Origin of the sequence: Streptomyces hawaiiensis, assembly GCF_004803895.1 — a bacterium.
GTDB lineage: Bacteria > Actinomycetota > Actinomycetes > Streptomycetales > Streptomycetaceae > Streptomyces > Streptomyces hawaiiensis.
The window spans coordinates 6,362,139-6,419,809 of sequence record NZ_CP021978.1 but is presented as its reverse complement, the minus strand read 5'-3'; the positions used below and the strand labels follow the sequence as shown (position 1 = coordinate 6,419,809).

The 57,671-nt window shown below is 69.6% G+C and carries 45 protein-coding genes, 2 rRNA genes and 2 pseudogenes (2 of these 49 cut by a window edge); 14 read left to right on the top strand and 35 right to left on the bottom strand.

The genetic code is table 11. The annotated features are described in order from the left end of the window. The 5 genes from CEB94_RS29685 to thyX form a co-directional block, all read right to left on the bottom strand. Positions 1-920 (bottom strand): 23S ribosomal RNA (locus CEB94_RS29685) (it extends 2,202 nt beyond the left edge of the window). 299 nt (positions 921-1,219) lie between these two features. Beyond that, positions 1,220-2,745 (bottom strand): 16S ribosomal RNA (locus CEB94_RS29680). The 16S and 23S rRNA genes sit together here, the layout of an rRNA operon. Positions 2,746-3,250: 505 nt before the next feature. Next, complete coding sequence (locus tag CEB94_RS29675) at positions 3,251-4,936, bottom strand: ribonuclease J (RefSeq protein WP_175435091.1); 1,686 nt, start codon at positions 4,934-4,936, stop codon at positions 3,251-3,253. 155 nt (positions 4,937-5,091) lie between these two features. Continuing rightward, positions 5,092-5,991, bottom strand: coding sequence for a 4-hydroxy-tetrahydrodipicolinate synthase (gene dapA, locus CEB94_RS29670; protein ID WP_175435090.1), 900 nt, complete (start codon positions 5,989-5,991; stop codon positions 5,092-5,094). Between the two features lie 209 nt (positions 5,992-6,200). Continuing rightward, the gene (thyX, locus tag CEB94_RS29665; protein ID WP_175435089.1) at positions 6,201-6,941 is read right to left on the bottom strand and encodes an FAD-dependent thymidylate synthase; all 741 of its coding nucleotides are present in this window, start codon (positions 6,939-6,941) and stop codon (positions 6,201-6,203) included. Between the two features lie 176 nt (positions 6,942-7,117). On the opposite strand from thyX, the gene CEB94_RS29660 reads away from it, so the two are divergent. Together CEB94_RS29660 and CEB94_RS29655 are read left to right on the top strand one after the other, a co-directional pair. Further along, positions 7,118-7,357 carry a hypothetical protein gene (locus CEB94_RS29660; RefSeq protein WP_175435088.1) on the top strand — a complete coding sequence of 80 codons (240 nt, stop codon included), beginning with the start codon at positions 7,118-7,120 and terminating at the stop codon, positions 7,355-7,357. 112 nt (positions 7,358-7,469) lie between these two features. Beyond that, complete coding sequence (locus tag CEB94_RS29655) at positions 7,470-8,024, top strand: hypothetical protein (RefSeq protein WP_175435087.1); 555 nt, start codon at positions 7,470-7,472, stop codon at positions 8,022-8,024. Positions 8,025-8,098: 74 nt separating this feature from the next. Here the strand turns inward: CEB94_RS29655 and CEB94_RS29650 are convergent, their stop codons facing one another. From CEB94_RS29650 to rpsO, 5 genes are all read right to left on the bottom strand, one after another. Next, complete coding sequence (locus tag CEB94_RS29650) at positions 8,099-8,554, bottom strand: tetratricopeptide repeat protein (protein ID WP_175435086.1); 456 nt, start codon at positions 8,552-8,554, stop codon at positions 8,099-8,101. A 13-nt stretch (positions 8,555-8,567) separates the two neighbouring features. Then, on the bottom strand, positions 8,568-9,320 hold the full coding sequence (dapB, locus tag CEB94_RS29645) for a 4-hydroxy-tetrahydrodipicolinate reductase (RefSeq protein ID WP_175435085.1): 753 nt from the start codon (positions 9,318-9,320) through the stop codon (positions 8,568-8,570). Positions 9,321-9,348: 28 nt separating this feature from the next. Further along, positions 9,349-10,728, bottom strand: coding sequence for a M16 family metallopeptidase (locus CEB94_RS29640; RefSeq protein WP_175435084.1), 1,380 nt, complete (start codon positions 10,726-10,728; stop codon positions 9,349-9,351). Beyond that, on the bottom strand, positions 10,725-12,941 hold the full coding sequence (locus tag CEB94_RS29635; protein WP_175435083.1) for a polyribonucleotide nucleotidyltransferase: 2,217 nt from the start codon (positions 12,939-12,941) through the stop codon (positions 10,725-10,727). The genes CEB94_RS29640 and CEB94_RS29635 overlap by 4 nt, the downstream gene beginning before the upstream one ends. 311 nt (positions 12,942-13,252) lie before the next feature. Beyond that, positions 13,253-13,540, bottom strand: coding sequence for a 30S ribosomal protein S15 (gene rpsO / locus CEB94_RS29630; protein WP_003993372.1), 288 nt, complete (start codon positions 13,538-13,540; stop codon positions 13,253-13,255). Between the two features lie 268 nt (positions 13,541-13,808). On the opposite strand from rpsO, the gene CEB94_RS29625 reads away from it, so the two are divergent. Next, positions 13,809-14,102 (top strand): DUF397 domain-containing protein, encoded by a 294-nt coding sequence (locus CEB94_RS29625; protein ID WP_175435082.1) that lies wholly within the window; start codon positions 13,809-13,811, stop codon positions 14,100-14,102. A gap of 139 nt (positions 14,103-14,241) precedes the next feature. On the opposite strand, the gene eccD is transcribed toward CEB94_RS29625, so the two are convergent. Beyond that, complete coding sequence (gene eccD / locus CEB94_RS29620) at positions 14,242-15,747, bottom strand: type VII secretion integral membrane protein EccD (RefSeq protein WP_175437212.1); 1,506 nt, start codon at positions 15,745-15,747, stop codon at positions 14,242-14,244. Between the two features lie 318 nt (positions 15,748-16,065). Here eccD and eccCa point away from each other — a divergent pair, with 318 nt between their 5' ends. Beyond that, positions 16,066-20,040 carry a type VII secretion protein EccCa gene (eccCa, locus tag CEB94_RS29615; RefSeq protein WP_175435081.1) on the top strand — a complete coding sequence of 1,325 codons (3,975 nt, stop codon included), beginning with the start codon at positions 16,066-16,068 and terminating at the stop codon, positions 20,038-20,040. A gap of 534 nt (positions 20,041-20,574) precedes the next feature. Here the strand turns inward: eccCa and CEB94_RS29610 are convergent. The 14 genes and pseudogenes from CEB94_RS29610 to eccB form a co-directional block, all read right to left on the bottom strand. Continuing rightward, positions 20,575-21,590 (bottom strand): annotated as a pseudogene (locus CEB94_RS29610) (IS630 family transposase); the annotation flags it as partial. Positions 21,591-21,720: 130 nt separating this feature from the next. Beyond that, positions 21,721-22,233 (bottom strand): hypothetical protein, encoded by a 513-nt coding sequence (locus CEB94_RS29605; protein ID WP_175435080.1) that lies wholly within the window; start codon positions 22,231-22,233, stop codon positions 21,721-21,723. Positions 22,234-22,291: 58 nt separating this feature from the next. Then, on the bottom strand, positions 22,292-22,789 hold the full coding sequence (locus CEB94_RS29600; protein WP_175435079.1) for a hypothetical protein: 498 nt from the start codon (positions 22,787-22,789) through the stop codon (positions 22,292-22,294). A 44-nt stretch (positions 22,790-22,833) separates the two neighbouring features. Beyond that, positions 22,834-24,162, bottom strand: coding sequence for a hypothetical protein (locus CEB94_RS29595; protein WP_175435078.1), 1,329 nt, complete (start codon positions 24,160-24,162; stop codon positions 22,834-22,836). An 11-nt stretch (positions 24,163-24,173) separates the two neighbouring features. Next, a complete protein-coding gene (locus CEB94_RS29590) occupies positions 24,174-24,578 on the bottom strand; it encodes a hypothetical protein (RefSeq protein ID WP_175435077.1) in 405 nt (134 codons plus the stop codon). A gap of 377 nt (positions 24,579-24,955) precedes the next feature. Further along, positions 24,956-25,312, bottom strand: a complete 357-nt coding sequence (locus CEB94_RS29585) for a DUF4333 domain-containing protein (protein ID WP_175435076.1) — start codon at positions 25,310-25,312, stop codon at positions 24,956-24,958. Between the two features lie 422 nt (positions 25,313-25,734). Beyond that, positions 25,735-26,037 carry a WXG100 family type VII secretion target gene (locus CEB94_RS29580; RefSeq protein WP_097221215.1) on the bottom strand — a complete coding sequence of 101 codons (303 nt, stop codon included), beginning with the start codon at positions 26,035-26,037 and terminating at the stop codon, positions 25,735-25,737. Positions 26,038-26,125: 88 nt separating this feature from the next. Further along, positions 26,126-26,464, bottom strand: a complete 339-nt coding sequence (locus tag CEB94_RS29575; protein WP_031138371.1) for a WXG100 family type VII secretion target — start codon at positions 26,462-26,464, stop codon at positions 26,126-26,128. A 93-nt stretch (positions 26,465-26,557) separates the two neighbouring features. After that, a complete protein-coding gene (locus CEB94_RS29570; protein ID WP_281292586.1) occupies positions 26,558-27,724 on the bottom strand; it encodes a S8 family serine peptidase in 1,167 nt (388 codons plus the stop codon). A gap of 125 nt (positions 27,725-27,849) precedes the next feature. Further along, complete coding sequence (locus CEB94_RS29565; protein ID WP_175435074.1) at positions 27,850-29,538, bottom strand: hypothetical protein; 1,689 nt, start codon at positions 29,536-29,538, stop codon at positions 27,850-27,852. Beyond that, positions 29,538-29,984, bottom strand: a complete 447-nt coding sequence (locus CEB94_RS29560; protein WP_175435073.1) for a hypothetical protein — start codon at positions 29,982-29,984, stop codon at positions 29,538-29,540. The genes CEB94_RS29565 and CEB94_RS29560 overlap by 1 nt, the downstream gene beginning before the upstream one ends. A 163-nt stretch (positions 29,985-30,147) precedes the next feature. Next, the gene (locus CEB94_RS29555; protein ID WP_175435072.1) at positions 30,148-30,759 is read right to left on the bottom strand and encodes a hypothetical protein; all 612 of its coding nucleotides are present in this window, start codon (positions 30,757-30,759) and stop codon (positions 30,148-30,150) included. An 8-nt stretch (positions 30,760-30,767) separates the two neighbouring features. After that, complete coding sequence (gene mycP / locus CEB94_RS29550) at positions 30,768-32,018, bottom strand: type VII secretion-associated serine protease mycosin (RefSeq protein WP_175435071.1); 1,251 nt, start codon at positions 32,016-32,018, stop codon at positions 30,768-30,770. A gap of 11 nt (positions 32,019-32,029) precedes the next feature. Beyond that, positions 32,030-33,556, bottom strand: coding sequence for a type VII secretion protein EccB (gene eccB, locus CEB94_RS29545; protein ID WP_175435070.1), 1,527 nt, complete (start codon positions 33,554-33,556; stop codon positions 32,030-32,032). Between the two features lie 199 nt (positions 33,557-33,755). Here eccB and eccE point away from each other — a divergent pair, with 199 nt between their 5' ends. From eccE to CEB94_RS42265, 3 genes and pseudogenes are all read left to right on the top strand, one after another. Continuing rightward, positions 33,756-35,072, top strand: a complete 1,317-nt coding sequence (gene eccE, locus CEB94_RS29540) for a type VII secretion protein EccE (protein ID WP_175435069.1) — start codon at positions 33,756-33,758, stop codon at positions 35,070-35,072. Then, positions 35,069-35,857 (top strand): hypothetical protein, encoded by a 789-nt coding sequence (locus CEB94_RS29535; protein ID WP_175435068.1) that lies wholly within the window; start codon positions 35,069-35,071, stop codon positions 35,855-35,857. Before eccE ends, CEB94_RS29535 begins: the two co-directional genes overlap by 4 nt. A gap of 303 nt (positions 35,858-36,160) precedes the next feature. Then, positions 36,161-36,274, top strand: a pseudogene (locus CEB94_RS42265) (hypothetical protein); the annotation flags it as partial. Between the two features lie 23 nt (positions 36,275-36,297). On the opposite strand, the gene CEB94_RS42260 reads toward CEB94_RS42265, so the two are convergent. Beyond that, positions 36,298-36,516, bottom strand: a complete 219-nt coding sequence (locus CEB94_RS42260; RefSeq protein WP_425472572.1) for a hypothetical protein — start codon at positions 36,514-36,516, stop codon at positions 36,298-36,300. A 511-nt stretch (positions 36,517-37,027) separates the two neighbouring features. Between CEB94_RS42260 and CEB94_RS29530 the strand changes: the two genes are divergently transcribed. From CEB94_RS29530 to CEB94_RS29505, 6 genes are all read left to right on the top strand, one after another. Beyond that, positions 37,028-39,931, top strand: a complete 2,904-nt coding sequence (locus CEB94_RS29530; protein WP_425472556.1) for a MinD/ParA family ATP-binding protein — start codon at positions 37,028-37,030, stop codon at positions 39,929-39,931. A gap of 296 nt (positions 39,932-40,227) precedes the next feature. After that, positions 40,228-42,081, top strand: coding sequence for an ABC transporter substrate-binding protein (locus CEB94_RS29525; RefSeq protein ID WP_175435066.1), 1,854 nt, complete (start codon positions 40,228-40,230; stop codon positions 42,079-42,081). An 18-nt stretch (positions 42,082-42,099) separates the two neighbouring features. Next, positions 42,100-43,149 (top strand): ABC transporter permease, encoded by a 1,050-nt coding sequence (locus CEB94_RS29520; RefSeq protein WP_175435065.1) that lies wholly within the window; start codon positions 42,100-42,102, stop codon positions 43,147-43,149. Then, complete coding sequence (locus tag CEB94_RS29515; protein WP_175435064.1) at positions 43,146-44,060, top strand: ABC transporter permease; 915 nt, start codon at positions 43,146-43,148, stop codon at positions 44,058-44,060. Before CEB94_RS29520 ends, CEB94_RS29515 begins: the two co-directional genes overlap by 4 nt. Further along, the gene (locus tag CEB94_RS29510) at positions 44,057-45,109 is read left to right on the top strand and encodes an ABC transporter ATP-binding protein (RefSeq protein WP_175435063.1); all 1,053 of its coding nucleotides are present in this window, start codon (positions 44,057-44,059) and stop codon (positions 45,107-45,109) included. Before CEB94_RS29515 ends, CEB94_RS29510 begins: the two co-directional genes overlap by 4 nt. Beyond that, positions 45,106-46,107, top strand: coding sequence for an oligopeptide/dipeptide ABC transporter ATP-binding protein (locus CEB94_RS29505; protein WP_175435062.1), 1,002 nt, complete (start codon positions 45,106-45,108; stop codon positions 46,105-46,107). The genes CEB94_RS29510 and CEB94_RS29505 overlap by 4 nt, the downstream gene beginning before the upstream one ends. A 26-nt stretch (positions 46,108-46,133) precedes the next feature. Here CEB94_RS29505 and CEB94_RS29500 read toward each other — a convergent pair whose 3' ends face one another. Next, on the bottom strand, positions 46,134-46,706 hold the full coding sequence (locus CEB94_RS29500; RefSeq protein WP_246111946.1) for an NAD(P)H-binding protein: 573 nt from the start codon (positions 46,704-46,706) through the stop codon (positions 46,134-46,136). Between CEB94_RS29500 and CEB94_RS29495 the strand changes: the two genes are divergently transcribed. After that, on the top strand, positions 46,587-47,219 hold the full coding sequence (locus tag CEB94_RS29495; protein WP_425472555.1) for a TetR/AcrR family transcriptional regulator C-terminal domain-containing protein: 633 nt from the start codon (positions 46,587-46,589) through the stop codon (positions 47,217-47,219). The two genes, CEB94_RS29500 and CEB94_RS29495, sit on opposite strands and share 120 nt — an antisense overlap. 25 nt (positions 47,220-47,244) lie before the next feature. On the opposite strand, the gene CEB94_RS29490 is transcribed toward CEB94_RS29495, so the two are convergent. From CEB94_RS29490 to nusA, 8 genes are all read right to left on the bottom strand, one after another. Next, positions 47,245-48,201 carry a bifunctional riboflavin kinase/FAD synthetase gene (locus CEB94_RS29490; protein WP_175435060.1) on the bottom strand — a complete coding sequence of 319 codons (957 nt, stop codon included), beginning with the start codon at positions 48,199-48,201 and terminating at the stop codon, positions 47,245-47,247. A 168-nt stretch (positions 48,202-48,369) separates the two neighbouring features. After that, complete coding sequence (locus tag CEB94_RS29485; RefSeq protein ID WP_175435059.1) at positions 48,370-51,774, bottom strand: trypsin-like peptidase domain-containing protein; 3,405 nt, start codon at positions 51,772-51,774, stop codon at positions 48,370-48,372. A gap of 260 nt (positions 51,775-52,034) precedes the next feature. After that, positions 52,035-52,940 (bottom strand): tRNA pseudouridine(55) synthase TruB, encoded by a 906-nt coding sequence (gene truB, locus CEB94_RS29480; protein WP_175435058.1) that lies wholly within the window; start codon positions 52,938-52,940, stop codon positions 52,035-52,037. Next, positions 52,937-53,389 carry a 30S ribosome-binding factor RbfA gene (gene rbfA / locus CEB94_RS29475; RefSeq protein WP_175435057.1) on the bottom strand — a complete coding sequence of 151 codons (453 nt, stop codon included), beginning with the start codon at positions 53,387-53,389 and terminating at the stop codon, positions 52,937-52,939. The genes truB and rbfA overlap by 4 nt, the downstream gene beginning before the upstream one ends. A gap of 32 nt (positions 53,390-53,421) precedes the next feature. Continuing rightward, positions 53,422-53,715, bottom strand: a complete 294-nt coding sequence (locus CEB94_RS29470; protein ID WP_175435056.1) for a DUF503 domain-containing protein — start codon at positions 53,713-53,715, stop codon at positions 53,422-53,424. A gap of 133 nt (positions 53,716-53,848) precedes the next feature. Continuing rightward, complete coding sequence (gene infB / locus CEB94_RS29465) at positions 53,849-56,980, bottom strand: translation initiation factor IF-2 (RefSeq protein WP_175435055.1); 3,132 nt, start codon at positions 56,978-56,980, stop codon at positions 53,849-53,851. 145 nt (positions 56,981-57,125) lie between these two features. Beyond that, positions 57,126-57,422 (bottom strand): YlxR family protein, encoded by a 297-nt coding sequence (locus tag CEB94_RS29460; protein WP_175435054.1) that lies wholly within the window; start codon positions 57,420-57,422, stop codon positions 57,126-57,128. Between the two features lie 102 nt (positions 57,423-57,524). Beyond that, positions 57,525-57,671, bottom strand: partial view of a transcription termination factor NusA gene (nusA, locus tag CEB94_RS29455; protein WP_175435053.1) — the 3' portion only. The gene runs 852 nt beyond the window's last position; only the last 147 of its 999 coding nucleotides appear in the window; its start codon lies beyond the right edge, outside the window; its stop codon occupies positions 57,525-57,527.

The following is a 57,671-nucleotide window of genomic DNA, read 5'->3' as shown; positions in this document are numbered from 1 at the left end:
GGAGAACCAGCTATCACGGAGTTTGATTGGCCTTTCACCCCTAACCACAGGTCATCCCCCAGGTTTTCAACCCTGGTGGGTTCGGTCCTCCACGAAGTCTTACCTCCGCTTCAACCTGCCCATGGCTAGATCACTCCGCTTCGGGTCTTGAGCGTGCTACTGAAACGCCCTATTCGGACTCGCTTTCGCTACGGCTTCCCCACACGGGTTAACCTCGCAACACACCGCAAACTCGCAGGCTCATTCTTCAAAAGGCACGCAGTCACGAGACGAAGAGCAAGCTCTCCGTCCGACGCTCCCACGGCTTGTAGGCACACGGTTTCAGGTACTATTTCACTCCGCTCCCGCGGTACTTTTCACCATTCCCTCACGGTACTATCCGCTATCGGTCACCAGGGAATATTTAGGCTTAGCGGGTGGTCCCGCCAGATTCACACGGGATTTCTCGGGCCCCGTGCTACTTGGGTGTCTCTCAAACGAGCCGTTGATGTTTCGACTACGGGGGTCTTACCCTCTACGCCGGACCTTTCGCATGTCCTTCGCCTACATCAACGGTTTCTGACTCGTCTCACGGCCGGCAGACCGTAAAAGAGAGATCCCACAACCCCGCATACGCAACCCCTGCCGGGTCTCACACGTATACGGTTTAGCCTCATCCGGTTTCGCTCGCCACTACTCCCGGAATCACGGTTGTTTTCTCTTCCTGCGGGTACTGAGATGTTTCACTTCCCCGCGTTCCCTCCACTTGCCCTATGTGTTCAGGCAAGGGTGACAGCCCATGACGACTGCCGGGTTTCCCCATTCGGAAACCCCCGGATCAAAGCCTGGTTGACGACTCCCCGGGGACTATCGTGGCCTCCCACGTCCTTCATCGGTTCCTGGTGCCAAGGCATCCACCGTGCGCCCTTAAAAACTTGGCCACAGATGCTCGCGTCCACTGTGCAGTTCTCAAACAACGACCAGCCACCCATCACCCCACCCTTACAGGCGAGTTCACTGGGGCCGGCGACTGAGGAAATCCATTCCCTCAGACACCCAACAGCGTGCCCGACATACTCCCCGCTCCCCTCAACGTTCCACACTCCGAAGAGCAGTACTAGAAGGAGAAGACGATCAAGTATGCCGAATAGTCAACGTTCCACCCATGAGCAACCAGCATCAGACATTCGCCGATGTACTGGCCTCTGACCGAGCGAACTCGGTAAGAAGTGCTCCTTAGAAAGGAGGTGATCCAGCCGCACCTTCCGGTACGGCTACCTTGTTACGACTTCGTCCCAATCGCCAGTCCCACCTTCGACAGCTCCCTCCCACAAGGGGTTGGGCCACCGGCTTCGGGTGTTACCGACTTTCGTGACGTGACGGGCGGTGTGTACAAGGCCCGGGAACGTATTCACCGCAGCAATGCTGATCTGCGATTACTAGCAACTCCGACTTCATGGGGTCGAGTTGCAGACCCCAATCCGAACTGAGACCGGCTTTTTGAGATTCGCTCCACCTCACGGTATCGCAGCTCATTGTACCGGCCATTGTAGCACGTGTGCAGCCCAAGACATAAGGGGCATGATGACTTGACGTCGTCCCCACCTTCCTCCGAGTTGACCCCGGCGGTCTCCTGTGAGTCCCCATCACCCCGAAGGGCATGCTGGCAACACAGAACAAGGGTTGCGCTCGTTGCGGGACTTAACCCAACATCTCACGACACGAGCTGACGACAGCCATGCACCACCTGTACACCGACCACAAGGGGGCGCCTGTCTCCAGACGTTTCCGGTGTATGTCAAGCCTTGGTAAGGTTCTTCGCGTTGCGTCGAATTAAGCCACATGCTCCGCTGCTTGTGCGGGCCCCCGTCAATTCCTTTGAGTTTTAGCCTTGCGGCCGTACTCCCCAGGCGGGGAACTTAATGCGTTAGCTGCGGCACCGACGACGTGGAATGTCGCCAACACCTAGTTCCCACCGTTTACGGCGTGGACTACCAGGGTATCTAATCCTGTTCGCTCCCCACGCTTTCGCTCCTCAGCGTCAGTAATGGCCCAGAGATCCGCCTTCGCCACCGGTGTTCCTCCTGATATCTGCGCATTTCACCGCTACACCAGGAATTCCGATCTCCCCTACCACACTCTAGCTAGCCCGTATCGAATGCAGACCCGGGGTTAAGCCCCGGGCTTTCACACCCGACGTGACAAGCCGCCTACGAGCTCTTTACGCCCAATAATTCCGGACAACGCTCGCGCCCTACGTATTACCGCGGCTGCTGGCACGTAGTTAGCCGGCGCTTCTTCTGCAGGTACCGTCACTTTCGCTTCTTCCCTGCTGAAAGAGGTTTACAACCCGAAGGCCGTCATCCCTCACGCGGCGTCGCTGCATCAGGCTTTCGCCCATTGTGCAATATTCCCCACTGCTGCCTCCCGTAGGAGTCTGGGCCGTGTCTCAGTCCCAGTGTGGCCGGTCGCCCTCTCAGGCCGGCTACCCGTCGTCGCCTTGGTGAGCCATTACCTCACCAACAAGCTGATAGGCCGCGGGCTCATCCTTCACCGCCGGAGCTTTTAACCTCCACCCAGGAGGATGGAAGTGTTATCCGGTATTAGACCCCGTTTCCAGGGCTTGTCCCAGAGTGAAGGGCAGATTGCCCACGTGTTACTCACCCGTTCGCCACTAATCCCCACCGAAGTGGTTCATCGTTCGACTTGCATGTGTTAAGCACGCCGCCAGCGTTCGTCCTGAGCCAGGATCAAACTCTCCGTGAATGTTTTCCCGTAATCGGGATGAACACCACGAGAGCGGAACAGTCAGGCGGAATAGGCCCGACCGTTCACAGCGTCCTCGCTGTGTTTTCTTCAAAGGAACCTCGTCCCAGCCGTAATGGCCGGAGACGGGGTATCAACATATCTGGCGTTGACTTTTGGCACGCTGTTGAGTTCTCAAGGAACGGTCGCTTCCTTTGTACTCACCCTCTCGGGCTTTCCTCCGGGCGCTTCCCTTCGGTCTTGCGTTTCCGACTCTATCAGATCTTTCCGATCCGATTTCCTCGGTGCTTTCCAGGTTCCCGCTTCCGCGTTTCCCTTTCCGGCGGCTCCGACTTTATCAGAAGATTCTGAGTCGGATTTCCCTTCCCGGCCGGGCATGGTCCTGGTGCCTGAGTTGGCCCGGGTGCCCCGTCGGGAGGAGTTGTAAACCTACTGGAGCGGGGCGCCTCGATGCAAATCGAGGCGCCCCGCTCCCAGTTGGCGTGAGCTCAGGTCCGACGGACCGTCAGACCTCCACCACCACGGGCAGGATCATCGGCCGGCGCCGGTAGGTGTCCGAGACCCACTTGCCCAGCGTGCGGCGCACCAGCTGCTGGAGCTGGTGGGGCTCGACCACGCCGTCCTGCGCGGAGCGTTCGAGCACCTCCGTGATCCGCGGGGTCACGTCAGCGAAGGCGGAGTCCTCGATGCCGGAGCCCCGGGCCTGAATGTGCGGGCCGCCGGTGATCTTCCCTGTGGACGAGTCGATGACCAGGAAGACCGAGATGATGCCCTCGTCACCGAGGATCCTGCGGTCCTTCAGTGCCGACTCGCCCACGTCACCGACCGAGAGGCCGTCGACGTACACGTAGCCGGCCTGGACCTTGCCGGAGATCTTCGCCTTGCCTTCGATGAGGTCGACGGCGACGCCGTCCTCGGCGATGACGATGCGATCGTGCGGGACACCGGTGAGGGCGCCGAGTTCGGCGTTGGCGCGCAGGTGGCGCCATTCGCCGTGCACCGGCATCAGGTTCTTGGGGCGGCAGATGTTGTAGAAGTACAGCAGCTCGCCCGCGGAGGCGTGGCCGGAGACGTGGACCTTGGCGTTGCCCTTGTGGACCACGTTGGCGCCCCAGCGGGTGAGGCCGTTGATCACGCGGTAGACCGCGTTCTCGTTGCCGGGGATCAGGGACGACGCCAGGATCACCGTGTCGCCCTGGACGATGCGGATCTGGTGGTCGCGGTTGGCCATGCGGGACAGGGCCGCCATCGGTTCGCCCTGGGAGCCCGTGCAGACCAGGACCACCTCGCTGTCCGGGAGGTCGTCGAGCGTCTTGACGTCCACGACCAGGCCCGGCGGGACCTTCAGATAGCCCAGGTCCCGGGCGATGCCCATGTTGCGGACCATCGAGCGGCCGACGAAGGCCACGCGGCGGCCGTACTCGTGCGCCGCGTCCAGGATCTGCTGGATGCGGTGGACGTGGCTGGCGAAGCTCGCGACGATGATGCGCTTGCGGGCGCCGGCGAAGACCTGGCGCAGGACGTTGGAGATCTCCCGCTCGGGCGGGACGAACCCCGGGACCTCGGCGTTCGTCGAGTCCGAGAGGAGGAGGTCGATGCCCTCCTCGCTCAGGCGTGCGAAGGCGTGGAGGTCCGTGAGGCGGCTGTCCAGCGGGAGCTGGTCCATCTTGAAGTCGCCGGTGTGGACCGCCATGCCCGCGGGGGTGCGGATGGCCACGGCCAGCGCGTCCGGGATGGAGTGGTTGACCGCGATGAACTCGCAGTCGAAGGGGCCGATGCGCTCACGGTGCCCCTCCACCACCTCCAGGGTGTAGGGGCGGATGCGGTGCTCCTGGAGCTTGGCCTCGATGAGGGCGAGGGTCAGCTTGGAGCCGATCAGCGGGATGTCCGGCTTCTCGCGCAGGAGGAAGGGGACGCCGCCGATGTGGTCCTCGTGGCCGTGCGTGAGCACGATGCCCTCGATGTCGTCGAGGCGGTCCCTGATGGACGAGAAGTCCGGCAGGATCAGGTCGATTCCGGGCTGCTCCTCCTCGGGGAAGAGCACTCCGCAGTCGACGATCAGCAGGCGGCCGCCGAATTCGAAGACCGTCATGTTCCGGCCGATTTCGCCGAGGCCGCCGAGCGGCGTGACCCGCAGGCCGCCTTCGGGGAGCGGCGGGGGCGTGCGGAGTTCGGGATGCGGATGACTCAAAAGACTCTCCTCACCACACACGCCACGTACCGGTGGGGCACGTGGCGCGCGTGACGTTCGTGCAGAAGCAGTTGTCTGTTTGGGATATGCGGGCACCGGTGGCCCGCTTATTCAGTTGTGAAGCTGTTGCGCGGGGGGCCGCGCGAAGTCTGATGTCAGAGCTGTACCCCGCCGGCGGCAAGATCGATCTTGAGTTGCTCGATCTCCTCGGGCGCGCATTCGACCATCGGGGCGCGCAGGGGCCCGCCGGGCAGTCCCTGCAGAGCGAGCGCCGCCTTGGTCGTCATCACGCCCTGGGTGCGGAACATGCCCGTGTACACGGCGAGCAGCTGCTGGTGGATCTCGGTGGCCTTCTGGACGTCGCCCGATGTGTATGCCTCGACCAGGGCGCGCAGCTCGGGGGTGACGACGTGGCCGACGACAGAGACGAAGCCGACCGCGCCGACCGAGAGCAGGGGCAGGTTCAGCATGTCGTCGCCGGAGTACCAGGCGAGGCCGGAGCGGGCGATGGCCCAGCTGGCGCGGCCGAGGTCGCCCTTGGCGTCCTTGTTGGCGACGATCCGCGGGTGCTCGGCGAGCCGGACGAGCGTCTCGGTGTTGATCGGGACGCCGCTGCGGCCGGGGATGTCGTAGAGCATCACCGGGAGGCCGGTGGTGTCGGCGACGGCCGTGAAGTGCCGGTAGAGGCCCTCCTGCGGGGGCTTGTTGTAGTACGGCGTCACGACGAGCAGGCCGTGTGCGCCGGTGCGCTCCGCCGTCCGGGCGAGTTCCATGCTGTGGTGGGTGTCGTTGGTGCCGACTCCGGCCACCACGTGGGCGCGGTCTCCGACCGCCTCCAGGACCGCCCGTACGAGATCCGCTTTCTCCGCGTCGCTGGTGGTCGGGGACTCGCCCGTGGTGCCGTTGATGACGAGGCCGTCGTTGCCTGCGTCCACCAGGTGGGTGGCGAGTCGCTGAGCGCCGTCGAGGTCGAGTGCGCCGTCCGCCGTGAAGGGCGTGACCATGGCGGTGAGGACCCGCCCGAAGGGGGTCTGCGGAGTCGAGGTCGGAGCCATGGGTTACACGCTACTCGTTGCTCAGGACCGGGTCTGCCCACGGGGCAGGCGACAAGTCGTGACAAAGGTGGAGCCCGGCACTGCCTGCTCGGGGGTTCAAGCAGTGCCGGACCCGTTTGATCAGGCTAGATGAACTTCTCCAAATGCCGCAATACGGACACTTCGCGCGGCTGAACCGTACATCTGTACCTGACCGGGGGCTGGGGCGCTTACGGCGCCACGCGTCCGTTCGCGTTGAAGGCGGCGTAGGTGAGCGGCATGAGCCGGGACCACTCGGCCTCCATCTTCTCGCCGACCATCTCGATCTCGCGCTGCGGGAAGGACGGGACCCTGGCCAGCTCGTGCTGGGTGCGCAGGCCGAGGAAGTGCATCAGCGAGCGGGCGTTGCAGGTGGCGTACATCGAGGAGTACAGGCCGACCGGGAGGACCGCGCGGGCCACCTCGCGGGCGACGCCGGCGGCGAGCATCTCCTGGTAGGCCTCGTACGCCTGCCGGTACGAGTCCTCCATGACGCGGCCGACCAGCTCCTGCTGGGCCTGGGTGCCCTCCACGAAGACGTACTTGCCCGGGCGGCCCTCCTGGACCAGCTTGCGGGACTCGTCGGGGACGTAGAAGACGGGCTGGAGCTCGCGGTAGCGACCGCTCTCCTCGTTGTACGACCAGCCGACGCGGTGCCGCATGAACTCGCGGAAGACGAAGATCGGGGCGCTGATGAGGAAGGTCATCGAGTTGTGCTCGAAGGGGCTGCCGTGCCGGTCCCGCATCAGGTAGTTGATCAGGCCCTTGGAACGCTCGGGGTCCTTGCCCAGCTCTTCCAGGGACTGCTCGCCGAGGGTCGAGACGCGGGCGGCGAAGAGGACGTCCGCGTCGGACGCGGTGTGCTTGACCAGCTCGACGGTGACGTCACTGCGGTAGCTGGGCTTGAGGTCGTCGGCGGGGATGTCGGTCACGGTTGGCAGGGCCTTCCCATCTCGTCGTGTGGCGACGCCACTCTACGGCCCGGCGAAACCCGTGCGATCGGTGCCGTGCCGCAATGAAGTCGGTGAAACAGGGCACCTGCGAGGGAGTTCGTTCGTCTCTACAGACGACAGTGATCCGTTCCACCCCTTAAGGAGAAGCACCCCTGATGTTCGGTCGGCGTGAACCCGTACCGTTTGCCTTCGTCGCCGAGGCCGACAGGTTCCGCAGCAATGTCACTCCCCCACCGCGCGAGCGGTCGTCCGTCGGCCAGATGGCCGGCCGTTGGCTGCTGGGGCTCACCATCGTGGCGGGGCTCGTGGGGTCCCTGGTCATCGGGACGCCCGCGCTGACGCCCGGCAAGACGGCTGATCAGCCTCAGCAGTCGCAGGCGTCCGAGAAGCGCTGAACCGCAGCGCACCGGCGGTGACTCCATCCGGCCCCCCGCCAGTGGTGACCGGGGACACAGATCGGTAGCCTCACCGGGCACAGCCCACGCATGGATCGAGTGAGGACCAGCCGTGCCCCTGCCCTTCCTGACGGCCGACCGCGTTTTCGAGGCGGCGGACGACGTTCCGTTGCCCTACGACGACCGTGACCGCTGGCGGCGGCCGTACCGGCCCGGGCCCTGGCGCGTCGCGGTTGCCGCGCTCGCGCTGCTGCTCGCCTCGTTCGTGCTGTTCGCGGCGGTCATCATCGCCGTGACGGCCCAACTGACGTCGGCCGCTGTGGTGTTCGCTCTCGCGCTGCTCGTCATCGCCGCGGCGCTGCGGCTGCTGCGCATGGGCGTGTGGGTCAGCGCCCGCGGGCTGCGGCACGCGGGTTTCCTCACGACGCGTACGACGTCCTGGGAGCAGGTCGTCTCCGTACGTACGGTGCAGCAGCCGGTGCGCTGGCTGGGACTGCCCCGGACCGTGCAGGGACAGGCGCTGCTGCTCGGACGCCAGGGCCGGGACGCGGGCGGTGTGCTGCCCCTGATGACGACGCACAACGCGGACTTCGTGGGCCGCATGGAGGCCTTCGACAGGGCGGCCGACGCGGTGGAGGCGTGGACCGAGGAGTACGGCCCGCGCTGACGTCCTCGACCCTCATGCCGGCGGGGCCGGACCGTATGCGCGGTCCGGCCCCGCCGGCATGAGTGGGGTGTGGTTCAGGCGGCTTCGGGCTGCTTGCCGTCGTGCAGGGCGATCGCGCGCTGCATCGCCTTGCGGGCGCGCGGGGTGTCGCGGGCGTCGTGGTAGGCGACGGCGAGGCGGAACCAGGTGCGCCAGTCGTCGGGGGCGTCCTCCGTCTCGGCCTTGCGCTTGGCGAAGACCTCGTCGGCCGAGTCGCGGTCGATGCGTCCGCTGGGGGTGCGCCGCAGTTCGTCGACGGGCAGCCCGCCCTCGGCGTCGAGTTCGGCGGCGAGTTGGCCGGCCTTGCGGGCGAACTGGGTGTTCTTCCACAGGAACCACAGGCCGATGACCGGCAGGATCAGCACGGCGACACCGAAGGTGACGGTGAGGGGTGTGCCGGTCTCGATGAGCAGGACGCCGCGGCTGCCGACCAGGACGAAGTAGACGACCAGGACGGCGGCGGTGAGGGCGTAGGTGAGCTTCGCGCGCATGACGGTCAGAGGCTCAGTTCAGGTCCAGGAAGTGTTCCAGGCCGAAGGTCAGGCCCGGGGTGCTCACCACGCGGCGGGCGCCGAGCAGGATGCCCGGCATGAAGCTGCTGTGGTGGAGCGAGTCGTGCCGGACCGTGAGGGTCTCGCCCTCGGCACCGAGCAGGACCTCCTGGTGGGCGAGCAGACCGCGCAGCCGGACGGCGTGGACCGGGACACCGTCGACGTCGGCGCCGCGGGCGCCGTCCAGGGCTGTGGCCGTGGCGTCGGGGGCCGGGGCGGTGCCGGCGGTGCGGCGGGCCTCGGCGATGAGCTGTGCGGTGCGCGTGGCGGTGCCAGAGGGGGCGTCCACCTTGTTCGGGTGGTGCAGCTCGACGACCTCGACGGACTCGAAGTAGGGGGCGGCGAGCTGCGCGAACTTCATGGTGAGGACGGCCCCGATGGAGAAGTTCGGCGCGATGAGCACGCCCGTCTCGGGGGAGGCGGACAGCCAGCCGTTCAGCTGCGCGAGGCGCTCGTCGGTCCAGCCGGTGGTGCCGACGACCGCGTGGATGCCGTGGCCGGCGCAGAACTCGAGGTTGGCCATGACCGAGTCGGGCGTGGTCAGTTCGACCGCGACCTGGGCGCCTGATTCGGTCAGCGTCTCCAGCTTGTCGCCCCGGCCGAGGGCGGCGACCAGTTCCATGTCCTCGGCGGCTTCGACGGCTCGTACGGCTTCCGAGCCGATCCGGCCCTTGGCGCCGAGGACCGCCACGCGCAGCTTGCTCATCTCTTGTGCTTCCTTCACCAGGGGGTGGTCAGGCGACCGCGTCGTTCAGCCGGGTCGCCTGTTTGTCCTTCAGCGGACCGATGACCGACAGGGAGGGCCGCCGTCCCAGGATCTCGCGGGCGACCTCGCGGACGTCGTCCGGGGTGACCGACGTTATCCGGGAGAGCATGTCGTCGACGGACATCTGCTCGCCCCAGCACAGCTCGCTCTTGCCGATACGGTTCATCAGCGCGCCGGTGTCCTCCAGGCCGAGGACCGTGGACCCCTGGAGCTGGCCGATCGCACGCCCTATCTCGTCGTCCGAGAGGCCGTGCTCGGCGACGTGGTCGAGTTCGTCGCGGCAGATCTTCAGCACGTCGTGGACCTGCGACGGGCGGCAGCCCGCGTATACGCCGAACAAGCCGCAGTCGGCGAAGCCCGAGGTGTACGAGTACACGCTGTAGGCCAGGCCGCGCTTCTCGCGGACCTCCTGGAAGAGACGGGAGGACATGCCGCCGCCGAGGGCCGTGTTCAGCACGCCCAGGGCCCAGCGCCGCTCGTCCGTGCGGGCCAGGCCCGGCATGCCGAGCACGACGTGCGCCTGCTCGGTCTTGCGGTCGATCAGCTCGACGCGGCCCGCGGTGCGCAGGGCACGCTTGCCGCTGCGCGGGGCGACGGGGTCGGCGGCGGGGTTCTTGAAGGCATCGGCCTTCTCGAAGGCGGCGCGGACCTGCCGTACGACCTGGGCGTGGTCGATGTTGCCGGCGCAGGCGACGACCAGGTGGGTCGGGTCGTAGTGCTTCTTGTAGAAGCGGCGGATGCGGTCGGCGGTGAGGGCGTTGACCGTGTCGACCGTGCCGAGGACCGGGCGGCCGAGGGGGTTGTCGCCGAACATCGTGTGCGCGAACAGGTCGTGCACGCAGTCGCCCGGGTCGTCCTCGGTCATGGCGATCTCTTCGAGGATGGCGCCCCGCTCGACGTTGACGTCCTCCTCGACGATCAGCGAGCCGGTCAGCATGTCGCAGACGACGTCGATGGCCAGCGGCAGGTCGTTGTCGAGCACGCGTGCGTAGTAGCACGTGTACTCCTTCGCCGTGAACGCGTTCATCTCGCCGCCGACGGCGTCGAGGGCGGAGGAGATGTCCAGGGCGGACCTGCGGCTGGTGCCCTTGAAGAGCAGGTGCTCCAGGTAGTGGGTCGCGCCGTTCAGGGCCGGGGTCTCGTCGCGGGAGCCGACGTGCGCCCAGATGCCGAAGGTCGCGGAGCGGACCGAGGGCAGGGTCTCGGTGACGATGCGCAGGCCGCCCGGGAGGGTGGTCTTGCGGACCGTGCCGATGCCGTTCTGGCCCTTGATGAGGGTTTGGGTACGGGCGACGGCCCGCGCCTCCGAGGAGGTGCGGGCCGTCGCCTTGAAACCGCGGGACGTCACTGGTCGCCGTCGTCCTTCTTCTCGTCGCCGTCTTCGCCCTCGATGACCGGGATCAGGGAGAGCTTGCCGCGGGAGTCGATCTCGGCGATCTCGACCTGGACCTTGGCGCCCACGCCGAGCACGTCCTCGACGTTCTCCACGCGCTTGCCGCCGGCGAGCTTGCGGATCTGCGAGATGTGCAGCAGACCGTCCTTGCCCGGGAGCAGCGACACGAACGCACCGAAGGTGGTCGTCTTCACGACCGTGCCCAGGTAGCGCTCGCCGACCTCCGGCATGGTCGGGTTGGCGATGCCGTTGATCGTGGTGCGGGCGGCCTCGGCGGACGGTCCGTCGACCGCGCCGATGTAGATCGTGCCGTCGTCCTCGATCGTGATGTCGGCGCCGGTGTCCTCCTGGATCTGGTTGATCATCTTGCCCTTGGGGCCGATGACCTCGCCGATCTTGTCCACGGGGATCTTGACGGTGATGATCCGCGGGGCGTTGGGGGACATCTCGTCCGGCGTGTCGATCGCTTCCATCATCACGTCGAGGATGTGGAGGCGGGCGTCACGGGCCTGCTTGAGGGCCGCGGCCAGGACGGAGGCCGGGATGCCGTCCAGCTTGGTGTCGAGCTGGAGGGCGGTCACGAAGTCCTTCGTGCCGGCGACCTTGAAGTCCATGTCGCCGAAGGCGTCCTCCGCACCGAGGATGTCGGTGAGGGTGACGTAGTGCGTCTCGCCCTCGATCTCCTGGGAGATCAGGCCCATGGCGATACCGGCGACGGGGGCCTTCAGCGGCACACCGGCGTTCAGCAGCGACATGGTGGAGGCGCAGACCGAGCCCATGGACGTCGAGCCGTTGGAGCTCAGCGCCTCGGAGACCTGGCGGATCGCGTAGGGGAACTCCTCGCGCGTCGGCAGGACCGGCACGAGAGCGCGCTCGGCGAGGGCGCCGTGGCCGATCTCGCGGCGCTTCGGGGAGCCGACGCGGCCGGTCTCGCCGGTGGAGTACGGCGGGAAGTTGTAGTTGTGCATGTAGCGCTTGCGGGTCACCGGGGAGAGCGTGTCCAGCTGCTGCTCCATGCGGAGCATGTTCAGGGTGGTGACGCCCAGGATCTGGGTCTCGCCACGCTCGAACACCGCGGAGCCGTGCACGCGCGGGATGGCCTCGACCTCGGCGGCCAGGGTGCGGATGTCGGTGACACCGCGGCCGTCGATGCGCTTCTTCTCCTTGATGACGCGCTCGCGGACCAGGGTCTTGGTCAGCGAGCGGTACGCGGCGGAGATCTCCTTCTCGCGGCCCTCGAACTCCGGCAGGAGCTTCTCGGCGGCGAGCGCCTTGACGCGGTCCAGCTCGGACTCGCGCTCCTGCTTGCCGGCGATGGTCAGCGCGGAGGCGAGCTCCGGCTTGACGGCGGCGGTGAGCGCCTCCAGGACGTCGTCCTGGTAGTCGAGGAAGACCGGGAACTCGCCGGTGGGCTTGGCGGCCTTCGCGGCGAGGTCGGCCTGGGCCTTGCAGAGCACCTTGATGAAGGGCTTCGCGGCGTCCAGACCGGCGGCGACGACCTCCTCGGTCGGCGCCTCGGCGCCGCCCTCGACCAGCTTGATGGTCTTCTCGGTGGCCTCGGCCTCGACCATCATGATCGCGACGTCGCCGTCCTCCAGGGCGCGGCCCGCGACGACCATGTCGAAGACGGCGTCCTCGAGCTCGGTGTGCGTCGGGAAGGCCACCCACTGGCCGCGGATCAGCGCGACGCGGACGCCGCCGATCGGGCCGGAGAAGGGCAGGCCGGCCAGCTGCGTGGACGCGGACGCGGCGTTGATCGCCACGACGTCGTACAGGTGGTCGGGGTTGAGCGCCATGATCGTGGCGACGACCTGGATCTCGTTGCGCAGGCCCTTCTTGAAGGAGGGGCGCAGCGGGCGGTCGATCAGGCGGCAGGTGAGGATCGCGTCCTCGGAGGGACGGCCCTCGCGGCGGAAGAAGCTGCCGGGGATCTTGCCGGCGGCGTACATCCGCTCCTCGACGTCCACCGTGAGGGGGAAGAAGTCGAGCTGGTCCTTGGGGTTCTTGGAGGCGGTGGTGGCCGACAGCACCATGGTGTCGTCGTCCAGGTACGCCACGGCGGAGCCGGCGGCCTGCTTGGCCAGGCGGCCCGTCTCGAAGCGGATGGTGCGGGTACCGAAGGTGCCATTGTCGATGACGGCCTCGGCGTAGTGGGTCTCGTTCTCCACTAGTGTTTTCTCCTCGTCCTCGTCTCGGCTGCCCGTGTGGCAGGGAGACGGTTGCGGAGAAGCGCGCCGTGCTGTGCGGGCCGGTCTTCGATCGAAGCACCCGGGGCTCACTTCCCCCGGGGGCCACTACCGAGGACCGGCGGCGGCTGGGTGCGCCTCTCCTCATTCGTGTCGTGCGGTGTCGTCTTCTTGTCGTGCTGCGTCGTCCGTATTGCGTTGTGCTACCACACTACAAAGCAGTGGTGACACTCCGCACGTACAGCAAAGGGAGCGGTCCCCTTTCCTTCGGGAACCGCTCCCCTCACGGCGTCTTACTTGGCGCCCGCCGCACCGCGGCGGATGCCGAGGCGGTCGACCAGCGCACGGAAGCGCTGGATGTCCTTCTTCGCCAGGTACTGGAGAAGGCGGCGACGCTGACCCACCAGGATCAGCAGACCACGGCGGGAGTGGTGGTCGTGCTTGTGGGTCTTGAGGTGCTCGGTCAGGTCCGAGATGCGGCGCGAGAGCATGGCGACCTGGACCTCGGGGGAGCCGGTGTCGCCCTCCTTCTGGCCGAACTCGGTGATGATCTGCTTCTTCGTAGCGGCGTCGAGCGGCACGCGTACTCCTCGTAGTCTGTGATGGCCACCGAGTGCCCCCGGTCTGTGTCTCGGGGGAGCTTCCATGACTCGGAAGGCGGGGATCCGCTGGGCGCGGCCTCCAGAGCGGTGAGCTCCGGGGGTGCGTACACAAACGGCCGTCGACCAGGGTACCAGGCGGTCGGGGTCCTCTTTGCCCTGGTCCTTCGAACCTCCCGGCCGGAGCGGAGGCGGCCACTAGGGTAAGCAGATTCGGATCGTTCGTACGTCGGGAAGGGGTCGCTGCGGCATGGCGGAGACGGCTGAGGAGATCAAGGCACGCAAGGAGCGGGAGCGGGACGAGCTCTACGCCCTCGACATCTCCGGTGTCGAGTGGCACAGCGCGCCGGGCACGGAGGGCCACGAGGAGCGGGTCGAGATCGCCTACCTGCCCGAGGGGGCCGTGGCGATGCGGTCGTCGCTCGACCCGGGCACGGTGCTGCGCTACACGGAGGCGGAGTGGCGGGCGTTCGTGCTGGGGGCGCGGGACGGGGAGTTCGATCTCGAGTCGGGGTCCCGCAGTGGGGGGCTCGGCCCGGAGTGACGGGCGGGCACGGGAGCCCTTACCGGGTCGTCGGGCACTCCCCGACGACCCGGTGCGTGGGTGTGGTGGGTCCGCCGCCCGGATGGATCGGGTGAGCACGGAGGGCAGCGGGTGAGCACGGAGGGCAGCGGGGCGGGGCTCAGCTGGTCATCGAGCGGACTGCCGAGTACACGTCGAACACCGCCAGGGTCAGCGGCACCAGGGTCAGCAGCACGAAGCCCTCGGCGATCTCCAGGAAGCGTCCCCAGAACGGGGTGAGGCCCCCACGCGAGACGATCAAACCGATCGCCGTGACGAGCGCGGCCGCCGCGGCGATCGCCGCGACGAGCCAGATGGTCCGGAGGTCGAGGTCGCTGCGGTCGCCCGTGAGGGCCTCGCGGACGATCGAGTGCGGCGGATTGAGTGCCAGCCCCAGGCCGAGCAGGACGAGAGAGGCGAGACCGGCGGCCAGGACGGGGGCCACCTGGCCGGTGTACCGGAAGAGATGGGCGCGCATCAGCATGGCCAGGCCGGTCGCCAGGGCCAGGAGCTGGGCCCAGACGTTCTCGGAGAATCCCAGGACCGCCGAGGAACCGACGGCGAGCAGCGCGCAGCCGCCCACCAGACCGACCAGGAGTTCGTGTCCACGCCGCGCCTGGGCGGCGACTCGCTCGGCGTCGACCGGCTCCTGAGGGGCGGGGTCGGTGTCGTACGCGCTGCGCGGGGCCGTGTTCGGGGTGTCGAAGCCGATCGGGAGCCGGGCGAAGCGCATCGACAGCCCCGGCAGGAAGGCCAGGCCCCCGACGGCGATCGGGGCGCACAGGGCGGCGATCTCGGAAGGCGCCCAGTCGGCGAGGATCGCCGCGAACACGGCGATCAGGCTGATGGCGGAGGCGACGACGAAGCCGACGAACGGGCCGTCCCCGCTCGGCGAGCACAGGGTGAGCAGGACCGAGGCCAGCAGCACCGCCGCGCAGGCGAGGAGGAACTGGAGCCGGCCGATGCCCTGCCCGTCGGCGAGCGGCAGGAGACCCGAGCCGGCCACGCCGACGTTGGGGAGGGCGCCGAGCCCCAGGGCGATGGCCGAGGCCCGGTCGTCGTAGACCCGGGCGCGCACGCAGGCCAGGACGACCAGGAGGACACCCGCGACGCCGGCGAGGATGCCGGGCAGGCTGTTCATGTCGTGCAGCGGGTCGCCCATCCAGGCCACGAAGGCCAGCAGGACCGGCAGTACGCCTCCCCCGACGAGACCGGCCGCGCGCGTCAGGTCGCCGCTCCACAGGGTGCGCTCGCTGGTCACGGCGGAGGCGACCGCCTCGGAGACGTCGTCGAAGACGGCGGGCGGCAGCGACTCGGAGAACGGGCGCAGCGCGAGGAGTTCGCCGTCGAGGATGCGCTGGGCGGCGAAGGAACGGGCACTGTCGAGAACAGTGCCGTCCCGGCGGACCAGGTGGTAGCCGACGGGCGCGCCCTCGGCGGGACCTTGCCGGGTGAGGGTGAGGATCTCCGGATAGAGGTCGGCGACCGGGATGTCGTCGGGCAGCGCCACGTCGATCCGGCTGTCGGGCGCGACGATGGTGACGCGGCAGAAACCGAGACCCGTGCCCGCCCCAGCGGGAGTTCCCGTACCGGGTCCCCTTCCGGTGGCTGCCGCGGAGGCCGTCATGCTCACCTGCTGCTCCCCCTCAGTGATGATTCTTTGCCTACGGTACGGAAGTCCTGCGCGGTCTTCCCGTCCCCGGTGACCGATCGTGCGGCGAGGCCGCGGGAACAGCCCTTCGTGCCGTCGCCGGGCTTCCGCGGCCGGCGGGATCTGCCGCAATGCCCCGTTTACTCCGGCTCAACTCGCGTGTGCCGACGCGAACTTCCGGCACCCTATCGCCCCTTGCGTCCAGGGGAGTCAGTAGGATCGCGCGGCGGCCCTGCGTCCGCCTGACACGGGGCGGCGGACGGACTCTCGGGCTGGTCGAGGGAATGGATGCCAGTGAGCCACATCGTCGTGAAGCGCCCGCCTCGGGTGCTGCCGTCCGAAGTGTCCACGCAGGACATCATCCTGCAGCCTCCACCGGAACTTCCGCGGGGCCATCGGGAGAGCGTGCTGATGCAACTCCTGCCGACGTTGGGCATGGGTGGCTCGGTGGTCTTCTTCTTCACGAGCGGGCAGCCGTTCATGAGGATCATGGGCATGGTCATGATCGCCTCGACCATCGCCATGTCCGTCGCGATGGTGATCCGCTTCCGCCGCGGCTCCCAGGGGGAGCTGGCGGACATGCGCCGCGACTACCTGAGCTACCTGGCGCAGACCCGGCGCACGGCCGTCGACACGGCGAAGACTCAGCGTGACGCGCAGTACTTCCTCCACCCCTCCCCCGAACAGCTGTGGGCCCTGGTCGCCGAGGGCAGCCGGGTCTGGGAACGACGCTCCGGCGACGAGGACTTCGCCCAGGTCCGCATCGGCCTCGGCGCGCAGTCCCTCGCCAGGACCCTCGTCGCCCCCGAAACCGCGCCCGTCGAGCAGCTGGAGCCGCTGACCGCGGGTGCGATGCAGCGCTTCCTCGCCGTCCACAGCACCCTGGACGACCTGCCGATGGCGGTCTCGTTGCGGGCGTTCTACCACGTCACGATCAGCGGCGATCCGCAGTCCGTACGGTCCTCCGCCCGGGCCATCACCGGCTCGCTGGCCGCACTGCACTCCCCGGAAGATCTCCTCATCGTGGTGGCGGCGGGACGCGAGGCCCTGCCCCACTGGGAGTGGGCCAAGTGGCTGCCGCACGTCCAAGCGCCCGGCGCCGTGGACGGAGCGGGCAGCCGCAGGCTGATCGACAGCGACAGCCGCGAACTGGAGAACCTCCTCGCCACCCGGCTGACCGGCCGCCCGCGCTTCCACCCGAACGCGGCGCCCCTGCCGGAGGAGCCCCACATCGTCGTCGTACTCGACGGCCTCACCCTGCCGCCGGACTCGGTCCTGGCCAATCCCGAAGGGCTCCAGGGCGTCACCGTCCTCGAGGTGGTCCCCGGCGAGCTCATCACAGGCGGCGGCGAGCTCTCCATCGTCGTACAGCCCGAAGCGCTGCACCTGGAGTCGGGACACGGTGTCGTCTACGAGGGAACCCCCGACGTCCTCTCCTACGAGTCCGCCGAAGCCCTCGCCCGGCAGCTGGCCCCGCTGCGGATGGCCTCGGGCGGTGACGACGACGAACCACTGCTCGCCAACCTGGAGTTCACCGATCTGCTGAACCTCGGTGACGCGGCGTCCGTCGACACCCAGCGCACCTGGCGGCCGCGTTCGCTGGCCGAGCGGCTGCGGGTGCCGATCGGGGTCGGCGAGGACGGACGCCCCGTGATGCTGGACCTCAAGGAGGCCGCCCAGGAGGGCATGGGCCCGCACGGCCTGTGCGTCGGTGCCACCGGCTCCGGCAAGTCGGAGCTGCTGCGCACGCTGGTACTGGGCCTCGCGGTCACCCATTCGTCGGAGACGCTGAACTTCGTCCTCGCGGACTTCAAGGGCGGCGCGACCTTCGCCGGCATGGCGCAGATGCCCCACGTCGCGGCCGTCATCACCAACCTCGCGGACGACCTCACCCTGGTCGACCGCATGGGCGACTCCATCCGCGGCGAACTCAACCGCCGCCAGGAGATGCTGCGCGACGCGGGCAACTACGCCAACATCCACGACTACGAGAAGGCCCGCGCGGCCGGTGCCGCCCTGCGGCCCATTCCGTCGCTGGTGCTGGTCATCGACGAGTTCAGTGAGCTGCTGACGGCGAAGCCCGACTTCATCGAGATGTTCGTGCAGATCGGCCGCATCGGCCGGTCGCTCGGTGTGCATCTGCTGCTGGCCTCGCAGCGCCTGGAGGAAGGCCGCCTGCGCGGTCTGGAGACCTACCTGTCGTACCGAGTCGGTCTGCGCACCTTCTCCGCCGCGGAGTCCCGCGCGGCGATCGGCGTACCGGACGCCTATGAGCTGCCGAACGTCCCCGGCTCCGGCCTTCTCAAATTCGGTACGGACGAAATGGTGCGCTTCAAAGCGGCCTACGTCTCCGGCGTGTACCGCTCGGGCACGCAGCGCACTGCGCTGGGCGGCGGCCCGCTGCCGATGAACCGGCGGCCGGTGCTGTTCACAGCGGCCGAGGTGCCGGTGCAGTACATGGCCGTGCCGCAGCAGCGCCCTTCGGCTTCGGACAGTCCGGAGGTCGACGACGCGCTCGCCGACACCGTGCTCGACGTGATCGTGCGCCGGCTGGAAGCCCAGGGCCCGGCCGCACACCAGGTGTGGCTGCCGCCGCTGGACAGTCCGCCGCCGCTCGACGGACTCCTGCCCGGCCTCACAGCGGTACAGGGCCGCGGCCTCACACAGCCGGGCTACGAAGGCGCCGGCCGCCTGGTCGTACCGGCGGGCCTGGTGGACAAGCCCTACGAGCAGCGCCGCGACCCGCTCTGGGTCGACTTCTCCGGCGCGGCCGGCCACATGCAGATCATCGGCGGCCCGCAGTCCGGCAAGTCGACGCTCCTGCGCACCCTGATCTCGGCGTTCGCACTCACGCACACGCCGTACGAAGTGCAGTTCTACGGCCTCGACTTCGGCGGTGGCGGCATGGCGGCGGTGGCCGGCCTGCCGCACGTGGGCGGGGTCGCCTCACGCCTGGATCCGGAGCGCGTCCGGCGCACGGTGGCCGAGGTGTACGGCGTGCTGAACCGCCGCGAGGAGTACTTCCGCTCCGCGGGCATCGCCTCGATCGCGGACTTCCGGGCCAGGCGGGCCCGGGGCGAGATCCCGGTCACGGATCAGCCCTGGGGTGACGTGTTCCTGGTCATCGACGGCTGGGGCAACTTCCGCGCGGACTACGAGGCGATGGACCAGGTGATCCACGACATCGCGGCGCGCGGTCTCGGCTACGGCGTCCACCTGATCCTGACGGCCTCACGCTCGATGGAGGTCAGGGCCAACCTCAAGGACCATCTGATGAACCGCCTGGAGCTGCGGCTCGGCGACACGATGGACTCCGAGCTGGACCGCAAGGTGGCCGCGAACGTCCCGGCGGGGGTGCCCGGCCGCGGACAGGCGCCGCAGAAGCTGCATTTCATGGCGGCGGTGCCGCGCATAGACGGTCTCACCTCCGACACGGACCTGGCCGACGCCACGGCCGCCCTCGCAACCGAGGTCTCCCGGCACTGGCAGGCCCCCGGCGCCCCCGAAGTCCGTCTGCTGCCGCGCGAGTTCCCGGCCGATCAACTCCCCCCAGGCGATCGCTTCCCGCGCCGCGGCGTCGCCTTCGCCCTCGACGAGGACAACCTCGAACCGGTCTTCGTGGACTTCGAGCAGGACCCGTTCTTCCTCGTCTTCGGCGAGAGCGAGTCGGGCAAGTCGAACCTGCTGCGGCTGCTGATCCAGCAGCTGACGCAGCGGTACTCCGGCGACGAGGCGAAGCTGTTCGTCATCGACAACCGGCGCTCACTGCTGGACGTGACGCCGTCGTCGCACCTCGCCGAATACATCCCCATGTCCAACTCCATGGACCACCACATGGCCGCCCTGGCAGACCTGATGAAACGCCGCACACCGACAGCCGACGTCACCGCCCAGCAGCTGCGGGACCGGAGCTGGTGGCGCGGACCCACGGTGTACGTCGTCGTCGACGACTACGACCTCGTTGCCACGTCGAGCGGGAATCCGCTGGCTGGGTTGACGGAGCTGTTGCCGTTCGCACGGGATGTGGGGGTGCGGTTCATCATCGCGCGGTCGACGGCGGGTGCGGGGCGGGCTTCGTACGAGGCGTTCATGCAGCGGGTGAAGGAACTGGGGGCGCAGGGGGTCGTGCTGGCCGGCGATCCGGGTGAGGGGGACCTGCTCGGCGGGGTTCGGCCGCGGCCCATGCCGGCGGGGCGGGGGGTCTTCGTGTCTCGGCGGAGGGGGAAGCCGTTGGTGCAGATCGGGTTGAGTCCGGAAGGGGCGTTCTGATGGTCGGGGTCGGGATCTTCCTGCTCCTGCTCGCTCCTCAGGCTCGGCGGGATGGACCTGGTTGATCAAGAGGCGCTCTGGTGGCGCTTCCAGGCACGCCGCTTCACTGACCGAGAGGAACGAACCGTCAGAAGCGGGGTACGGAGGTCGGCGAATTCTGCTTCTTTCACTCGCAGCGGTCATGGTCGTGATGGCCGTGTGGTAGTTCATCAGCCTTGATTACATCGAGTCCGGTGGGCTTGAGGATTGAGACGAGTGGACCAGTCTCAGGGGATTGTGCAGGTGCGAGTAGCGACTCGGACGGGAGGGGACCTCTGACTAGGGTCTGGCTACGCTGACCAAAGCGTGATCGTCCAGGAACTGGGCGGAGCGCAATCGTCCGGGAGCCGCTCGGGCGAAGATACCGGGGGAAAGGGCACACCGATGGCGTGGGATGAGTGGGAACAGCTGAAGTCCAAGGCGGCGGAGCAGCAGTCGAAGACGCGAATGCAGCTGAACCAGTACCCGGCCGACCAGGGGTGCCTGGCAACTCCAGGTCTTCGTCCAAACGAAGGGTTTCGGCCAGGTCTTGATCCAGGCGCGGATGTCCTTCTCCAGGGTCTGGACGTTCTTGTGGGCGCCTCGCCGTATCTGCTTGTCGGTGAGCAGGCCGAACCACCGCTCGACCTGGTTGAGCCAGGAGCTGCTGGTGGGGGTGAAACGCACGTGGAAGCGCGGGTGTGCGGCCAGCCACCGCTGAATGGCGGGGGTCTTGTGCGTGGAGGCGTTGTCGCAGATCAGGTGGACGTCCAGGCCGGCGGGCACTTCCTTGTCGATCCGGATCAGGAACTTCTTGAACTCCACGGCGCGATGCCGGCGATGGACTGGCCGATCACCTCGCCGGTGGCCGTGTTCAGCACAGCGAACAGGGTGGTGACGCCGCCGCGCACGTAGTCATGGGTACGGCGCTCGGGCATGCCCGGCATCATCGGCAGCACGGGTGCTGACCGGTCCAGGGCCTGGATCTGTGTCTTCTCGTCCACGCACAGCACCAGTGCGTGTTCGGGCGGGGCGAGATAGAGCCCGACCACGTCACGGACCTTCTTGATGAACTGCGCGTCCTTCGAAAGCTTGAAGGTGTCCACCAGGTGCGGCTTGAGGCCGAAGGTCCGCCAGATCCGCGCGATGGCCGACTGGGACAGGCCCACCTCCTTGGCCATGGACCGCGTTGACCAGTGCGTGGCGTCCTTCGGCGTGGTCTCCAGCGTCTTGACGACCACTTCCTCGACCTGGCCTTCGGTGATCTTCCGCGGTCCGCCCAGACGCGGTTCGTCGGTCAGGCCCTCCAACCGGTCCCGCATGAACCGGGCCCGCCACCGGCTCACCGTGTGTGCCTCGACGCCCAGCCGGTCCGCAACGTCCTTGTTCGAAGCGCCCGTTGCGCTTCCCAGCACGATCCGGCACCGCAGGGCCAGCGCCTGAGAGGACGTCCGGCGCCTGGCCCAGCGGGCCAATGTCGCACGCTCGTCGTCGTCCAGCAGCTCGGCCTTCGGCCGTCCCGTCCTCGCCATCCGGACATCATGTCGAACCAGCACTGACTTACGCAGCGAATTCCCGACTCAGGACACTAGGCGTCAGTCAACGCCCTCCTGGGGGAGAGACCAACGTTGTGCGTGGCTGCTAAGCAAGGAGCGGCTGGCCTCACAGTTTCCCGAAGATCACTCCGCGCCAGGTCCAGCCCGACTTGAGGACGATGTCCTGCAGGGGGTTGCGTAGCTCCGAGGCGTCGAAACGGAATGTCTCTGTCGCCTGGAGGCGGCCGCTCTCCCCGCGTTGGATCGTGTAGCGGCGGGAAACGGTCCTGTCGGGCCCGCGCGTGTACTGCTTGGAAATCGCAAGTCTCGGCGGATTCCCGACTCGGGTGACCTCCCGCCCTTCCTCAAGGACACGCACCTCATGGTCCTCCTCGACCAGACGCATCCTGATCTGGACGGCGCGAGTCAGCTGGGACTGAATGAAGAACGTCTGCCAGGCGGGCTCTGCCATCCGCCACTCAGCCACCAGGTCGGCGCCCCCTGCGGCGCCGTTACGGATGATGTACGGGACATCGGACCGGTTGAGGCCGAGCAGGGCTGACCGCACCTCCTCGGCTGGGCGGGGCGCGACACCGTCATCGGGGTGCTTGGTTCCGGTCAGATTGTCGAAGAGGCCCATGAGGTCAACTTACGACGGTCCAGGTTGCCGGTGCCACACGTGCCGCCTGCGGAGACGCCTATGAAGCCGTGTTGGCATCCAGGCGGACTGTGCGCACGAAGTCCTGGAAGTCGCTGAGGACATAGGAATGTTGGGATGCAGTGGCGGTCAGGACCAGGCGTATCACAGCCCGCTTACTCGGATCGGCGACGTCCAGTATGGATAGGTACACCTGCGACTGCACGAGGTCGCGAGCCACGCCCCCGACGACGGCCGAGACGGCCAGCGTCTGTGTGAAGCCGGGTGCGTCCGCTGAACCGATCTCGTGGTGGCTGGTGACTTTCACCGACGTGGCAGCCTGGCGCAAGCGCTCCACCGAGTCATGGGCGATCGCGGACAGCCTCGCCGCGTCCGGGCGGTACTCACCATCGATCATGACGTTCGCAGTGAATCGGGCATCCGGTTGCGGGTGCAGTGCGACGAACGAGGCCTCCGGCACTCCGACTGCATCCGGCGGTGCAGCACGCCAGCCTTCCGGCAGTTCGAACTGAATCGGTACGGGCAGAGCGGTGGGCATATCGGGCCATCCTTACTGCGGCAGTGGGGCTGCGGGGACGTGCATCAGAACAGGCTGCCGATCCCATCGGCTACCCATTCGGCGGATTCCCCCACGGCGTCGGCCGCATCGCCCGCAGTGTTGGCGATCTTCCCCGGATCGGCGGTGACCTCAAGCCCTACCGCGCCACCGAGAAGGGGAGAGAGCCCGACTTTGGGGGCCCAGTGCCACGTGCCGTTGGCGTCCTTGCTGAAGTTCAGGGTTGCCTCGGCGCCAGGGCCGGCCCATCCCTCGGCTGTGGTGCCCACTCCGATTCCCCCGATGTCCACACCTCCGAAGGCACCTGCCTTCGCACCCGCGAACGCCTCGCCGCCCAACTGCACGCCATCGAGACCGGCCCCCGCATTGGCACCGACCTCTGCGCCGACCATGCTTTCCGCCCGTCCATACACCCCGACGGGGCCGAGGTCGGTGCGTCCCTTGGCAGAGGCTTCGCCACCGGCGAAGGCGCCGGCTTCGCCCTGGATGCCCTCGTTGGTGATGCCACCGGCCGCGGAGACCTTAGCGCCCGCGTAGGCTTCGGCCTCCCCGGCGAGCTTCATCGGCCCGTTGGCGAGTGAGCCCTCCGCGCTCGCGCGGCCCAGGTCGGCATGCGCCTCAGCCTCACCCAACTTGCCAGCCCCCGTGTCGGGCCCGGTGACCGATGTTCCGACGCCGGGGCCGGAGGCTTCGGACTCGCCTTCGGAGACCCACCCGTCGGGTTTCGTCTTTGGGTCCGGCTTGCCTGCCTTCGCCAGGTCACCTACTGCGTGCGCGTTAAATCCGCCGAATCCGATGCCGTCCGCCGAACCATCGCTCGTCGCGCGGGCCAGCGCACGCTTCACGCTCTGGTCGGCCTCGTCGACGGCTTTGATCGCCTTGGCGATGTCGTCCGTCCAGCTCTGTGCCTTCTCTCGGGCATCGGCCAGCAGTAGAGGGTAGTCGGGGTCGTGATGGAGGGCGTACTTCTCCTGTTCGGAGAGGTTGTCGTACCCGACATAGGTCGCCTTGCCAGAGCCGTCGACCTTGTAGTCCTTCTTCTCCGCGTCTTGTACAAGGTCCTTGACCGCCTTCTGCAAGCGGGTCAGCTCGGTGTGTGCATCCGTAAGAAGACTGGCGATGGCCAACGCCTCTGCCTGGGCCGCTCCGAACTCGAAAGCAGTGGCCGAGGCGTACTGCTGCTGCGCGCCGTACGCGAGCCCCTGCCAGTTCCCGTTGCCAAGAACACTCTGCACATGCTTCTCATAGTCGGTCTTCAGCTCACCGAAGCGATCGCTCATCTTCCTCCACGCCTTGGACACGTCCGCGAGCGGAGACAGATCAATCGTCATCACGTCGTGGTAGTTCAGCGCCATGACTGGCCCTGTCACATCCCGTCGAAGCTGCTGGGGAGCCGTACCCCGGCCACCTGCGCGCCGACGGTTGTGTCCTGGCTCTGAAGGATGTTCTTCGTGCCGTGCAGCCCGTTCAACTCCTGCTGCAACCGCCCCATCAGCCGGTTCGCCTGCCCGTGCCAGACGGTCAGCGCATCGGAGAGACCTTGTTCCAAGGCCCAGCCGGAGAACCCTTTCAGTCCGGTGTCCGGCTTGATCAGGAGGCTTTTTGGGGGCGCCGGGGCGACGTAGAACGGCTGCACCGCTCCACCGCCCTCCGCGATGCGGGCAGCAGCCTGGGTGTCCGGCAGCAGCTCCTCTTCCAGGTACTTCGCCGCGCGCTTCTTGTCGCTCGGCGAACTCGCAAGTGTTTGCTCGCCACCGGCTCCGGACCCCATGGAACAACCCCCGTCGCATTCGCGCATTCTAGGCTTCACACCAATGGGTGCATCACGCCAGCTACTCGAGCACCTTACCGGTTCACCGCCGATCCTTGGCGCCCGCCCTCAGGTCTGAACGAGCTCCTTAATACGTACAAGTGATAGCCGTTGAGCAAGCAGTCAAAAGGGACGCGGTTTGACCGTACGGACGACGATGCTAGCGGATACTGCTCCGCCGATCGCATCCAGCACCGCACGGCCAGGGCTCATCCGAGAAGCCTTCTCATCTCAGCAGCCGACCTCTGTCCATGCCCAGATTCCCGTAGCCCCGGATGGTGAGGGCCGGCGAAGCTCCGCACGACATGCCTCTGGGCCGGTGAAGAACGGCGCGCTCGTCAATTCGCAGCCGGGGAAGCCGTTTCGTCGGCCTTGATATCGAAGTTGATCTGGTCTCCCTCGACGGACGTCACCTTGACAGTTACGCCCAAGGTGCTGCCATCCTTCGCTGTGAGCTTGCACCGGGTGGTCGTGCCGACCTTGGCAGCGAGGTTCTCGGGGCAGGTGATGTCCGGCTTGGGCTTGCCCGTTGTTGCGGCGAGCTTTTCGGCGACGATGGTGGCCAGCTTGTCCGCAGACATTTGCGGTGTGGTGGACTTTCCGGCGTGCACCGACGCCGAGCACCCTGCGAGCAACGTGCAGGCGGCTACGGCCGAGAGACTCCATGTTGCTGCGGACGAACGGGCTTTGGGCATTGTGAACTCCGTACCAGCTGATCAGGACAAGAAGACGCCGAAAGCATACTTGGCAGGGCTGCTCGGCGTGCCGCTGATGGGACTTCCCGGCGGGAACCGGTAAAGGAAACGCCTCTGGAAGAAGAGCTTCGGGTCCCACCCGCTGGCCCTATGCGTGCGAACACGCACAAGTGCCTGGCGATGCGGCTACGCACCGGCAGCGCCGACTTGAACACGGTTGCCGACCATCTGAAGGTACTAGCCAACGCTTTGGTCCAGGTGCCCGGCGCCTCGACGGCGAAGACTAATACGGGGCCGCACGATGGTGCGCTGGCGCAACACTCCCCCTCTCTCCCACCAAGGAGAAAATCCGGCTCTTTTGATGCAGTGCAGGGTGGGCACCTCCCGTGCGTGCCCACCCTGGTTTTGCAGACTGCGCGCTCCTACTGGAAGTAGCTGGCGCCCTTCAGGTCGCCGCCTCGGTAGTCACCGCCGGCGGTGTGGACTCGCTGCGAGATGTTGACCAGTGCCTGGTGGATGCCTCGCGCGTGTGTGTCCCACTGCTTGGACTTCTTCTGGAACTCCTCGTACGCTTCGCCGCCCCAGCCCGAGGACACGTTGAGCACGGCCTGCTTCAGGGCCTCGAGGTCCTCCTCGAGCTTCTTTGCCTGATTGCCGAGCTCAGTGGCGAGCGCATCCATGGTGCCGTACGTGACGGCAAGTTCGTCGTAGTGTGCTCCGGACATGTTTCCCTCGTTTCTGTGCAGATTTCAGCCGGACTGCGCAGTCCGGACCGCGGTGCGGCTAGCTGCCGCCGATGGCTCGTCAGTAGCCTCAGTAGCTGTTGAGCGCCGACGTCTTGCCACCGAGATCGTCTACCGAAATCTGCTTGAGGTCGGCTTCGATCTGGTTCTCGAGGTTGCGCTTGTCGGTCTTGTTCAGGTTGATGCCCTCGAGGAAGTCGTCGAGCATCTTGCCGATCGCGACCATGTGCTGGTTGATTTCCGTCTGCTTCGTGTTGAACGCCTGGGCGCCCTGTCCCCTCCAGGCCTTCTCGATCATGTCGATCGTTCCCTGCAGCTTCGCGAGCGATCCCCTGATGTTGTCGTATCGATCGACGACCTCAGTCTGAAGCCTCTGTACGTCGCCTTCATTAAGCTTGCGGTCGACCATTTCGGCACTCCCCTTCGTAAGAGCTGTGGTTCGCTTCCGAGCGCGTCATCGCGCCGGAGAGGTCGTGTGTGACCGGTTGACCCGCGTGAGTCGTCATGCCTTTCGCCGCGAGCGGATCACCGCGAAGACGCCGCCCCCGATCACCAGGGCCGCGCCTGCGGCTCCGAGAGCGACCCACATCGTGGTGTTGTCGGACGACTCCGAGGTCGATCCTGCCGCCGAAGTCTGGCCGCCAGAAGGGCCCTTGGGGGCCTGTGACGAGGTTGATGCGGGAGCGGAGGGTGAGGCGGTGACGCCCGTGACGCCGGTCCCGTTCTCAAAGCTGAGGGGGTCGGTGGCGGCAGACCCCGGGTTGATGTCGCTGTTCTCCAGCACCTTGCGGGGGCGGACGGCGCCGTAGCCGAGGTAGTTGCTCCGCTCGCCCTTCGCCCAGGTGCGGCCAGCTGTATCGATCATGGTGCGCAGGACCTGGTTGGCCGTCCAGTCGGGGTGGGCGGACCAGATGAGGGCGGCTGAGGCGGAGGCGATGGCCGTTGCCATACTTGTTCCATCGCCGTCGTCGCAATACGAGCGGAATGTCGCGTCGCACCAATAGGGCACGTTGAGACCTGGGGCCCCCAGATCGACATAGTTGCCGAACTCCGAGAAGTCGCCTACTTTCCCCTTGTCGTCAGCGGCAGCCACCCCCACTACATAAGGATAGGCCGCCGGGTAGCCAATAAAGTTTTTCGATCCGGCGTCGTTTCCGGTAGCAGCGAACATCAGTTTGCCCTTGGAGTGGGCGTACTTGATGACCTTCTCCACGTCTGGGTCGATGATGTCACTGCCGAACGACATGTTGATGATGCGAGCATCACTGTCAGCCGCAGCCTTGATCGCATCGCCGACTGACGGTGTCTTCTTCTTGTCGGTGCTGCTCACGCCTTTGGAGAGCACTCGATAGGGGACGATTTTCGCACCCGGGGCTAGGCCTTGCATACCGCCTCCAGCGCCGGTACCGGCGATCAACTCCGCCATGCTGGTGCCGTGGCCTTTGTAGTCCTCAGTGGCGTTGTGCGAGACCGCCTCCGGCGCCTCGTCTCCGAGCACCTGGCCCTTCAAGGAAGATGTATCCGGATTCACGCCGGTGTCCAGCACGGCAACTTTGACGCCTTTGCCGGTGCTGATCTTCCACATGTCTTCGGCGTGCATCGCGTTCAAGTACCACTGCTTCGACTGAACGTCTGCGGCGGCCGCACTCGGGGCCAGTCCCGAAGACATGACTGCGAAAGCACCGAGTGCCGCGCACGCGGTGGACACCCGTCTTCCGACACGTCCTGCGAAGAACGCCGTCAATCCGCCACGTGGGCTGGTCCCTGTCATGCCTCTGTAGATCCTCGCTCTGATCAGTCAGTCACTGGTGGCGTGTTGCGTCGCGGGGTCTCCGGTTGAGACTCACCCTCACGATCCCTGCGGTTCGTGTTTCGCCGGTTTCCCGTGCGGCCGTGCGGCGCGCCTGCGCCGCCTCCGGTGGGTCCACCGCTTTTCCCTGCTGGGGCTCGCCCCTTCGGTGTACCGACGACGCCGTCGGCATTGCCCGCGGCTGGACGCGCAGTCTGGCCCGGACGAGCGCCAGGAGTAGAGTTCGGCGCCCCGATCACTCCGCGCTGCCCGATTTGGCCGACGCGCGCTCGGGAGCCGGTGTTGCCACCGGCGCCGACGACCGTACCGCGCGGGACCTTGGAACCGGTCACCCCTTGAGGACCTGCGGCGGGCCTTCCTCCGACAACTCCATTGCCGCGCGCCGCACCTGTGGCACTCGAACCGCCCGCACGGTCGCTCGCCGGCCCTCCGACAGTGCGTGGCATTCCGCCGGAGATGCCTCGGCCCATGGGGGACGCGCTGCCACCTCGAGCACCTGACTGCCCCGTGGTGGTGGCGTGCCCCATGGGGCCTGTTGCGCCTCGACCGCCGACGGTCCCGCTCGGAGTGCCTGTGCGACCTTGAGCCGAGATCGGGGCCCTGTTGCCGTTCGCTCCGCCGAAGGCCGAGGTGCGGCCGGCCGGCCCACTGAGGGCAGGAGGAACCGTGCCGGAGGGAAAGGGAGGGGCTGTCCCTCCGTTTGCGCCATGGGGACCAGTCATCGTCGGCGCCACACTGGTCGACGGCCTCGTGGCTTCCTGGGGCGGCAGGGTGCCCACGCTGTCGATTTTCGTGCCGACGTTCGCATCCGAGGAAACGGTGGGGGCGTCCACATGCTTGAGCGGCGGCCTAGTGTCTCCCGAACGGGCGTGCTCAGTCGCCGTACTCGCCGTATTCGATGAGTCATGTCCGGCCACCACGGGCTGGTGCGGGCCCCCTAGCCCTCCGATGCCTTGCTCACCAACGTTTCTGAGATCCCCATAGTCCGGATCCGGCTTAGGCACCCCCACATCCGGCATAGGCTCGAACGTCGGCGGCTCCTGCGCCGCCATGATCTCTTCCGACACCGCGTAGAAGGACGCCAGCCGGTTCATCTGGTTGATCGCCTCTTGGCGGTCCTTCTCGGCCTTGACCGCAGCCGCGTACTCCGCGTTGCTCTCGATTTGCTTGGGCGTCGGAATGTCCGCGACCGCCTTGGGGTCCTCTCGGGTGTCGCGCGGCGGCATGGCGCTGCGGACGGAGGCGAGGCCCGTGGCCGCTGCCGTGACCTGGGTGCCGGCGGCGTCGGCGAAGGCGGCGAGTTTGCGGGCGTGGATGACGAGATTGGCGCCCCATTTACGGAAGGCCTCGCCCGACTCGCCTTCCCAGTCGACCCGGGTGATGTGGCCTTCGAGTTCCTCCGCGGCGTCTTCGATGGCGGTCTGGGCGTTCAGCAGGGCAGTGCCCGCAAGTTCCAGGTCCTCTGGTTTTGCGGACTCGACCATGTCGATCATGGCGTTCAGGGCGTGGCCCTCGAAGTTCGTCTTGCCGAAGACACGGGGGACGTTCCAGCCGAAGGGGAGGAGCTGGGCGACCCCCGTCGCGCCGCTCACCATGTCGATGGCGCTGACCTGCGCCGCGGCCTGCTCCTTCTCCGCCTGGTGCGATTCCTGGGGCTTCTGCTTGTCGCTCACTAGTAGGTGACCGTCCGCTCGTCGTTGCTCTTCGGCGCGGACGCGCCCTGCTTCGCAGCCTCCGCCGCTTCCCTCTCCTGCCTCGCTTCAAGCTGCTGACGGCCGATCTCAGTCCTGATCTCCCAGAACCGCCGCCGCTCCTCCTCGTCGATGTTGCTGAAGTTTCCGCCCGCGCCCATGACGGCGATCTGCATCGCCTCGATCTGAAGGCCCAGGTTCTTGGAGAGGGCGGTGAGACGTTCGTGGACGCGCTCGTACTGGCTGTGGAGGCCCTTGGCCTCGGCGAAGCCGCCCGAGCCGCTGAAAGAGGCCTGGGAGAGGGCATGCGCCGCGATCTTCTGCGGGCTGCCGGGTGAGCCCTCGAATGTGGAGAGCACGGCATCGACACGCTTCTTGAAGGTTCCCAGTGCCTCCAAGCCGACTTTGAAACCCTCCGCAGGCAGCATGCCTTCCCTCCCCGTTCCCCGTTGATGAAGTCGTTGAGCGGTGCACAGGTGTTGAACCGATCGGCACACTCGCTGACCACTGTAGTCATCGTGTGAGGCGCGGCCAACTGAACTTCGTGGTATGTGAGTTACCTGGGGGACCAGTCCCGGCCGAGCCGCGAAGTCAGCAACCCCCCTCATGCGTCGTCACCGCGAAGTCGTACGAAGGCACCGTCACCGTCCCCTCACCTCCCGCGATTCCCGGCGGATCGTAGTCCCCGTCCTTCGACCGGGTGCGTGTGACCTGCATGCAGAAGGGCGTGTCGGCGCCCGTGACCGTGTAGCGCGCCTCGGAAGCGGTGTTCGGGTCGGCGGGCGTCGCGGTCACGCCGTACTGCGGGGCGTCGCCGCCGCCGTGCTCGACGACCTCTTGCTCGATTTTCGTCGCGTACTCGTCGATCCAGCCGGTGTCGTTGTCCTCGGCATAGATGTCGCCGAAGCCGGAGCTGCCGTCCAAGGCATCCGTGGCCCCCTGCACCGCAGTCGTCAACTCGGCGTCGTCCCACGTCGTGTCATCGGAGACTCCGAAGCCCTGCACACACAGGTAGATGCCGACGCCGGCCAGAGCGACGAACACGACGCGAGCGGTGATGAACGAGGCGTCGGACAGTTCTTCGGCCGACGGGTTGATGCCGGCGCGCCACGCCCGGACGCGGTCCGCCTTGACGCAGGCCATGGCCAGCAGCACGGCGGACAGGATGAGGCCGAGCACATTCAGTTCGGTCAGCGCCTCCATGATCCGCCCTACACCCGTCGCTTCTGCCTGCGCCGCGCGTCCCGGAGCGCCACCGCCGTGCCGCCCATCCCCGCGACGAGGACCACCGCGCCCACGGCCACGTAGGTGGCAAGGCGGGCGTTGCGTTCCTCGACGGTTTCACCGATCTGGAATTTGGCCGGGGTGGGGGCTTCCGGTTTGCCGAGGCCTGCTTGGGGGTTGGGGGACTCTATGGGATGTTCGTCATCCGTCAGGGCGCGTACGGGGTCGACCACTCCCCAGCCGACCAGGCGGTCGTGGCCCGCCGTGGTGCGCTCCGCGGTCTGTTCGATCTGGGCGACGATCTGCCGGGCCGTCCAGTCGGGGTGTTTCGCCTTGATCAGCGCCGCGAGGCCGGCGACGTACGGCGCCGAGAAGCTCGTACCGTTGTCGGAGCAGTGGCCGCCCTTGGGGACGGTGGAGATCATGTCGACACCGGGGGCCGCGACGCCGACGAACTCGCCGGACTGGGAGAAGGCGGCGCGCTCGTTGTTGCGGTCCGAGGCGGCGACGGCGAGGACACCCTCGTAGGAAGCCGGGTACGTCTCCTTGACGTTGCCGCCGAGGCCGTCGTTGCCCGCGGAGGCCACGACCACGATCTTCTTGTTCAGGGCCTGGTCGATCGCCAGCTTCAGATCGGACGTCGACGGCATCGGTTGTGAGGTGTCCTGGGAGATGTTGATGACGTCGGCCCCCGCCTGGACGGCGTAGCGGATCGCGTCAGTCAGGGTGCCGACGTCGCCGTTGCCCTCCGCGTCGTTCTGCTGGATCGGGATGATCGTCGCATCGGGGGCCAGGCCCACGAAGCCGGTGCCCTTGACGGGCCGGGCCGCGATGATGCCGGCGACCTTGGTGCCGTGGCCGACCGTGTCCGTGGTGCCGTTCTCCTTTCCCCGCTCGATCGGGTTGCCGTCGTCGTCCTTGAGGTTCTTGGGCAGGAAGTTGCGGCCGCTCTTCACGTCGACCGCGTCGGTGAGTTGGGGATTCGTCACGTCGACGCCGGTGTCGATCACCGCCACCCGCATGCCCTTGCCCGTGGACTGGCTCCACAGCTCGTCCAGGAGGACCCGTTGCAGGGACCAGGGGCGGCCCGGGTACTTGCCGTTGGGGAACGCGCACTGGTCGGAGTACGGGAGGTCGGCCGCTGCCGCGGGGGGCGCGATGACGACGGGGGCGGTGGTGAGCAGGGTCGCCGCCGTCACCGCGGTCGCCCTGTGGAGGAAGGAGGGCACGTGTGGCATGTCCGGACTCCTCAGGAACCCTGCGGCTGGCGTGCCGCCGTCGTCGACAGGCGTGGGCCGGTGGGCAGGAACTCCGACCAGGCGGCGGGGATCGGCGCGGGGTCCACGTCCTTGTAGCCGAGCCGGGTCTGGGCCTGCTGGGCCTCCTGCTGGGCCTGCTGGCGGTCCTTGGCCGTCGTACCGATGCCGGCGTCGTCCGCGCCACTGTCGGCGTTGGACTGCAGGACGTAGCGCAGGCCCGTGTCGGTGACGAGGAAGACGGGGCCGGCCTTGGTCTGCCTGCCCTGGAACTGGCGGTAGAGCTGGCCGGAGCCGGGCGTGACGTAGGCGCTGGAGGAGCCGGTGGGGAGCTTGGCCGGAAAGTCCGTGCCGGCCCAGGTGCTCAGGGTCGTGGCGCCCGAGCCGGCGTTGACGCCGCGCAGGACGTTGCAGACGGTTCCGCGGCTTCCTGCCGTGCCGGAGGCTTCGTTGACGGGCTGGGGGTCCTCGGTCGGCCAGCGGTGCTCGGTGCCGAACGGCTTGCCGGGGACGATGGCACCCGGGCTCATGTCCTCGGCTTTACCGGCCTGGCCGAGGGAGGCCAGGTCCTCGCTGAACAGCAGGAGTTGGGCGACGAAGGCCGAGACGGGGGCGACCCGGCCGGGCAGCACCACGTAGTACTGGTCGCTGTTGAGGTCGGACGCCTTGAGGACCATGCCGACCTTGTTGGTCTTCTCGTCCAGTTGGCCTGGGGCGTCGGCCGCGATACCGACCTGGTCGGGGATCTTCGGGAAGGAGATCGGGTCGCCGGTGTGCAGGGTCTCCAGCCACTCGTCGGAGACCTTCTGCGGCTTACGTCCGGAGCCGACGACGGCGCGCAGCAGCAGTTCGTTGCTCTTGTCGATGGGGTACGAGCGTCCGCTCGCGTCCACCACGTAGTGGTTTCCGTCCGGGGAGGCGACGTAGAGCAGTTGTCCGCCCGTCAGCTTTTCGCCTTTGCCCTCGGTCGCTTTCAGGTCGCGGGAGGCGAGGACCAGGGCCGCCTTCTGGATGGACTCGCCGCCCGCGCCGGGGCGTTCGCAGACCGCCCAGCGCTTCTCGCCGCCCGCCTCGGACGCCGAGGGAAGACGGTCGGGCGCGTACGGGATGCCGATGGTGGGTCCGTGCGGGATCTTGCCGTTGTCGAGGACGGACTCGGCGACGGTCACCACCTCGCCCTGGCCCTCGTTGAGGAGCAGCTTCGCGGACGCCATGTTGAGGACCGGGTGCAGCTGGACCTGTTTGCCGGTCTTCAGGATGACGTAGCGCGTGGTCGAGTCGCTGGCGACGATCACCTTGGCGTTGGGCTCGTCCCAGCCCTTGGGTGCGGTGGGCTTGAACATGCCCCAGGCCCCGAACACGGCCATGACGACCACACCCACGATGACGCCGGGGATGACCGCGCGCAGCGGACGAGGCGCCCCCTCCTCCGAACCGTCGGGCGACGACTGCAGGAAGGCCGCGAGCATGCGGCGCTTCGCGAAGGTGTAGGCGTTGAGCTGATCGCGCCGAGATGCCATCTCTGCTTGTCTCTCCCCGTGTTCACATGTGCCGCGCTCGCCGGGTGTGACATGGTCGCCCACCCCGGTGTCAGAGCGGCCCCCTACTATGCCTGGTATCCGCGGGGACTTGCGGAGCGGGTAGGGTACCCGGGCCTTCACGGGCCTTGTGCGGTGCTGAGACACCAGCGAGTTGTCAGCAAAACGGGGGGATGGAGTGATGGCTTCCGGAACGCGCGCCCGGTCCCGTGACCGATCGCGGACACGGGGCGCTTCGGCGCCCCGGCAGGGACCGGCGCAGCGGTCGGCCTCGCCGGGCGCACTCCACTCCAAGGTGCGTTCAGGTCAGGTCGGGGCATTCCGGATGCAACGCCTTGTCCTGTTCGAGGTCGCGGCCGCCATCCTGCTCGTCGGATGGGTGATCGATCCCGTTGCAGCGGTGCCTGCGGCTGTCCTCGCCGGCTGTCTGGTGCTGCTCTCCTTCCTCCGTCGCCGCGGGCGTTCCCTGCCTGAATGGCTGGCCACGGCTCAGGCGTTGCGTGCACGGCAGCGGCGGGCCGCGAGCAGGCCGATACCGGAGGGCACGGAGCCGGGGCTGGCGCCGGCCGTGGAGTGCGACCCGAGTCTGCGGACGTACACGTACACCGGCCGTGACCGCCGACCTGTCGGAATCGTCGGGGACGGTACGTTCGTCACCGCGGTCCTGCATGTCGAGGCCGACGCCACCGCGCTGCGGGCCGAGCGGAACCAACAGCCGTTGCCGCTCTCTCTGGTGTACGACGCCCTGGAGGTGGACGGCATCCGGCTGGAGTCGGCGCAGGTCGTGCTCCACACCCAGCCCGCGCCCGCGATCCATCTGCCCCAGCAGTCCGTGGCCGTCGCCAACTACGCGCCCCTGCAGGAGCAGACGGGTGCGCCGGCCGTACGCATCACGTGGATCGCGTTGAAGCTCGACCCGGAACTGTGCCCGGAGGCAGTGGCCGCGCGCGGGGGCGGCCTGGTCGGAGCACAGAAGTGCGTCGTGCGTGCCGCCGATCATCTCGCGAGCCGACTCACCGGAGCCGGATTCCGGGCGACCCTCCTCGACGAGGAGCAGCTGATCTCCGCCATCGCCACTTCGGCCTGCGCCAACCCGCTGGTGACGGCGGAGGCCGGGCGGACGGACGCGCGGGAGCGGCGGACCGAGGAGTCCGGCCGCAACTGGCGCTGCGACAACCGCAGACACACCACGTACTGGATCCGCCGGTGGCCCGTGCTGGGTGGCGAGAGGGCGCCGTCGCTGCCGCAGCTCGTCGCTCTGGTCACGGCCGTCCCCACCCTCGCCACCACCTTCAGTCTCACGCTCAGGCGGGCAGAGCGGAAGGAGGTGTCCGTCTGCGGGCACCTGCGGGTGACCGGGCGCAGCGACGACGAACTCGTCGCCGCCCGGCGCGCGGTGCAGACCGCGGCCCGGCACACGGGCATGGGGCTCGCCCGCCTCGACCGCGAACAGGTGCCCGGCATGCTCGCCACTCTGCCCCTCGGAGGTGCCCGGTGACGGCCACGACCCCGCGCGCAGGACAGGCGGCGGCCACCGGACGGGGCGAGCCGCAGACCTCTACTCCCGAGCGGGCGCGTGAACTACTGCGCCGCGGCTTCGGGCTGATCGGCCCGAGACACCCGCGGCACTCCGTGAGCGTCGACCAACTGGACACCCTCGCCCTCCCCGTCGCCGACGACGGTGTCGTCATCGGTGTGGACGCGGAGAGCCGGCCCGCGGTACTCGGGCTCAATCGGCCGTTGCCGTACGACGTCGTCCTCATCGGCGGGCTGTGGACCGTGCAGGTCATCGCACTCAGGGCGGCGGCGACGGGGACGCGGGTCGCCGTGGAGACCGGGCGGCCGCAGGTCTGGATGCGGATGGTGCACGCCATGGGGGGCGGTCAGAACGGGATGGCCGTGTACGACGTCGGGCGGGTGCCGCCGCTGGGTGCCTCAGCCGGTACGCCGGTGCTGGTGGTGCGGGACTGCGGGATGCGGCCACCTCGCGGTCGCGTGGTCTCCGGGCCCTGGCAGTCGGTGTTGACCCTGTTGCCGTACGTCAGCCCGGTCGCTCCGCGGCTCGTGCGGCAGGCGCGGCTGGTCGGGATCCAGCGGGTGTCGCCGGACGAGGCCACGGAACTGGGCCGCACGATGGCCCTCACCCGGGCCGAGATGGACTCCCTGCCGGGACTCTCCGACGGCCTCACCCTGTGGTGCAGCGACCGCGATCGGCAATACGTGATGACACAGCCCACGGACGCGGAGACAGGGTTGTTGGGTACGCCACGTCGGATGGACTGACGGACCGCGTAGCGAAACCGTTCGCGGCACCCGGTTTGTCAACTGTTGCTCCAGCAATTACGTCGCATTTGCCTGGTTTTCGAGGTCCAGCGTTGCTGTGGAGGGGCAGACGGGCCTGCCGGGGCGGGGCGTGTGGTGATTAGGCTGGGACAGGGCTCGACGTCGGACCCCGTGGAGTGGGCGTCGGCGTCCCAGGGGCAAGCGGGGGAGCCTGTGCAGCGGACGACCTCGGACGACCCCTCGAAACGCCTCAAACGACGTCGCACGACGTCGGACGACAAGCAAGGGTCGCCCCAGCACGGCATGAGGGTGCTCGACCACACCAGGAGGAACACTGTGAGCAGCGATCGGGACGGGAACCGCGGGGGCTGGGCGACACCCGGCGATGACCAGCCCGACGCGGAGTCCGCAGCAGAGATGACGGGCGAGTTCACCATCGACTACGCGCCGCCCGCCTGGTACACGCAGAACGCCTCGGGCAGCGCGAGCTCCGGGCAAGGGGCGAGGCCGGGGGCGTCGGAGGAGTCCGGCGCTTCGGCGACGCCCGGGGGCTCCGGAGGGCCGGGGGCTTCCGGTGCGCCCGACGGTTCGGGGGCTGCGGGGGTGCCTGAGGATTCCGGGATGCCGAAGGGGCCGGTGCCGCCGCTGCCCGGTCTCACTCCGCCGCCGCACGCCAACCCCACCGGTGGGCCTTCGTCCCTCCCGTCGTCCTTTCCGTCGTCCTTCCCTGGGCAGGCTCCGGCGCCCGAGGCGCCCTTCACTCCCCCAGCGCCGCCGCCCGCTCCGGGCGCTCCTTTCACACCTCCCGCGCCCGCGCCGGGTACGCCCTTCACGCCGCCGGCGCCGCCCGCGCCTTCGTCGGGGAATCCTTCGGCCGTGCCCAGGCTTCCGATGGGAGGCGGGTTCGAGCCGCAGGGGTCGCAGCCCGGGGCTCCGCCTCAGGGGCAGCCCGAGGCGCCCGCGGGGGACGCGGCCTCTCCTTCAGCCGTGCCGAACATGCCCGCGGGTGGGTATCAGGCCCAGTGGACGCCGCCGGCCCCGCCGGAGGCGGCTCCCACCACGCCGGAGGTTCCGGCCGCTCCTCCCGCTCCCCCGGTTGCTTCCCCTGCCGTTGCTCCCCCCGGAGAGGAAGCGGAGCCGGCGAACGGTGATCTGGAGAGTGGCGCCACCATGCGTTTCTCCGCCGCCGCGCTGAAGCGGGAGATCGAGGAGCATGCCACTGCGGAGGCGGCTTCCACGCCCGACGTACCCGGTGCCCCCGACACCGCCGGTACCTCCGAAGCTCCCGATGCTCCCGACGCCCCCAGGGTGCCGGGGGCCGAAGGCGAGGGTGACGTCGAGGCGGCGGCCGCCGACGAGGCCGGCAGCGGTGTCCGTACGGATGACGCGGAGGACCACGGTCCTGATGCGGAGGTCGACGACGCCGACGCGCTCTCGGAGTACGCGCTGGACGCGGACGCCTTCGCAGACGTGCCGTCGGCCGGGAAGGCCGAGCCGGAGGGCACGCGGCCGGAGGGGGAAGACGTGTCGCCCCTGGTTTTCGAGCCGCATGCCGTGTCAGCCGACGACAGCGAGTCCGAGGACGCCGACGTCCAGGACAGCGCGCACGACGACGCGCGTTCGGAGGAAGCCGAATCCAAGGACGCCGAGGCGGAGAACGCCGTGCTCCAGGACGCCCCCTCGGAGGCCGACGAGCCGGCCGACGTCCAGCCCGAGCCTGAGAATGCCGTACCGGCCGCCCCGGCCCCAGGGGCCCCGCAGAGCACGCCGTCCGACTCGACTCCGTCGGCCCCGCAGGGCGTGCCGCCCCTGCCGCCGTCGTACCAGCCGGCCGCCCCGGCGCCCGCGAACCAGTGGCCCGTGCAGCCTCAGCAGCAGCCCCAGCCGGAGGCTCAGCCCGCCGCCTCGCACGTGCCCGCGCAGGGACAGCCGGTGCCGCCGCAGCCCTCGGTACCGGCCCAGCAGCCACCGTTCCAGCCTCAGGCTCCTCAGCCCGCGCCTGCCGCCTGGAACCAGCAGCCCGCTCCGACGCCGCCGAACCAGCCGCCCGCCCAGCCCGTACCGCAGCCCGGCGGCTACGGTTTCCCGCACCAGGGAACTCAGCCCCCAGCCGCGCCGAACGCCCAGGGCGGCTACGGCTTCCCGCAACAGGGCGCCCCCGCCCCGGCAGCCCAGCAGCCCGGCACCCCGCCCACCCCCGTGCCGACCTCGCAGGACGGCTACGGCTTCCCGCACCCCGGAGCCCCGGCCCCGGTCGCACAGCCCCCGGCCCAGCAGCCGGTCGGCCCGCACGCGCCCCACGCCCAAGGCGGCTACGGCTTCCCCCAGCAGGGCGCCCCCGCCCCGGCAGCCCAGCAGCCCCCGGCCCAGCACCCCGGCCCTCCGCCCACTCCCGCACCGACCCCGCAGGACGGCTACGGCTTCCCGCACCCCGGCGTTCCCCACGCCCAGGGCGGCTACGGCTTCCCCCAGCCGCCCGCCCAGCAGGCCCAGCCCCACCCGGGCATCCCCCCGCAGGCCCAGCCGCAGCCCGGGGCCCAGCCGCCGCACGCCGGGCAGCCCGACCAGTCGGGTCACCCGGGTCAGCCCGGCCAGCCCCAGCAGCCCGTGGACCCCCGTACCGGTGCCGCCTGGCCGCAGCCCATGCAGCACGACCAGCGGCAGCCGACCAACCCCGGGGCCGCGCCGCTCGGATACACCGCTGCCGTGGAGCTGTCGTCCGACCGGCTGCTCAACAGCAAGAAGCAGAAGACGAAGAGCAGCCGTCCGGCGGCCGGTGGCGGCCGGTTCAAGCTCGGTGGCAAGAAGGAGGAGGCCGAGCGGCAGCGGAAGCTGGACCTGATCCGCACGCCCGTGCTGTCCTGCTACCGCATCGCGGTGATCAGCCTCAAGGGCGGTGTCGGCAAGACGACGACGACCACCGCGCTCGGCGCCACGCTCGCCACCGAGCGGCAGGACAAGATCCTCGCGATCGACGCCAACCCGGACGCGGGCACCCTCGGGCGCCGTGTGCGGCGGGAGACCGGGGCCACCATCCGTGACCTCGTCCAGGCGATCCCGTACCTCAACTCGTACATGGACATCCGGCGGTTCACGTCCCAGGCGCCCTCCGGCCTGGAGATCATCGCCAACGACGTCGACCCGGCCGTGTCCACGACGTTCAACGACGAGGACTACCGGCGCGCGATCGACGTGCTGGGCAAGCAGTACCCGGTGATCCTCACCGACTCCGGTACCGGTCTGCTCTACAGCGCCATGCGCGGTGTGCTGGACCTCGCCGACCAGCTCATCATCATCTCGACGCCGTCCGTGGACGGTGCGAGCAGCGCGAGCACGACGCTGGACTGGCTGTCCGCGCACGGGTACGCCGATCTCGTCTCGCGGTCCCTCACCGTCATCTCCGGGGTCCGCGAGACCGGCAAGATGATCAAGGTCGAGGACATCGTGACGCACTTCGAGTCGCGCTGCCGGGGCGTCGTCGTCGTGCCCTTCGACGAGCATCTCGCCGCCGGTGCCGAGGTCGACCTCGACATGATGCGGCCGAAGGTGCGGGAGGCGTACTTCAACCTCGCGGCGATGGTCGCCGAGGACCTCGTCCGCCACCAGCAGTCGCACGGCCTGTGGACGTCCGACGGCAACCCGCCGCCGGTCGCGGCCCCGCCGCTGCCGGGCCAGCCCGGGCCCGGTCAGCCCATGCCCGGGCAGCCCTACGCCCAGCCCCCGTACCCCGGGCAGCAGCAGCCGGCTCCCGGTCAGCAGGTCCCCGGCCAGCCGGGCCCGTACCCGCAGCAGCAGCCGCCGCAGCCGCAGCCGCAGCCCGGCCAGCCGTACGCCCAGCCCGGGCAGCCGTATCCGCAGCAGGGTCAGCAGCCCCCGGCCCAACCCGGTCAGCCGTACCCGCAGGCCGCGGTCCAGCCGCCCTACCCGCAGCCGGGGCAGCAGTCCGGGCAGCCGTACCCCCAGCCGGGCGGGCCCCCGGCCGCTCCCCCGCAGCCGGGCTACGGCTACCCCCAGCCCGGTCAGCCGGGGCAGTCCGACGGGCAGACCCCGCCGCCCCCGCCTCCGACGCAGTAATCACCTCACCCGATCGGCCCCTTTCGAGGGGCCGATCCCCGATGGGCCCGCGCCGATCCGACTCGGCGCGGGCCTCGGCGCGTTCAGGGGCGAAATCCGTTGCCAGGCCCTGGCCAGGAGCGCGTCAGTGGTCTCGACCAATGGGGGTGAAAAGCTCGCCAATTCGTTATTTCCGCAGGCCACAAGGGGTGAACACGCCGTTGACGGGTGGAGACGGCCGCTGGTACACACACATCACGCATCTGACAGCTGATCAACCCGTCCTTCCCGTCCGAGCGATGACGCGAGGTCCGCCCATGGGCACGAACGATCAGAAACGCAGCCTCCCGCACGGCCTCCGGCTCGTCGCCCTGGCCGGGGCGGCCGCGCTCACCCTCACCGCCACTCTCGCGACCCCGCTCGACCCGGCGCCCCGGCAGGCCCGGGCGGCCGACGACGGCAAGAAGGTGCTGACCGTCGCCGTGGCGCAGAGCGTGGACTCGCTCAGCCCGTTCCTGGCGGTCCGGCTGCTCAGCACGAGCATTCACCGGCTCATGTACGAGTACCTGACCAACTACGACCCCAAGGACAACCACGCCATCCCGGGCCTGGCCACCAAGTGGGAGCCGTCGCCGGACAAGCTGACCTGGACGTACACGATCCGCTCCAACTCCGCGTGGTCGGACGGGCAGCAGGCCACCGCCCAGGACGCGGCGTGGACGTTCAACAAGATGATGACCGACACCGGCGCGGCCACGGCGAACGGCAGCTACGTCGGGAACTTCGAGAAGGTATCGGCCCCGAGCCCCACCAAGCTGGTCATCGAGCTGAAGAAGCCGCAGGCCACGATGGCCGCCCTGGACGTGCCGATCGTGCCGAAGCACGTGTGGGAGAAGGTCTCGGACTTCTCCGAGTTCAACAACGACAAGAGCTTCCCCGTCGTGGGGAACGGGCCGTTCGTGCTGAGCGGCTACAAGGCCGACAGCTATGTCCGGCTCAAGGCCAACAAGACCTTCTGGCGCGGGTCGCCGAAGTTCGACGAGCTGGTCTTCCGCTACTACAAGGACCAGGACGCGGCCGTCTCGGCGCTGCGCAAGGGCGAGGTGTCCTTCGTCGCCGGGTCCCCGTCCCTGACGCCCGCTCAGGCGGAGTCCCTCAAGGGCGCGGACGACATCCAGGTCAACGACGCCCCCGGCCGCCGCTTCTACGCCCTCGCCACCAACCCGGGCGCGAAGGCGAAGAACGGCGAGAAGTTCGGCGACGGCCACCCCTCCCTGCTGGACCAGCGGGTGCGCAACGCGCTGTTCCGGGCGGTCGACCGCGAGGCCATCATCGACAAGGTGTTCCGGGGCCACGCCGTCGAGGGCGAGGGCTACATCCCGCCGCGCTTCCAGGACTACTTCTGGAAGCCGTCCGCCGACCAGAAACTGGCGTACGACCCGGCCGAGGCGGCCCGGCTGCTCGACCGGGCGGGCTACAAGAAGAACGGCGACGGCAAACGCGTCGGCAAGGACGGCAAGCCCATCACCTACCGCGTGCTGTGCCACGCCACCGACCCGAACGACAAGGCGGTCGGCAAGTACCTCCAGGAGTGGTGGGGCGAGCTCGGCATCGGCGTCCGGCTCAACTGCCTGGACAACGTGACCGACCCGTGGCTGGCCGGCAAGTACGACCTGGCGTTCGACGGCTGGTCGGTCAACCCCGACCCGGACTTCGTGCTGTCCATCCACACCTGTGGGGCGCTGCCGGCGACCCCGGAGGAGACGGGCGCGACCGACAACTTCATCTGCGACAAGAAGTACGACGAGCTCTACGCCCGGCAGCTGACCGAGTACGACCCCGCCAAACGGGCGGACATCGTCAAGCAGATGGAGTCGCGGCTGTACGACCTCGGGTACATGAACGTCATGGCGTATCCGAACGCGGTCGAGGCCTTCCGGACGGACCAGATCAAGTCGATCACGACGATGCCGGCGAAGGCGGGCAACATCTACGGCCAGGACGGCTACTGGAGCTGGTGGTCGGCAGTCCCGGCGGACTCCGACGGCTCCTCCGACAACGCGTCGTCGACGGGGGTCGTGGTCGGCGTCGTCGCGGGTGTCGTGGTCCTGGCCGGGCTCGGTGCCTTCGCGGCGATGCGGCGGCGGGCCACCGCCGAGGAACGCGAGTGAAGCGGCGAGCGGGTACTCATGACCGCTGACGCGACCCCCGCGCTGGTCGAGGACAAGCAGCAGACCGCGGCCGGGCCGCGGGTACGCAAGGGCTCCGCGTACCCGCGGTACCTGGCGGGCAAGGTGGCGGGTGCTGCCGTATCGCTGCTGGCCGTGCTCGTGACCAGCTTCTTCCTCTTCCGGCTGATTCCCGGCGACCCGGTGAAGACCATGACGGGCGGCCGTCAGGTGTCGGCGGAGCAGCTGGCCGCCTATCGCGAGGAGTTCGGGCTCGACCTGCCGCTGTGGCGGCAGTTCACGGACTACTGCGGCAAGGCGCTCACGGGCGACTTCGGGACGTCGTACCAGTTCCGCGCCCCCGTCGTCGACAAGATCACCGAGGCGCTGCCGAACACCCTGCTGCTCACCGGGACCGCCTTCGTCCTCTACACCGTGCTCGGCATCTTCCTCGGCACCCGGTCGGCATGGCGGCGCGGCGGGCTCGGCGACCGGTTCAACACCGGCCTGGCGCTGACCCTGTACTCCATCCCGTCCTTCTGGCTGGGGCTGCTGCTGATCATCGTGCTGTCGGTGGGCATCGGCCCGCTCCCGGGGATGTTCCCGACCGGTGGCATGGAGTCGGGCGGCGAGGAGGGCTTCGCGTACGTCCTCGACGTGGCGCACCATCTGGTGCTGCCGGTGGTGACGCTGGTGGCCGTGGAGTACGGGCAGACGCTGCTGGTCACACGGTCGGCGCTGCTGGACGAGATGGGCAGCGACTATCTGACGACCGCGCGGGCCAAGGGACTACGCGACGATCTCGTACGCCGCCGGCACGCCGTGCCGAACGCGCTGCTGCCGACCGTGACCCTGATCTTCATCAACCTCGGCCGGACGGTGGCGGGTGTGATCCTCGTGGAGACGGTGTTCTCCTGGCCCGGCCTCGGCGGGCTGTTCTACCAGGCGCTGAGCGTGCCCGACCTGCCGCTCGTGCAGGGGTTGTTCTTCGTGTTCGCCGCCGCCGTGATCCTGATGAACACCCTCGCCGACCTGGTCTATCCGCTGCTTGACCCCCGGGTGGCCCGATGACGACGACGACCGGGACAGCCCCGAGCCCCCGCGCCCTCGCCCGGCAGCGGCGCCGGGCGTCCGTCGCCCGCTTCTGGCGGCAGTACCGCTCCGAACGGGCGGGGCTGTACGGCCTGACCGCGCTCTCGCTGTGCGCGCTGCTGGCGCTGTTCGCACCGCTGGTCGTCGGCTCCGACGTGAGCAGCGTGACCGACGCGCCGGGGCGTCCGATGCAGAGCCCGAGCGCCGGGTTCCCGCTCGGCACCGACCAGTTCGGGCGGGACCTGCTGGGCCTGGTGATCTGGGGTTCGCGGGTGTCGCTGCTGGTCGGGCTGCTCGCCGCTGTGCTGTCGGTGGCGATCGGCACCCTGATCGGGGTGACGGCGGGGCATTTCAAGGGCTGGTACGCGACGGTGATGATGCGGATCACCGACTGGTTCCTGGTCATGCCGACGCTGGTGCTGGCGATCGCCCTGGCGACCGTGATGTCCCGCTCGCTGACCACGACCGTCGTCGCGATCGGCGTGACCACCTGGCCGACCACGGCCCGGCTGGTGCGCGCGCAGACCCTCGCCGTGGAGACCCGGCCGTACATCGAGCGGGCGAAGGCCCTCGGCGGCGGCCACTGGCACATCATGTCCCGGCACGTCCTGCCCAATGTGATGCCGCTGGTGCTGGCCCAGACGACCTTGATCATCTCCTCGGCCATCCTCGCCGAGGCGACGCTCGCCTTCCTCGGCCTCGGCGACCCGACGGTCGTGTCGTGGGGCGGGCTGCTCCAGGACGCGCGTGAGGCGGGCGCGGTCAGTGCCGGGGACTGGTGGTACCTGGTGCCGCCGGGCATCGCCATCGCCGTGGTGGCGCTGGCGTTCACACTGTGCGGGCGGGCCGTGGAGTCCGTCCTCAACCCCAGGCTGGGGGTGTCGCGTTGAGTCTGCTCGACGTCAGGAACCTGACCGTGACCTACGCGGGCGGGGCGGCCGCCGTGCGCGGGGTGGACCTGCGTCTGGAGGCGGGGCAGAAGCTCGGCCTCGCCGGGGAGTCCGGCTGCGGCAAGTCCACGCTGGCGCTGGCCCTGCTGCGGCTGCTGCCGTCGGGCGCCCGCATCACCGGGGAGGTACTCCTCGACGGCGAGGACGTGCTGACCATGAAGTGGGGCCGGGTCCGGGCGGTCCGCTGGGCCGGGGCCTCCGTCGTCTTCCAGGGCGCGATGCACTCCCTCAACGCCGTGCACCGCATCGGCGACCAGATCGCCGAGCCGATCCTGCTGCACAAGAAGGCCACCGCGGCCGGGGCGAAGAGGAAGACCGGCGAGCTGCTGGAGCAGGTCGGGCTGCCGGCCGCCCGCGCGGACGCCTACCCGCACGAGCTGTCCGGCGGCCAGCGCCAGCGCGTCATGATCGCCATGGCCCTGGCCTGCGACCCACAACTGATCATCGCCGACGAGCCGACCACCGCGCTGGACGTGATGATCCAGGCCCAGATCCTCCGGCTCATCGAGCAGCTGGTTTCGGACCAGGACCTCGGACTGATCATGATCAGCCACGACCTGGCGGTCCTCGCCGACACCTGTGACCGGCTCGCGGTGATGTACGCGGGCCGGGTGGTCGAGGAGGGGCCGGCCGCCCAGGTGTACGAGGACGCCCGGCATCCGTACGCCAGGGCCCTGTCGGCCGCGTTCCCGCGCATCGGCGACCCGGCGTCCCGGTTCGCTCCGCAGGGACTCGCGGGCGACCCGCCGGACCCGGCCGCGCTGCCGTCCGGCTGCACGTTCCATCCCCGGTGTCCGGTGGCGCTGGAGTCGTGTGGCGAGGAGGACCCGGCGCTGCGCGAAGCGGGAGCGGAGCGGCGGGCGGCGTGTGTGCTGGTCGGCCTGCCGGGAGCGGAGTCCCGTGCGGCGGCCCGGGATCCGCAGGCCCGCGGTGAGCGGCCGGCAGAGGAACCGGAGGCCCTGGAGGAAGCGAGGCCCAGCACGCCATGACCACGTCCCCCACAGCCCCCGAGGTCACCACGGCCCCGCTGCTGAGCGCCCAGGGCCTCCACGTCACCTTCCCCGGCCGGCACGGCGGCCCCCGGGCCCGGGCGGTGGACGGCGTCGACCTCGACATCCGCCCCGGCGAGATCGTCGCGCTGGTCGGCGAGTCCGGCTGCGGCAAGACGACCCTGGCCCGCAGCCTGCTCGGTCTGGTCGAGCCGACGGCGGGCCGGGTCACGTTCGACGGCCGCCCGCTGGACTACTCCGGCCGGTCCCTCAAGGCCTACCGCAAACGCGTCCAGCTGGTCCTCCAGGACCCGAGCGGCTCACTCAACCCCCGGCACACGGTGTACGACGCGGTCGCCGAGGGCCTGCGCATCCACCGCTACGGCGGCGACGAGCGCACAGCGGTCGCCGATGCCCTGTCCCGGGCCGGTCTGCGTCCCCCTGAGCGCTTCTTCCTGCGCTATCCGCACGAGCTGTCAGGTGGGCAGCGCCAGCGGGTCGTCATCGCCGGCGCGCTCGTCCTGGAGCCCGAACTCCTCGTCGCCGACGAGCCGGTGGCGTCCCTCGACGCCTCGGTGCGCGGCGAGATCCTCGCCCTGCTGCTGCGGCTGCGCTCCGAACTCGGGCTCTCGGCCCTGGTCGTCACGCACGACCTGGGTCTGGCCTGGAACATCGCCGCCCGGGTCGCTGTGATGTACCTGGGCCGGATCGTGGAGACGGGCGCCGTGGAGCAGGTCCTGACGGCCCCCGGGCACCCGTACACCCAGGCGCTGCTGTCCGTCCTCCCCGAGGCCCCGGGCGCCCCGGTGGTCCTCACGGGCGAGCCCCCGGACCCGTCCCGCGTCCCGTCGGGCTGCCGCTTCCACGCCCGTTGCCAGATCCTCGCAAGCGGCGAGGCGGAACGGGCGGGCGTCGCGGACGCGTGCCGCGACCAGGATCCGGAGATCCTCGACGGGGGCGGCACGGCCCAGGTGGCATGCCACTGGGCGAAACGCTGAAGGCGAAGCCGGACGGGACGGCCCGGCTAGGTGTGAGACCCCCCGGCGTGGGCGAGGGCGCTGGGGGTGCGGCAGCCGACGATCGCCGGGGCCTCCTGGACGAGCGTGTCGTCGGTGAGCGCTTCCACCATGAACAGGGCGAAGTCCACCCGCCGCGTCAGGTTGCTTGCCAGTACCGGGTCGCCCACACGCCGGCTCCACACGGGCAGGCCCTGGCTCTCGCCCTCCTCCAGGGAGCTGCCGCGCACCACGGTCCACCGGGTGTCGCTGGCGAACACCCGCCGGCACGCCTCGACCTGGTCGTCGAGTTCGACGGCGCGGACCAGCTTGGCCAGCACGGTGGCGATCCGGACGCCCAGGATGAACAGCCGTGAGTACGTGTCCTTGCCGTCGCGGGTGATGTGCCAGCCGCAGGAGAAGACCAGGCGCGCGCCCGGCCGTGCGTGGTCGAGCACAGCCTGCGCCGTGCCCGACGCGTACTGCCGTACACCCCACGGCACCAGCACCGTCAGTACCCCGTCGCAACCGGCGACCGCCCGCCGGATCACCTCCGGGTCGTTCGTGTCTCCGACGTCGAGGCGATGTCGCTCTACCACCACGTCGCGGGCCGGGAAGACATCCTCGACGGCATGGTGGACGCGGTGTTCGGCGAAATCGACCTACCGCCGCGCGACACGGACTGGAAGAGTGCCCTGCGCCACCGCGCGGACTCCGCCCGTGCCGTCCTGCGGCGCCACCCCTGGGCCGTCGGCCTCATGGACTCCCGCTCCCAGCCCGGCCCGGCGACCCTGCGTCATCACGACGCCGTCATCGGAACGCTGCGCGCGGGAGGATTCTCCGTCCCCATGGCCGCGCACGCCGTCTCGCTGATCGACAGCTACCTGTGCGGGTTCGTGCTCCAGGAGCTGAGCCTGCCGTTCAGAGGCGCCGCTGAGCTGGACGAGGTGGCGGGTGCCATCGTGCGCGACATGCCCGCCGACACCTACCCCCACCTCACCGAACTGGCCACCGAGCACGTCCTCAAGCCCGGCTACGACTATGCCGACGAGTTCACCTTCGGTCTCACCCTCATCCTCGACGCCCTCCACTCGGACGAGGCCGCGAGCGCGTAGCGATAACGCGGAGGCGCCGGGGAGGTCAGGCGGACCGCTCGGCCGCCGCCACCAGCTCCCGGCAGCGCTTGACGTCCTCGGCGATCTGCTCCAGCAGCGCGTCCAGCGTGTCGAACCTGGCCTGCCCCCGCACGAACGACAGGAAGTCGACGGCGACATGGAGGCCGTACAGGTCGAGCCCCACCCGGTCGATGGCGTACGCCTCCACCGTGCGCTCGGTCCCCTCGAACTGCGGATTCGTCCCCACGGAGATCGCGGCCGGCATCGCTTCGCCCTGGGCGTGCAACCAGCCGGCGTACACACCGTCGGCCGGGATGGCCGTGTGTGGCAGCGTCTCGACGTTGGCGGTCGGGAAGCCCATTTCGCGCCCGCGCTGGGCGCCTCGGACGACGACGCCCTCGACCCGGTGCGGACGCCCCAGGATCTCGGCCGCGCCCGTGACGTCGCCCTCGGCGACCAGCCGCCGCGTCAGGGTGGAGGAGAACGGCTCGCCGCCGCCCGCCTCGCCGGTCACGTACAGGTCGACGACCTCGACCTCGAAGTCGTAGGTCTTGCCCTGCGTGGACAGGAACTCCACGTTCCCGGCGGCCTTGTGACCGAAGCGGAAGTTCGGGCCCTCGACGACCGCCTTGGCGTGGAGCTTGTCGACCAGGACCTTGACGACGAAGTCGGCCGGGGACAGCTTCGAGAACTCGGTCGTGAAGGGGAGGATGAGTACCGCGTCCACGCCCAGGCCGGCCATGAGTTCGGCGCGGCGGTGGTGCGGGGCGAGCAACGGCGGGTGGCTGCCGGGGCGGACGACCTCGCTGGGGTGCGGGTCGAAGGTGACGACGACGGCGGGCACGCCCAGCTCCCGGGCGCGGTCCACGGCATGCCGGATGATCAGCTGGTGCCCGCGGTGCACTCCGTCGTAGGAGCCGATGGTGACGACGCTGCGCCCCCAGTCCTGGGGGATGTCCTCCAAGCCACGCCAGCGCTGCACTGTGCCTGCTCCTTGTCGAAAGCTCGTCGAACCCGTGTCCGGTCGGTTGTCCGGATTGCCTCGTGCGCAGGACTAAGGGTGCCATGCCGGGTGCCTCCTGCCCGCATCGGCATGGGGGCTGTGACCGGGCGCACGACACCGCATCACGCCCCGCGCCCGGGAGGCCGGTCACACGGGGACGCCCGCGCCCGCCAGGTTCTCGATCAGCCGGTGGGCACTCGGCCCGACCAGCGCCGCCCACTCCTCGGGCGCGTCGGCCAGCCAGGCGGCCGCGCGGGCGGCGAAGCCGGGCACGTGCCGGCCCAGGTCGACCAGGGCGCGGTCGAAGCGGGTGGCGCCCTCCGGGGTGCGCACGAGGAGCAGGCCGATGCGGTGGACGAGGTCGCGCAGGTCGTCGCCGCCGTTGCGGGCGGCGGCGTGCAGCAGCGCGTCGAGGACGTCGGTGTCGTGCTCGCGGGCCAGGAGCGCGTCGCGCAGTTCGCGGCGCAGCGGACGCGAGGCGGGGACGCCGGGCGGGGTGAGGACGGCGGCGAGGGCGCAGCGCAGCCGCACCGGGCCGTCCTCCAACAGGCCGGTGACCAACGGCAGGAGCACGGGCCGGGCGGCGGTGCCCCGGTCGAGCCGCTGGTCGGCGTACGCGGCCACCTGCCCGGCGAGTTCCGGCCGCAGCTCCGCCGCCCGGCACACCAGCGCGGCGATCCGCCGGGCCAGGCCGGGCGGGGTGGCGTCGGCGAGTGCCCGCAGCGCCTCCTCCGCGTCCGGCCGCTCCAGGCGGGCCGCGAAGGCCCCGAGGACCGGCTCGGGGTCGGTCAGGAGGGCGCCGGCCAGCGCGTCCGGCGAGAACCGCTGGTCGCCCGCCGCCAAGTACTCCAGCGCCCGCGGCAGGTAGCGGGCCCGGGTGTGCGGGTCCTGGACGAGGAGGGCGAGCGCGCCGCCGTGCAGGGCGCGGTCCGCGGGGCGGGCGAGCAGCGTGAGGGCCGCGTAGCGCAGGAGGGCGCGGTCGCCTCCGGTGCTCACGTGCGGCGCGACACGCAGTCCGTGCGCCACCGCGGCGCTCCGCCGCACGGGCCGCTCGTCGCCCGCCCACCGGTCGACGGCCCGGCACACCGCCGACGGCTCCTCCTCGGCCAGCACGGCGAGCAGTTCGTCGGCCCGGCGGTGCGCGCGGTCGACGAGCACGTCCGCCAGCTCGTCCAGGGCACCGTGGCGGTGGGTGTGCAGCAGCGCCTGCGCGGCCGTGGCCACGGTCGCGTGCGGGGTGGCGGGCAGCGGCTGCTCGTCGTCGAACCAGCGGGCGAGCTGTGGTTGCACGGCGGTGGGGTCGGCGGCGAGGAGTCCGGCGACGGCGTCCAGGAAGCGGGGTCCGGCCTCGCACGGCGGCCCGTCGGCGTGGACCAGCCGCCGCAGCAGCGCGCAGCGCGCCTCCTCCGGGAGCCGTACGCCGGTCCAGAAGCCGGGCCCGACCTCCTGCGGCACGGGCCGCTCCTGCCGCCGCCAGGCCACGATCCGGTCGGCGAGCAGCCCCAGCACCTCGGTGTACGGCGTCGCGTCGGGCAGGGCCGACAGCGTCCCGGCGAGCAGCCGGGCGGCCCACCAGGAGCGTGGATCGGCGTCCAGGGCGTGCACCAGGTCCGCCAGGCGGGAGGCCAGCCGGCCGGCGCCGTGCTGTCGGGCGAGGTACAGCAGGGCCTGGACGACCGGCCCGATGCGGTGGTGCGGCACGGGGTCGGACTGCGTGTCCTCGCCGCGGTGGACGAGGGCCCGCAGAGCCTCGTCGAGGTCGAGGTGCGTGCCCTGGAGCCAGTCGGCAAGCCCTTCGTGCGCGAAGCGGTAGCCGGATCCGGCGGGCACGAGCAGGCCCTCGGCGAGCACGGCCGTCGCCCAGCCCGAGCAGCCGCCGAGCCGCGCCGGGGCGGGCCCCCACGGGAACACCGCCTCGAACGCCTCCCGGTCCAGGTCTCCCGGTCCCGGGCCGAGGCTGCGCCGGGCGGCCTCGTGCACCTGCCCGGCGACCCGGGCGGCGAGTCGGCGGACGGCCGTGCCGTGCAGGCCGTTGCCGGCGGCCAGCCGCTCGGCGACGCGCAGGCACATCAGATCCAGGTAGGCCGCGAAGACGTCGTTCCGGTCGGCCGCGGCCGCCTCGAAGGGCTCGGTGACGGCAGCCCGGACCTCGGCGAGGAGACCGAGGGTGAGGGGATGCCGGGCGTCGGCCGGGACGAGAGCGCGATCGGGGATGCCGTGGCTCCGGCACGCCTGCCGGGCCTCGTCCTCGGTGAGGTCGCCGAGACGCACGCACCGCTCCGCCGGGAAGGAGGCGGTCTCCCAGTACTCCGCCCGGCACGCCACCACCAGCCGGGCTCCCGCCTCCCGCAGCCACCGCGTGGTCCCGTCCGTCCAGTCCGTCAGACGGCGGGCCAGGGCCGGTGGCATCTCCTCGGGACCGTCGAGAAGGAGCAGCAGAGGGCGGCCCAGGGCGTGGGCCAGCCGGGCGAGGCGCTCGGGCGTGGTGTCGCCCAGGCCGGCCCGAGCGGAGGCGGCCGCCACGGCGGGAGCGGCCCGCTCCAGCGCCCGGCGTGCCGCGTCCGCCACCGACGCGTCGCCGTCCCGCAGTTCACAGCCGCGCAGCCACAGCGTGGGCTGCCCGTCCCGCCGGCGCCGCGCGGCGAGCGCCGCGAGTTCCGTCGTACGACCGCTGCCCGGTGGTCCGACGAGGCCGAGCACGGTCGCCGAGCCTCCCGTGAACGCGGTGAACTCGGCCGCCACGGCCACCCGTTCGACCGGTTGCGGGACACCGGTACCGCCGGGCGGGCCGTCCAGCCCCAGCGACGTACCGGTCAGCTCCAGCACCCCGGCCAGATTGAGGTCCGCGCCATAGGCGGGGACCGTCGCCGCGTTCTCGGCGAGCAGTCCGGCGAGCGGGCCCGCCGCTCCGGCGGCTCGCGCATGCAGCGGTACGGCGAAACCGACGTCACGGTGATCGGAGCTGAGGGCGGTGCCGAGCACCCCCACCACGGCACCGGTCACGGCGTCGAGCACGGGCCCGCCGGCCGCTCCGCCGCCCAGCCGCAGCGCGTCCCGCCCTGCCGTGCCGACCGCCAGTTCCAGCGCGTCGTCGAGGCTGTGGAAGCCGTCCCTGGCCGCGTAGGTCACGGGGGTCGAGCCCAGCACCCGCGCCTCGCGCCAGCCGCCGGCGGCGATGCGCACATAGGCGCCGGTCCCGGTCCCGTCCCGCACGGTGACGGGCAGCGGCGGCACGCCGAGCCCCTCGGTCCGTACGAGGGCCAGGCCCAGCGCGGGCAGCGGGGTGACCGCGTCGGCGGACACGACCCGGCGGCGGTCCCCGGCGCCGTACAGGACGAGCCGGGGCAGGCCGTCGACGGCCTCGTGGCTGGTGATCAGCGTGCCGTGGTGGTCGGCCAGGAAGCCGGTGCCGCGGGGGCGGCCGGCCGGATCGTGCATACGGACGAGGGCGTCGCCGGGGATCGCCGAGTCCTCGTGCCCTGCTGTTCCGGGGCGGTCCGTGGAGCCTTGTGGGCTGTCGTCCGCTTCCCGGGACCGGTTCCGCGACGCCATCGTCGAGCCTCCCCGCCGTACACCCGTGCCCTCGTGTTCGACAGTAGGGGCGGGATGATCAGCGGGACAGATCGCTCTGCGAAAGCGCCCCCTTCCGCTCCCCCGGTTCACTCCGAGCGCCCGCACGGACGGGTGAAGGAAGCGGGCCGGCTGGATAACCCTAGGGGTGGGGGAACCGAGGGGGACCGTGGAGCGGCGGCGGTGGAGGTACCCCGTGGCCGCCGCTCCGCGGGCGGACAGCCGGTCCCCCGGTTCCTCCGTCAGGCGAAGACGGCCAGGCTCTTCGCCTTGCCCCGCTGCTCCTCGACGAGCGCGAGGAAGCGGCCCTCCGGGTCGAAGACGGCGACGGGGCCGGAGCCCGCGTACGTCTCGGGCATCTCCAGCCGTACGCCGTTGGTGAGCAGCTTGGCCCGCCGTGCGTCGACGTCCCAGCGGGGGAACGCGGCCGTGGCGGCCTCGGCGATCGGCATCACGGTCAGCTCCTGCTGGAGCTGGTCGAGGGTGCGGGCCGCGTCCAGCTTGTAGGGGCCGACACGGGTGCGGCGCAGCGCGGTGAGGTGACCGCCGACGCCCAGGCCGGCGCCCAGGTCGCGGGCCAGGGCCCGGATGTAGGTGCCGGAGGAGCAGACGACCGAGACGACCAGGTCGAGTACGGCGGTGCCGTCGTCGGCGACGGCGTCCCGGACGTCGTACACGCCGAAGGAGGAGACCCTGACGGGCCGGGCCGGGATCTCGAACTCCTCGCCCTCCCGGGCCCGCTTGTAGGAGCGCACGCCGTTGATCTTGATGGCGCTGACCTTGGACGGCACCTGCATGATGTCGCCGGTCAGCTCGGCGATGCCGGCGTCGATGGCGTCGCGGGTGACCTCGGAGGCGTCCGTGGCGGAGGTGATGTCCCCCTCGGCGTCGTCCGTGAGGGTGTTCTGCCCGAGCCGGATGGTGCCCAGGTACTCCTTCTCGGTCAGCGCGAGGTGGCCGAGGAGCTTGGTGGCCTTCTCGACGCCGAGGACGAGGACGCCCGTCGCCATCGGGTCGAGGGTGCCTGCGTGCCCGACGCGTCGCGTTCTGGCGATGCCGCGCATCTTGGCGACGACGTCATGCGAAGTGAAGCCCGACGGCTTGTCGACGATGACAAGGCCGTCGGGCGTGGTGTGCTTCTGGGTCATTCGGCGGTGTCGTCCGTCTCGTCGTCCTCGTCGGGCTTGCGGTACGGGTCGGCGTCGCCGGCGTACTTCGCGCCCGCGGACGCCTCGCGCACCTTCTCGTCGGACTGGCGCGCCTTGTCGAGGAGGTTCTCGATGGTGCGGGCGTTGTCCGGGAGGGCGTCCATGACGAAGGCCAGGGTCGGCGTGAACTTCACACCGGCGGCCCGGCCCACCTCGGAGCGCAGGACGCCCTTGGCGCTCTCCAGGCCGGCGGCGGCCGCCGCGCGCTCCTCGTCGTCCCCGTACACCGTGTAGAAGACGGTCGCCTCCCTGAGGTCACCCGTCACCCGGGTGTCCGTGATGGTGACGTGCGAGCCGAGCCGCGGGTCCTTGATCCCGCGCTGCAGCTTCTGGGCCACCACCTCTCGGATGAGGTCCGCCAGCCTCTTAGCCCGCGCGTTGTCGGCCACTGGTCCGTCTCCTTAAGTGCTTACTTGTTGCTTCAGTCTTCGTCGCTGTGGAGCCTGCGTCGAACCGAGAGCAGTTCGACTTCGGGCCGCCCGGCGACGAACCGCTCACAGCGGTCCAGTACGTCGGTGAGGTGTCCCGTCTCCCCTGAGACCACCGCGAGCCCGATCTCGGCCCTGCGGTGGAGGTCCTGGTTGCCCGTCTCCGCCGCGCTCACCCCGTACTTGCGCTGGAGTTCGGCCACGATCGGACGGACGAGAGAGCGTTTTTCCTTGAGCGAGTGGACGTCGCCGAGGAGTAGATCGAAGGACAGAGTCCCCACATACATGTGTGTATCCGGATGTCCCGCCGGTTCGGGGTACGGGCGCCACGCTTCGACGCCGATACGGGAACCGTACACGCAACGGCCGGGGCCGATCGACGGAATAAGTCCCGTCGATCGGCCCCGATCGTGGCTCAGGTCAGACGCGCGGCTTCTCGCGCATCTCGTACGTCGCGATGACGTCGTCGACCTTGATGTCGTTGAAGTTGCCGAGGTTGATACCGCCCTCGAACCCTTCGCGGATCTCGGTGACGTCGTCCTTGAAGCGACGCAGGCCATCGATGTTGAGGTTCTCCGCGACCACCTTGCCGTCGCGGATGAGGCGCGCCTTGGTGTTGCGCTTGACCTCGCCGGAGCGGATGAGAACACCCGCGATGTTGCCCAGCTTGGACGACTTGAAGACCTCGCGGATCTCCGCCGTACCGAGCTCGACCTCTTCGTACTCCGGCTTGAGCATGCCCTTGAGGGCCGCCTCGATCTCCTCGATCGCCTGGTAGATGACCGAGTAGTACCGGACGTCGACACCCTCGCGCTCGGCCATCTGCTGCGCACGCCCGGCGGCGCGCACGTTGAAGCCGATGACGATGGCGTCGGAGCCCATGGCCAGGTCGATGTCGGACTCCGTGACCGCACCGACACCGCGGTGCAGGACGCGGATGTCGACCTCTTCGCCGACGTCCAGCTGGAGCAGCGAGGACTCGAGCGCCTCGACGGATCCGGAAGCGTCACCCTTGATGATGAGGTTGAGCTGCTGGACCTCGCCGGCCTTGAGCACCTTGTCCAGGTCCTCGAGGGAGACGCGGCGCGTGCGCTTGGCGAAGGCCGCGTTGCGCTCGCGGGCGGCACGCTTCTCGGCGATCTGACGGGCCGTACGGTCCTCGTCGACCACCAGGAAGTTGTCACCCGCACCCGGGACGTTGGTCAGGCCCAGGACCTGGACCGGCGTCGACGGGCCGGCCTCGGCCACGCTGTTGCCGTTGTCGTCGTGCATCGCCCGGACTCGGCCGTACGCGTCGCCGACCACCATGGTGTCGCCGACCCGCAGCGTGCCGCGCTGGACGAGGACCGTCGACACGGCACCACGGCCGCGGTCGAGACGGGACTCGATCGAGATGCCCTGCGCGTCCTGGTGCGGGTTGGCCCGCAGGTCGAGCGAGGCATCGGCCGTGAGGATCACGGCCTCCAGCAGGGAGTCGATGTGCAGACCCTGCTTGGCGGAGATGTCGACGAACATGGTGTCGCCGCCGTACTCCTCGGCCACCAGGCCGTACTCGGTCAGCTGACCGCGCACCTTGGTCGGGTCCGCGCCCTCGACGTCGATCTTGTTGACCGCGACGACGATCGGGACCTCGGCCGCCTTGGCGTGGTTGAGCGCCTCGACCGTCTGCGGCATGACGCCGTCGTTGGCCGCGACGACCAGGATCGCGATGTCCGTCGACCTCGCACCACGGGCACGCATGGCGGTGAACGCCTCGTGACCCGGGGTGTCGATGAAGGTGATCTTGCGCTCTTCCTCGTTGACCTCGGTCGCGACCTGGTAGGCACCGATGTGCTGGGTGATGCCGCCGGCCTCGCCCGCGATGACGTTCGTCTTGCGGATGGCGTCGAGGAGCCGGGTCTTACCGTGGTCGACGTGACCCATGACGGTGACGACCGGCGGGCGGACCATCAGGTCCTCCTCGTCGCCCTCGTCCTCGCCGAACTCGATGTCGAAGGACTCCAGGAGCTCGCGGTCCTCCTCCTCGGGGCTGACGATCTGAACCGTGTAGTTCATCTCGCCGGCCAGGAGGTGCAGCGTCTCGTCGGAGACGGACTGCGTGGCCGTGACCATCTCACCGAGGTTCATCATGACCGCGACGAGCGACGCCGGGTTGGCGTTGATCTTCTCCGCGAAGTCGGTGAGCGAGGCACCGCGCGACAGGCGAACGGTCTCGCCGTTGCCGCGAGGCAGCATCACACCGCCGACCGACGGGGCCTGCATGGCCTCGTACTCCTGACGGCGCTGCCGCTTCGACTTGCGGCCACGACGCGCCGGACCGCCGGGACGGCCGAACGCACCCTGCGTGCCACCACGGCCACCGGGACCGCCGGGGCGACCACCGAAGCCGGGACGGCCACCGCCGCCGGGACCACCGGGACGACCGGCGAAACCGCCGCCACCGCCACCGGGACCACCGGGACGACCGGCGAAACCGCCACCGCCGCCACCGGGACGACCGGCGAAGCCGCCGCCACCCGGGCGACCGCCACCGCCACCGGGACGACCGCCACCGCCACCGGGACCACGGCCACCGGGGCCACCGCCACCGGGACGCGGACCGGCAGCCGGACGCTGCGGCATCATGCCGGGGTTGGGACGAGGGCCGCCGGGACCGCCGCCGGGACGCGGACCGCCGCCCTGCGGGCGGGGCATGCCGCCCGGGGTCGGACGCGCGCCGCCCGGAGACTGCGGACGAGGACCGCCGCCGGCACCTTGCGGACGGGGACCGCCCTGGCCCTGGCCCTGCGGACGCGGGGCGCCGCCGGGCGCACCGGGGCCGCCCGGACGCGGGGCACCACCCGGACGGGGCGCCTGGGGGCGCGCCATACCGGTGGAACCACCAGAGGTGAACGGGTTGTTGCCGGGACGGGGACCCGCCGGACGGGCACCGGGACGAGCGGCGCCGCCACCCTGACGCGGAGCGCCGGGACGGTCGCCGCGGTCACCGCGGTCACCGCGGTCACCACGGCCCTGGCCTCCCTGGCCGGGACCACCCTGGCGCGGAGAACCCGGACGCGACGCCTGGCCGGCCGGACGCGGGGCGCCCGGACGCGGTCCGGAACCCTGCGGCGAGGACGGTGCGGACGGCGCCGCGGGAGCCGACGGGGGTGCCGTGAACTCGGGCGTGGTCGGAGCCGGGGACGCCGGGGCGGGCCGCGGCGCGGGCTTCGGGCCCGGGGTGGGACGGGGGCCGGGAGCAGCCGGCGCGGCGGGAGCCGCGGGCTTCTCGGCGGCGGCCGGCTTGGGGGCCGGCGGGCGCGGGGCGGCCGGACGGGCAGCCTGCGCGGGGGAGGGGGCGCCCGGCTTCGCCGGGGCAGCCTTGCGGGCAGGGGCGGACTTGCCGCCTCCGCTGCCCTGCTGGAGGGCGTCCGTCAGCTTGCGTACGACAGGCGCTTCGATCGTCGAAGACGCCGAACGGACGAATTCACCGAGTTCCTGGAGCTTGGCCATGACGACCTTGCTCTCGACACCGAACTCCTTGGCGAGTTCGTAGACCCGGACCTTAGCCACTTCGCTCCTTTGAGGTCCGGGTTGCGTCCGGACCGTCGCTAGTTCATGGGCGTACTCATCGCGTACTCATCGAGTGCTCATCGCAATCTCGACCTGCTTTCGACTCGCGAGGTACCTAGCCGCACGGGGTTCCGTACGGCACGTCTTACCGTGTTGCCTGCTCGGCAACTGTTGTCTGCTCGACGTATCGGCGCAACGCCTTTGTGTCGAGCGGCCCCGGGACGCGCAGTGCCCGCGGGAACGCCCGGCGGCGTACCGCCTGGTCGAGACAGACCGGTGCGGGGTGTACGTACGCACCCCGGCCGGGCAGCGTACCGCGTGGATCAGGAACGCATGCGTCCTTGATCGCGACGATCCGCAACAGTTCGGCCTTGGCCGCTCGCTCCCGACACCCCACACAGGTGCGTTCAGGGCATGCTCGGGCGCACGTCCGGCCAGACACTGTTAAGTCTACCTCCCCGTACGCTCCTCACCCCTTTGGGGCAGGATTCGAACAGATGCCGCGCAGGAACCTGTCGTGATCTGAACGATGCGCGGCTTGGATCTATTCCTCGGAGCCGTTCCCGGCCGGCTCCGTGTCCGGGCGGATGTCGATCCGCCAGCCGGTCAGCCGGGCCGCGAGGCGGGCGTTCTGCCCTTCCTTGCCGATGGCCAGGGACAGCTGGTAGTCGGGCACCGTCACCCGGGCCGA

Bases quoted from the DNA above. Each gene is read 5' to 3' on its own strand.
- dapA (WP_175435090.1), bottom strand. From the start codon at position 5,991: ATGGCTCCGACCTCGACTCCGCAGACCCCCTTCGGGCGGGTCCTCACC.
- CEB94_RS29660 (WP_175435088.1), top strand. From the start codon at position 7,118: ATGTTCGGTCGGCGTGAACCCGTACCGTTTGCCTTCGTCGCCGAGGCC.
- CEB94_RS29650 (WP_175435086.1), bottom strand. From the start codon at position 8,554: ATGCGCGCGAAGCTCACCTACGCCCTCACCGCCGCCGTCCTGGTCGTC.
- dapB (WP_175435085.1), bottom strand. From the start codon at position 9,320: ATGAGCAAGCTGCGCGTGGCGGTCCTCGGCGCCAAGGGCCGGATCGGC.
- CEB94_RS29625 (WP_175435082.1), top strand. From the start codon at position 13,809: ATGGCGGAGACGGCTGAGGAGATCAAGGCACGCAAGGAGCGGGAGCGG.
- eccD (WP_175437212.1), bottom strand. From the start codon at position 15,747: ATGACGGCCTCCGCGGCAGCCACCGGAAGGGGACCCGGTACGGGAACT.
- CEB94_RS29605 (WP_175435080.1), bottom strand. From the start codon at position 22,233: ATGGGCCTCTTCGACAATCTGACCGGAACCAAGCACCCCGATGACGGT.
- CEB94_RS29600 (WP_175435079.1), bottom strand. From the start codon at position 22,789: ATGCCCACCGCTCTGCCCGTACCGATTCAGTTCGAACTGCCGGAAGGC.
- CEB94_RS29595 (WP_175435078.1), bottom strand. From the start codon at position 24,162: ATGGCGCTGAACTACCACGACGTGATGACGATTGATCTGTCTCCGCTC.
- CEB94_RS29590 (WP_175435077.1), bottom strand. From the start codon at position 24,578: ATGGGGTCCGGAGCCGGTGGCGAGCAAACACTTGCGAGTTCGCCGAGC.
- CEB94_RS29585 (WP_175435076.1), bottom strand. From the start codon at position 25,312: ATGCCCAAAGCCCGTTCGTCCGCAGCAACATGGAGTCTCTCGGCCGTA.
- CEB94_RS29580 (WP_097221215.1), bottom strand. From the start codon at position 26,037: ATGTCCGGAGCACACTACGACGAACTTGCCGTCACGTACGGCACCATG.
- CEB94_RS29575 (WP_031138371.1), bottom strand. From the start codon at position 26,464: ATGGTCGACCGCAAGCTTAATGAAGGCGACGTACAGAGGCTTCAGACT.
- CEB94_RS29570 (WP_281292586.1), bottom strand. From the start codon at position 27,724: ATGTCTTCGGGACTGGCCCCGAGTGCGGCCGCCGCAGACGTTCAGTCG.
- CEB94_RS29560 (WP_175435073.1), bottom strand. From the start codon at position 29,984: ATGCTGCCTGCGGAGGGTTTCAAAGTCGGCTTGGAGGCACTGGGAACC.
- CEB94_RS29555 (WP_175435072.1), bottom strand. From the start codon at position 30,759: ATGGAGGCGCTGACCGAACTGAATGTGCTCGGCCTCATCCTGTCCGCC.
- mycP (WP_175435071.1), bottom strand. From the start codon at position 32,018: ATGCCACACGTGCCCTCCTTCCTCCACAGGGCGACCGCGGTGACGGCG.
- eccB (WP_175435070.1), bottom strand. From the start codon at position 33,556: ATGGCATCTCGGCGCGATCAGCTCAACGCCTACACCTTCGCGAAGCGC.
- eccE (WP_175435069.1), top strand. From the start codon at position 33,756: ATGGCTTCCGGAACGCGCGCCCGGTCCCGTGACCGATCGCGGACACGG.
- CEB94_RS29530 (WP_425472556.1), top strand. From the start codon at position 37,028: ATGCGTTTCTCCGCCGCCGCGCTGAAGCGGGAGATCGAGGAGCATGCC.
- CEB94_RS29525 (WP_175435066.1), top strand. From the start codon at position 40,228: ATGGGCACGAACGATCAGAAACGCAGCCTCCCGCACGGCCTCCGGCTC.
- CEB94_RS29520 (WP_175435065.1), top strand. From the start codon at position 42,100: ATGACCGCTGACGCGACCCCCGCGCTGGTCGAGGACAAGCAGCAGACC.
- CEB94_RS29515 (WP_175435064.1), top strand. From the start codon at position 43,146: ATGACGACGACGACCGGGACAGCCCCGAGCCCCCGCGCCCTCGCCCGG.
- CEB94_RS29505 (WP_175435062.1), top strand. From the start codon at position 45,106: ATGACCACGTCCCCCACAGCCCCCGAGGTCACCACGGCCCCGCTGCTG.
- CEB94_RS29485 (WP_175435059.1), bottom strand. From the start codon at position 51,774: ATGGCGTCGCGGAACCGGTCCCGGGAAGCGGACGACAGCCCACAAGGC.
- truB (WP_175435058.1), bottom strand. From the start codon at position 52,940: ATGACCCAGAAGCACACCACGCCCGACGGCCTTGTCATCGTCGACAAG.
- CEB94_RS29470 (WP_175435056.1), bottom strand. From the start codon at position 53,715: ATGTATGTGGGGACTCTGTCCTTCGATCTACTCCTCGGCGACGTCCAC.